Source organism: Staphylococcus sp. 231237_7MaSpsaltlick, assembly GCF_043107035.1.
The window spans coordinates 1-47,535 of record NZ_JBICNX010000026.1; the positions used below are offsets into that span (position 1 = coordinate 1).

The 47,535-nt window shown below is 32.8% G+C and carries 41 protein-coding genes and 1 pseudogene; 11 read left to right on the plus strand and 31 right to left on the minus strand.

Annotation, left to right across the window (positions count from 1 at the left end; genetic code table 11):
* Window positions 1–698 (minus strand): lipoate--protein ligase (lplA, locus tag ACF91D_RS25800; RefSeq protein WP_392437955.1); only part of this gene is annotated, 698 nt, incomplete at its 3' end.
* A gap of 199 nt (window positions 699–897) precedes the next feature.
* Between lplA and ACF91D_RS25805 the strand changes: the two genes are divergently transcribed.
* Both ACF91D_RS25805 and ACF91D_RS25810 read left to right on the plus strand, forming a co-directional pair.
* Window positions 898–1,083, plus strand: a complete 186-nt coding sequence (locus ACF91D_RS25805; protein ID WP_042739840.1) for a YkvS family protein — start codon at window positions 898–900, stop codon at window positions 1,081–1,083.
* A gap of 5 nt (window positions 1,084–1,088) precedes the next feature.
* Window positions 1,089–1,691, plus strand: a complete 603-nt coding sequence (locus ACF91D_RS25810) for a CPBP family glutamic-type intramembrane protease (RefSeq protein WP_107527790.1) — start codon at window positions 1,089–1,091, stop codon at window positions 1,689–1,691.
* Between the two features lie 104 nt (window positions 1,692–1,795).
* Here ACF91D_RS25810 and ACF91D_RS25815 read toward each other — a convergent pair whose 3' ends face one another.
* From ACF91D_RS25815 to ACF91D_RS25845, 7 genes are all read right to left on the minus strand, one after another.
* Window positions 1,796–3,304 carry a bifunctional metallophosphatase/5'-nucleotidase gene (locus ACF91D_RS25815; protein ID WP_042739838.1) on the minus strand — a complete coding sequence of 503 codons (1,509 nt, stop codon included), beginning with the start codon at window positions 3,302–3,304 and terminating at the stop codon, window positions 1,796–1,798.
* Window positions 3,305–3,500: 196 nt separating this feature from the next.
* The gene (locus ACF91D_RS25820; RefSeq protein ID WP_107591465.1) at window positions 3,501–4,859 is read right to left on the minus strand and encodes a TrkH family potassium uptake protein; all 1,359 of its coding nucleotides are present in this window, start codon (window positions 4,857–4,859) and stop codon (window positions 3,501–3,503) included.
* A gap of 18 nt (window positions 4,860–4,877) precedes the next feature.
* Window positions 4,878–6,797, minus strand: a complete 1,920-nt coding sequence (locus tag ACF91D_RS25825; protein WP_257044419.1) for a S1C family serine protease — start codon at window positions 6,795–6,797, stop codon at window positions 4,878–4,880.
* 518 nt (window positions 6,798–7,315) lie between these two features.
* Window positions 7,316–8,110 (minus strand): TerC family protein, encoded by a 795-nt coding sequence (locus ACF91D_RS25830; RefSeq protein WP_042739835.1) that lies wholly within the window; start codon window positions 8,108–8,110, stop codon window positions 7,316–7,318.
* 467 nt (window positions 8,111–8,577) lie between these two features.
* The gene (locus tag ACF91D_RS25835; protein ID WP_107512851.1) at window positions 8,578–10,140 is read right to left on the minus strand and encodes a peptide chain release factor 3; all 1,563 of its coding nucleotides are present in this window, start codon (window positions 10,138–10,140) and stop codon (window positions 8,578–8,580) included.
* 12 nt (window positions 10,141–10,152) lie between these two features.
* Window positions 10,153–10,392: a YueH family protein gene (locus ACF91D_RS25840; protein WP_107512852.1), complete on the minus strand. Its 240-nt coding sequence runs from the start codon at window positions 10,390–10,392 to the stop codon at window positions 10,153–10,155.
* A complete protein-coding gene (locus tag ACF91D_RS25845; protein WP_107527679.1) occupies window positions 10,382–11,866 on the minus strand; it encodes a UDP-N-acetylmuramoyl-L-alanyl-D-glutamate--L-lysine ligase in 1,485 nt (494 codons plus the stop codon). Before ACF91D_RS25845 ends, ACF91D_RS25840 begins: the two co-directional genes overlap by 11 nt.
* A gap of 431 nt (window positions 11,867–12,297) precedes the next feature.
* Between ACF91D_RS25845 and ACF91D_RS25850 the strand changes: the two genes are divergently transcribed.
* The gene (locus ACF91D_RS25850; RefSeq protein ID WP_042739831.1) at window positions 12,298–13,473 is read left to right on the plus strand and encodes a diglucosyl diacylglycerol synthase; all 1,176 of its coding nucleotides are present in this window, start codon (window positions 12,298–12,300) and stop codon (window positions 13,471–13,473) included.
* Window positions 13,451–14,644: a lipoteichoic acid biosynthesis MFS flippase LtaA gene (ltaA, locus tag ACF91D_RS25855; protein ID WP_232161309.1), complete on the plus strand. Its 1,194-nt coding sequence runs from the start codon at window positions 13,451–13,453 to the stop codon at window positions 14,642–14,644. The genes ACF91D_RS25850 and ltaA overlap by 23 nt, the downstream gene beginning before the upstream one ends.
* Window positions 14,645–14,975: 331 nt before the next feature.
* Here the strand turns inward: ltaA and ACF91D_RS25860 are convergent, their stop codons facing one another.
* The 3 genes and pseudogenes from ACF91D_RS25860 to ACF91D_RS25870 all read right to left on the minus strand — a co-directional run bounded on the left by ACF91D_RS25860 (window position 14,976) and on the right by ACF91D_RS25870 (window position 17,983).
* Window positions 14,976–15,485 carry a YjcG family protein gene (locus ACF91D_RS25860; protein WP_042739829.1) on the minus strand — a complete coding sequence of 170 codons (510 nt, stop codon included), beginning with the start codon at window positions 15,483–15,485 and terminating at the stop codon, window positions 14,976–14,978.
* Between the two features lie 85 nt (window positions 15,486–15,570).
* Window positions 15,571–16,317: pseudogene (locus tag ACF91D_RS25865) on the minus strand (esterase family protein).
* Window positions 16,318–16,408: 91 nt separating this feature from the next.
* Entirely contained in the window at window positions 16,409–17,983 is a 1,575-nt protein-coding gene (locus ACF91D_RS25870) for an alanine/glycine:cation symporter family protein (RefSeq protein ID WP_232161308.1), read from the minus strand.
* A gap of 331 nt (window positions 17,984–18,314) precedes the next feature.
* Between ACF91D_RS25870 and cozEa the strand changes: the two genes are divergently transcribed.
* Window positions 18,315–19,400, plus strand: coding sequence for a lipoteichoic acid biosynthesis protein CozEa (gene cozEa / locus ACF91D_RS25875; protein WP_107528106.1), 1,086 nt, complete (start codon window positions 18,315–18,317; stop codon window positions 19,398–19,400).
* Between the two features lie 281 nt (window positions 19,401–19,681).
* Here cozEa and fabI read toward each other — a convergent pair whose 3' ends face one another.
* The 7 genes from fabI to ACF91D_RS25910 form a co-directional block, all read right to left on the minus strand.
* Window positions 19,682–20,452 (minus strand): enoyl-ACP reductase FabI, encoded by a 771-nt coding sequence (fabI, locus tag ACF91D_RS25880; RefSeq protein ID WP_042739825.1) that lies wholly within the window; start codon window positions 20,450–20,452, stop codon window positions 19,682–19,684.
* Window positions 20,453–20,670: 218 nt separating this feature from the next.
* A complete protein-coding gene (locus ACF91D_RS25885) occupies window positions 20,671–22,518 on the minus strand; it encodes a monovalent cation:proton antiporter family protein (RefSeq protein ID WP_232161307.1) in 1,848 nt (615 codons plus the stop codon).
* A 9-nt stretch (window positions 22,519–22,527) separates the two neighbouring features.
* Window positions 22,528–23,913 carry a magnesium transporter gene (mgtE, locus tag ACF91D_RS25890; RefSeq protein ID WP_042739823.1) on the minus strand — a complete coding sequence of 462 codons (1,386 nt, stop codon included), beginning with the start codon at window positions 23,911–23,913 and terminating at the stop codon, window positions 22,528–22,530.
* Between the two features lie 25 nt (window positions 23,914–23,938).
* Entirely contained in the window at window positions 23,939–24,793 is an 855-nt protein-coding gene (locus ACF91D_RS25895; protein ID WP_107527307.1) for an RluA family pseudouridine synthase, read from the minus strand.
* Window positions 24,793–25,602, minus strand: a complete 810-nt coding sequence (locus ACF91D_RS25900; RefSeq protein ID WP_042739821.1) for an NAD kinase — start codon at window positions 25,600–25,602, stop codon at window positions 24,793–24,795. Before ACF91D_RS25900 ends, ACF91D_RS25895 begins: the two co-directional genes overlap by 1 nt.
* Before the next feature lie 12 nt (window positions 25,603–25,614).
* The gene (gene yjbM / locus ACF91D_RS25905) at window positions 25,615–26,250 is read right to left on the minus strand and encodes a GTP diphosphokinase (protein ID WP_042739820.1); all 636 of its coding nucleotides are present in this window, start codon (window positions 26,248–26,250) and stop codon (window positions 25,615–25,617) included.
* Window positions 26,251–26,266: 16 nt separating this feature from the next.
* Window positions 26,267–26,614 carry a UPF0738 family protein gene (locus ACF91D_RS25910; protein WP_392437962.1) on the minus strand — a complete coding sequence of 116 codons (348 nt, stop codon included), beginning with the start codon at window positions 26,612–26,614 and terminating at the stop codon, window positions 26,267–26,269.
* A 190-nt stretch (window positions 26,615–26,804) separates the two neighbouring features.
* Between ACF91D_RS25910 and ACF91D_RS25915 the strand changes: the two genes are divergently transcribed.
* The 3 genes from ACF91D_RS25915 (at window position 26,805) to yjbH (ending at window position 28,654) form a co-directional block, all read left to right on the plus strand.
* Window positions 26,805–27,389 (plus strand): CYTH domain-containing protein, encoded by a 585-nt coding sequence (locus ACF91D_RS25915; protein ID WP_107512667.1) that lies wholly within the window; start codon window positions 26,805–26,807, stop codon window positions 27,387–27,389.
* Between the two features lie 87 nt (window positions 27,390–27,476).
* On the plus strand, window positions 27,477–27,848 hold the full coding sequence (locus ACF91D_RS25920) for a truncated hemoglobin YjbI (protein WP_042739817.1): 372 nt from the start codon (window positions 27,477–27,479) through the stop codon (window positions 27,846–27,848).
* Between the two features lie 17 nt (window positions 27,849–27,865).
* On the plus strand, window positions 27,866–28,654 hold the full coding sequence (yjbH, locus tag ACF91D_RS25925) for a protease adaptor protein YjbH (protein WP_042739816.1): 789 nt from the start codon (window positions 27,866–27,868) through the stop codon (window positions 28,652–28,654).
* A gap of 559 nt (window positions 28,655–29,213) precedes the next feature.
* Here yjbH and ACF91D_RS25930 read toward each other — a convergent pair.
* The 5 genes from ACF91D_RS25930 to spxA form a co-directional block, all read right to left on the minus strand.
* Window positions 29,214–29,828, minus strand: a complete 615-nt coding sequence (locus tag ACF91D_RS25930; RefSeq protein ID WP_042739815.1) for an NAD(P)-dependent oxidoreductase — start codon at window positions 29,826–29,828, stop codon at window positions 29,214–29,216.
* Window positions 29,829–30,150: 322 nt separating this feature from the next.
* Window positions 30,151–31,959, minus strand: a complete 1,809-nt coding sequence (gene pepF, locus ACF91D_RS25935) for an oligoendopeptidase F (RefSeq protein ID WP_042739814.1) — start codon at window positions 31,957–31,959, stop codon at window positions 30,151–30,153.
* 49 nt (window positions 31,960–32,008) lie between these two features.
* Entirely contained in the window at window positions 32,009–33,004 is a 996-nt protein-coding gene (locus tag ACF91D_RS25940) for a competence protein CoiA (RefSeq protein ID WP_107527305.1), read from the minus strand.
* Between the two features lie 126 nt (window positions 33,005–33,130).
* Window positions 33,131–33,853: an adaptor protein MecA gene (gene mecA, locus ACF91D_RS25945; protein WP_107513062.1), complete on the minus strand. Its 723-nt coding sequence runs from the start codon at window positions 33,851–33,853 to the stop codon at window positions 33,131–33,133.
* Window positions 33,854–34,156: 303 nt separating this feature from the next.
* A complete protein-coding gene (gene spxA / locus ACF91D_RS25950) occupies window positions 34,157–34,552 on the minus strand; it encodes a transcriptional regulator SpxA (RefSeq protein WP_040030144.1) in 396 nt (131 codons plus the stop codon).
* 303 nt (window positions 34,553–34,855) lie between these two features.
* Between spxA and trpS the strand changes: the two genes are divergently transcribed.
* A complete protein-coding gene (gene trpS, locus ACF91D_RS25955) occupies window positions 34,856–35,848 on the plus strand; it encodes a tryptophan--tRNA ligase (RefSeq protein WP_107513061.1) in 993 nt (330 codons plus the stop codon).
* A gap of 100 nt (window positions 35,849–35,948) precedes the next feature.
* Here trpS and ACF91D_RS25960 read toward each other — a convergent pair whose 3' ends face one another.
* Genes ACF91D_RS25960 through opp3b form a run of 5 tightly spaced genes read right to left on the minus strand, consistent with a single transcriptional unit; the run spans window position 35,949 to window position 41,665 of the window.
* Window positions 35,949–37,613, minus strand: coding sequence for a peptide ABC transporter substrate-binding protein (locus ACF91D_RS25960; protein WP_392437966.1), 1,665 nt, complete (start codon window positions 37,611–37,613; stop codon window positions 35,949–35,951).
* A gap of 30 nt (window positions 37,614–37,643) precedes the next feature.
* A complete protein-coding gene (locus ACF91D_RS25965; RefSeq protein WP_107527693.1) occupies window positions 37,644–38,582 on the minus strand; it encodes an ABC transporter ATP-binding protein in 939 nt (312 codons plus the stop codon).
* Window positions 38,569–39,654: an ABC transporter ATP-binding protein gene (locus ACF91D_RS25970; RefSeq protein ID WP_107527692.1), complete on the minus strand. Its 1,086-nt coding sequence runs from the start codon at window positions 39,652–39,654 to the stop codon at window positions 38,569–38,571. The genes ACF91D_RS25965 and ACF91D_RS25970 overlap by 14 nt, the downstream gene beginning before the upstream one ends.
* Window positions 39,655–39,671: 17 nt before the next feature.
* Window positions 39,672–40,739, minus strand: a complete 1,068-nt coding sequence (opp3C, locus tag ACF91D_RS25975; RefSeq protein WP_107527691.1) for an oligopeptide ABC transporter permease — start codon at window positions 40,737–40,739, stop codon at window positions 39,672–39,674.
* Window positions 40,739–41,665, minus strand: coding sequence for an oligopeptide ABC transporter permease (opp3b, locus tag ACF91D_RS25980; RefSeq protein ID WP_107527690.1), 927 nt, complete (start codon window positions 41,663–41,665; stop codon window positions 40,739–40,741). The genes opp3C and opp3b overlap by 1 nt, the downstream gene beginning before the upstream one ends.
* A 245-nt stretch (window positions 41,666–41,910) precedes the next feature.
* On the opposite strand from opp3b, the gene ACF91D_RS25985 reads away from it, so the two are divergent.
* Window positions 41,911–42,285, plus strand: coding sequence for a DUF3899 domain-containing protein (locus tag ACF91D_RS25985; protein WP_107527689.1), 375 nt, complete (start codon window positions 41,911–41,913; stop codon window positions 42,283–42,285).
* Between the two features lie 46 nt (window positions 42,286–42,331).
* On the opposite strand, the gene fabF is transcribed toward ACF91D_RS25985, so the two are convergent.
* Window positions 42,332–43,576 (minus strand): beta-ketoacyl-ACP synthase II, encoded by a 1,245-nt coding sequence (gene fabF, locus ACF91D_RS25990; protein ID WP_107527688.1) that lies wholly within the window; start codon window positions 43,574–43,576, stop codon window positions 42,332–42,334.
* A gap of 11 nt (window positions 43,577–43,587) precedes the next feature.
* Window positions 43,588–44,529, minus strand: a complete 942-nt coding sequence (locus ACF91D_RS25995) for a beta-ketoacyl-ACP synthase III (RefSeq protein ID WP_107527687.1) — start codon at window positions 44,527–44,529, stop codon at window positions 43,588–43,590.
* 229 nt (window positions 44,530–44,758) lie between these two features.
* On the opposite strand from ACF91D_RS25995, the gene ACF91D_RS26000 reads away from it, so the two are divergent.
* On the plus strand, window positions 44,759–44,950 hold the full coding sequence (locus ACF91D_RS26000; RefSeq protein ID WP_042739802.1) for a YjzD family protein: 192 nt from the start codon (window positions 44,759–44,761) through the stop codon (window positions 44,948–44,950).
* A gap of 574 nt (window positions 44,951–45,524) precedes the next feature.
* Here ACF91D_RS26000 and ACF91D_RS26005 read toward each other — a convergent pair.
* Window positions 45,525–47,535 (minus strand): ATP-dependent Clp protease ATP-binding subunit (locus tag ACF91D_RS26005; protein ID WP_392437972.1); only part of this gene is annotated, 2,011 nt, incomplete at its 5' end.

The window sequence follows — 47,535 nt, forward strand, 5'->3', positions numbered from 1 at the left end:
TTTTCATTGCTTAATTGTTCAATATTCGCCCAATCTTCATCAGTTAGTTTATATTCTTCAACTTGATTTGTTTCACCGAAAATTGTTTTTAAAATAATTTCTTTGAAGGTATCAATATCAATAGGTTCATCTAAAAATTCAACAATATTAGCTACTCTACTGCGGACAGATTTAATTCCTTTAGACTTGATTTTTGCTGGGTTTACTCTTAAGGCATTTTGTACTTCATCCAGTTCACTATTTAAAATAAGTGTACCATGACTAAACATACGTTCTTTCACTTTGACCATTGCATTTCCCGAAATTTTTGCATTCCCTACTTGTATATCATTTCTTCCACTAAGTTCAGCATCAACGCCTAAACTTTTTAAGGCTTCAACAATTGGTTCTGTGAATTTTTTAAAATTATGGAAACTATTGCCATCATCATCTGTGATAAAACTAAAGTTTAAATTGCCCGTATCATGATATACAGCGCCCCCACCAGAAATTCGTCGCACCACATCTATACCATGTTCATCAATGTATGGTTGATTGACCTCTTCGATTGTATTTTGATTTTTACCAATTATAATAGATGGTCTATTTACATAAAATAAAAAATAGCTATCATCATTGGGCATATGTTTCAAAACATACTCTTCCATTGCTAAATTAAGTGTTGGATCTGTGATGTCATTGTTGCTAATAAATTTCATTTGTTCCACTCCTTTTCCCATAAATACGCCCTTATAATATTTATGCTACATTTTCACTTAAAATGCCAATCATTCACTCCAAAATTTCAAATAAATTTAAAATCACTTTATGAACATGCAATTTAATGGTTTTTTGTTTATTTGTAGATGATTTTTTTGTATAATACTATCTAGTTAGCATTTCTAGGGAGGATTAAAGATGACTGTTGCAGAAGTTGGAAATATAGTAGAATTTTATGACGGATTAAAAGGCCGCGTAGAAAAAATTAATGATAATTCAGTAATTGTTGATCTAACAATTATGGAGAACTTCAATGATCTAGACTTGCCAGAGAAGACTGTCATTAATCATAAACGATACAAAATCGTTGAACAAGAAGGTTAAGCTCAATGAATAAAATGTCAAAAGCTTTAATATGGTTTGTAATAAGCTTTATTATCTTTCACGCCATCTTGTATGTTATGTGGGGTGAAAAACAAGTATATTGGTATCTGTACACAGGCATTATGTTAATTGCAGGCATAAGTTATGTTTTTTACCAAAGAGATATTGAATCCAAGCGCCTCCTTACATCACTAGGTATAGGGATATTAGTTGGTATGGTTCTCATTCTCATACAGCTTATTACATCGGCAATGGTTGCTGATTTGAAATACTCAGAATTAATTAAAGAATTGACAAGAACTGGTGTATATTTTAAATGGCAAATGTTAGTAACATTAGTTTTTGTTATACCGTGTCATGAACTTTATATGAGAACGGTTTTGCAAAAGGAATTACTTAAATTAAATATCCCAGGCTGGATAGGCGTAATTATTTCGGCATTATGTTCGGCTTCATTATTTTTCTATCTAGATAAGATGTGGATTGTATTTTTCGTATTCTTAGTTCAAATCGTTCTTTCAATAAGTTATCTTTATACACGAAGAATTGCAACGTCTGTAGTAGCTCAAATTGTTGCTGTTGTAATTCTTCTATTATTCCACGCATAGTTTAATAATTAAGCTAAAAAGCAGGTTACCGCTCTAATGCATAGTAACCTGCTTTTTTGTATATTCTCAAACATTTTATTCTACTCAATGCCTAGCTGCTTTCGTTATGTGAGGACATTAAAGGTTTGCTGTTGTTTAATGGTATATGTTTCATCTTTTAAGTTTTTTGATATTAACTCAAACATAGTAACATCGCCTGTATCATGTATAACGGCATTTTCTAAATATTGGCGGTAATTTCTATAACAATAATCTGTCATACTTACTCTATAGACATGATCCAATTTAATATTATTTAACGTAACTCTATCAAAAGGTTTTGCGTTCATATCTATAGTATAATCTACACCTTGCCAAAAAGTACAAAGCGTTTCATCAATTATTGTCAGGCTCAATTTTCCATCGCTAAATTCAATATGTGAATATCCATATTCAAGTATATCTTTAATATGCTGACCTTTTAATGTTAAATCTACCGGTACATCTGGGTGAGGATATGCATAATACAAGGAGCCATTTGTCACACTTTCTGTTAAGCCACTTTCTCCATTTGTAGGTAAATGAACACAGGAAATATCATAATTATATTTCAATCTAATACTATCATGTAGCAGTTGCGTAAATTTGTGCGGTTTACATATAACATCGGCCAAACCATCAACAGTGACATTTACCCCTTGATTGGTTAGCGTCTCTGTTGACCAATATTCAACAGCTTTACGGTCATAATGTGTTAAATGCAATAAATGTTCATCTTCTTCGTACTCATTTAAATCGACAATATGTGAGTCAACATTTTCCAATTCATACGAACTTGTGCGCTTTTTAAAATTAATATTCACATGAATTAATTGCTCTGCATTTTGTCCTGCTTGTACATAAAGTGTTTGATCATCTCTACCTATAAAGGTTTGATGTTGGTGCCCTGTAATAAGTAAATCAATAACACCAAGCGTTTGCATGATTTTTTCCGCTTCATTTACCTTTTCTTCGCGTTCTTTACCGGACTTATTCAATTGATTCAAGCCTCCATGATAAATAACAATAAGAAAGTCTGGCATTTCTGTCTCATGAATATAACGAATCCAGCGTTTAGATGAAAGTAATGTTTTCTCTATCTGAACATCTTCTTCCATTTCAAAATGCTCACGTTCCATCAATCCGTCTGAAGTTAAACCGACTATGGCTATCTTAACCCCTTCTATTTGTTTAATTGTATAAGGGGTTGAAAAATATGGCTCGCGTGTTTGTTGATATTCGATATTTGCTGATAACCATGGAAATCTAGACAACGCAATAGATCTCGAGAAAAAGGACAGTCCAAATTTGAATTCATTGGGACTAATCCCACTCGCATCATACTGCATTGCATTCATCAATTTAATCATTGGATGCCTTTTATAAGGGGCTACCAAAGCATAATAAAATGCACCTAATGATCCTGCCAAACTGCCGCCACTATCTAATAAAATAACATGCTTGTTTTCATTTCTTACTTTATTTACATATGTGCCAGCTCGATAGATATTCGAGCCATTATCGCCATTAAGGAAATGACTGTGCATATCTGAAGTTGTGATAACATCAATCGCTATTTTTTCACTTTGTTTCATAAGCCTCTCTCCTCATTAACAACAGTTTAACATGATATATTTTTTGTTGACACTAATTACAATACTAATAAAAATTTTCTAATATGCTTATTATTTTAAGCAATAAAAAAGATAGACACAACGTTTTCATTAGAAATAATTCTAATACCGTCATGCCTATCCTATCAATATTTAAACTGAATATAAATTAACGTATCTATCCGATTTGAACGCGTTCCTTTGGATAATGGAATTTATCGGGTTCTCTTCGGCCACCAATCATAATGATGAAGCTTATCAAACCGACACGACCGATAAACATCAATAACATTAATATCAGCTTCGTCGTACTACTCACATCACCAGTTATTCCTAATGATAAACCACAAGTACCAAAGGCTGACATGACCTCAAAGAATGCTTGTAAAAAACTTAGTTTTCCATTTTCCACTACAAGTATAACAATCATGCTCGTAAAGGTTAATATTGAAGCCATTGTAAAAACTGCAAATGATCGTTGAACATCTGTAGCATGAATCTCTCTATTAAATGCTTTTATTGATGTACGTTCCGCAGTATTACTAAAGTTAAGTAAAAATAGTATCAATATCGCAAATGTTGTGGTTCTTATTCCCCCACCTACTGAACTTGGAGAAGAACCAATAAACATTAGAATACTCATAATTACGTTCGTACCTTCACCAAATTGACTGACATCTATAGTTTGCAAACCTGCACTTCTTGTGGATGCAGATTGAAACAGTGCGTAGAATAATGACTTATGCCATGACATATGATTAAATGAATGATTATGTTCTAATAACAAGATAATAATCGTTCCAAAGACAAATAATGCCAAATAAGTAACTGTTGTTATCTTTGCAAAAAGTGAAAATCTAAAGTTTGGAATTCTGTTTTTTATATATGCTTTAACTTCTAATAACACAGGAAAACCTATAGAACCCAATACAATTAAAAACATCACTATAGTTTGTACAAAGTAATCACTAGCATAAGGAATCAAAGATTGACCCGTAATATCTAATCCGCCATTAGTAGTTGCTGAAACAGCAACAAACACACCTTGCATGATGGCATATTGTAAATCAGGTGTATCTCGATAAAAATAAAAAGTTAACAATGCTGCACCAATAAGCTCAATCATTAAGATTGTTTTCACAATTTCTAAAATCAGCTTAACCGTACCACTCATTGTATCTTTATTATTATCTAACATGATTAATCTACGCTCGCGCATACCAATATGTTTGCCCAACACAACCCATAGCATTGTACCAATTGCCATGACACCAATACCACCAATATTTAATATAATCATAATGATGATTTGTCCAAATGTACTATATGTATCAGCAATATTGATTGGTGTAAGCCCTGTAACACTAACGCCCGATACGGCCACAAATAAAGAATCAACCGGGTCGACATGTACGCCCGGTTTATGAACAAATGGCAAATTAAGCAATAAGAACGCTACGATAATCGCAACAAGATAATATAATACAATCCCTTGTTGTGGGCTAGATTTCTTTAATAATTGATTGAAAATGGACAATCTATATTCACCCCAACGTTATTTCAATTTAATGTTGATATCTTTAACCTTACCATCTCTATATACTTTTGCTGGCAATGTCTTTAAATCATCTTTATGCGCAAAAATGATTTGTCTATATCTTAGATTATCTTCAACATCTTTACCATCTAATTCTACTATGACATCATTTTTTTGCAAGCCAGATTTATCACCAAGAGAATCTTTTTTAATATCGGCTACGACTATACCCTTATTTACATCATTTGGCAAGTTTATTGTAGAACGAGCAGCATCATCAAGATCTGCAACATTTACTATTTTAACACCCGTATTTGGATAGTTCACCTTACCTTTAGTTTCCAATTGCTTTGCGATAGATTGTGCATCATTAATTGGAATTGCAAAGGCCATACCTTCCACATTATCCATATCTATTTTTAACGATGCAATACCAACAAGTTTCCCATTTCTATCAATAACAGCCCCACCTGAATTACCAGGGTTAACCGGAGCGTCCATTTGAAATGCATTCATCAGCACGTCATATTGATCGTCTTTATCAATATCTACCGGAACATGTCTATTTAACCCGGATATAATACCATCAGATACACTACCTTTAAAGTCATTTCCCAGTGGATTGCCGACAACAATAATAGGTTCACCTAGTACAAGTGTACTTGAATCACCCAATTTCATCGGTTTTACATCTTGATTACCCTTCACTTTTGCTTTGATTACTGCAATATCTGAAAATTTATCAGAACCGATTACTTTACCAATTGTAATCTTATCATTACCATATGTAATTTTTTGCTCTTTTTTATTACCAACAACATGCGCATTGGTTAAAACATAAATAGAGTCGTCCACTTTTTTGTAGACGACACCTGAACCAAGTTCATTTTGTTTATCCGCTTCCTGTGTTTCCTTATCTGCAGATGAGTTTCCACTTGATGTATCGTTATCTACTGTTACTACCGAATGAATTGCATTATTGGCATTTTTCATTGTTGCTGTATAAGCTTTATTATCATCTTTATTACTTTGGAATATACTATCTTTCGTCTTACCGCTTTGATCAACATTATAGAATATTGCATTTATTAATGTAAGTACAAGTATAACTGCAACTACAATTAATATTTGAGCCCAATATGTTTTAAAGAAATGTTTAATCTTTGTTGACGCATTCTGATGTTGTTTGCCTTCATCTCTTTGTGATGTATTTTGAGCAGAATTGTAACGATAGTCTTTCTCATCATCAACATATTTATTCACGCGATGTTTTTGTGCTTCTTCCGAATAGAAGTAATCTTGCTGTTTATCTGTAGCAATAGCTGCACTTTCTTTTTTATTATCTGTTGTTGTATCATCTGTTGTTTTATCTGTTGTTTTATCTGTTGTTGTATCATGTACAGTTGTCTCTGGTTGATCCTTTTCTTTACCATCACGCTCTGCATCATTATCTTGTGCTTTAGAATGATGTGATTGTTGATTTCCATTTGAAATTAATTTTTCTTCTTTAGGATTTTTATTCGTCTTTCCGTCATGAATATTTTTATCAGTTCTTAATTTCTGCTGTTTCTCATTTGAAGACTGCGCTTTAGACTCTGACTCTAGTTGCTCAGAAGATTTATTTTTTGCATCTTCTTCCTGCTTTGAAGGCATATCTATATCCTTTGCGTCAGCTTGAGTTTCATTCTGCTTAGCAGCTGCTATTGCTTGTTGTTGCTGAATTTCTTCTTGAGTTAACTTCTCAATTCTTGCTTTCCTTAAATTATCTTTCACGCGCTCTTCATTATTTTTGGCAAGCTTTTGTTCCTTCGCTGCCTGTTCCTTTTGCTCTTGCCGTTCTTGTTGAAGACGTTGTTCCCGCTCTTCATTGTGAAAGTATTCCCTTCTTTTCCGACCATATTTGGCTCTTGGGATGACATGTTTTTTATTGTTCGCCATCATAATTCCCCCTAAAACTACATATACCTTATCTTTCTATTATGCCATATTAAAATTAATATTTCTTCTTTATTTTGTTTTATAAAAGTAGATTTAATTTGATTATAATCACTTTCGGCATAATTTTCTAACTAAGTGAACATAATTTTAAAAATAACGTTAATTTCTATACCCTACATGATTACCACTTTGTTCATCTAATTATGTATTATTTTTATAAAACTTTATCCTGGATACTCCAACTATAGATAAATTTAACATTGTGAATTCTATTTATAAAACTCATGACTATATTCTTGTGGATTTGTCATAAATTGTATCGATTGTATATTATTGAGAAACACCTATGTAGAACATGTAAAATTTAGAGACCTCTATACAAAGTATATGATGATTATTACAGAATATTGTCTTAAGTTTCCCAACAAACTAGTTATTAATAAAAAAACAACCCAAAAGAATACATCTCTTGGGTTGACACTTTACTAGTGCGATACTCTATATCCACCATTATTATATTAGTTATTTTTTTTGTTTTTTCTTAATGAAGTTAACCAACCGATAATTACCAATAGAATCATGACACTCCAGAAAATAGATTGCCATAATGCTGTATGTGGAAACTCTTCTGGCAAGATTTTTATATCAGGATGTGATAAGACCATGATAACTAATTTAATACCTACCCAGCCTACGATGGCAAAGGCAGCACCTTCTAAACCAGGATATTTATTCAACAAGTTAACAAACCATGATGCTGCAAATCTCATTATTACAACACCGATCATACCACCTAAGAACATAACGATGAATTGACCTAAATCAAGCCCACCAAAATGAATACCAACCTTTGGTAATGTAACAGCAATTGCAAGGGCTGCTAACATCGAATCAATCGCAAAGGCAATATCAGCAAATTCAACTTTAAGTACTGTACCCCAGAATTCCTTTGGACTGGCTTTCTTTTCCTCACCATCTTCATCATAATGGTGATCGTCGCCACCTTCTTGTTCGTGGCTATCTTTAGCTTTAAAGAAGGCGACTAAATTCTTAATTGACATGTAGATTAAGTAAATTGCGCCTAGTGCTTGTATCCACCAGAAGTGTGCAATAATACTGATTAAGAATAATGAAATAAAACGGAAAATCAATGCACCTAATAAACCATAAAATAATGCTTTCTTTCTTTGTTCAGGCGGTAAATGCTTTACCATCACAGCCATAACTACGGCATTATCCGCAGCCAGCAAGCCTTCTAAGAAGACTAACACGATTAATACCCACGAATATTGTAAAATCAAACTCGCATCCATCTTTGTACAACTCCCTTTTAAATTTAAGCATAAAAATAGAGACCTAAGCTAAGTCAGTGCAAATCCAAAGATATTAATTGTTTATTTTAAATTAAAAAATAGCACAATAAATAAAAACGATTTCACTTATAGCAAAGGTCTCACTCGACAACAGCTGTTGCCCACCTTACCGGAAAATTAAACTGACTTAACATTATACAGTCGTTTATATGATACATGCTCATTTATCCATAACATATATCTACGACACTATACCAATAACTGAATGAGTTATGGTTCAATGCTAAACCAATCATCTTCGTAATGACGATAAGATGACTCTATTTATAAACAGGTTAACAATATTCACCAATAATAGACGAAATATCATTAATTAAGCTGTTTAAATATAACAGTTGAGTTACTCCCCTCTGACCACAAAGTCATAGGTATTCTATTGATAAACGTATTATACACAAATTTTAGAATTATAACAAACTATATAATTTTACATCTGGGAACTTTTCTTCAAACCATCTAGTTGCAAATTCATTTTCAAATAAAAATACAAAATTATCATAAATGTCTTTTACTAAAATTGAACGAGAAGTACTCATATTATCTTTGATGGCATCTTCATTTTCAATCCAACGTGCAATCTTCTGACCAACTGGTTCCATTACAACATCAACATTATATTCATTCTTCAATCGATGTTCGAAAACTTCAAATTGCAATTGACCAACAGCACCTATAATAATTTGATTAGTGTGTAATGCTTTATAGTATTGTATCGCACCTTCTTGAACTAACTGCTCAATTCCCTTATGGAAGTGCTTCTGCTTCATGACATTTTTCGCCGAAACTTTCATAAATAATTCAGGTGTAAATTGTGGTAAGTCTTGGAAACTGAATTTTTGATTGCCGCCCACAATAGTATCTCCGATTTGGTAGTTACCAGTATCATACAAACCGATAATATCTCCTGCGACAGCATGGTTTACTGTTTCTTTATCATCAGCCATAAATGAAGTTGAACGCGTTATCTTTTGTTTTTTCTTCGTTCTCTGTAATGTAACATCCATACCACGTTCAAACGCACCACTCACTACTCGCATAAACGCAATTCTATCACGGTGTTTTGGATCCATATTAGCTTGGATTTTGAAGATAAATCCTGCAAAATCTTTATCAAATGGACTTACTTCAACATCTTCGTTTGTTTGACGTGCATTTGGCATAGGTGCATGATCTACATAAGCATTCAAGAAATTTTGAACACCGAAATTAGCCAAAGCTGAGCCAAAGAATACCGGTGTTAAGTCTCCTTTTAATAATGCTTCATTATCAAATGTTTCTCCTGCTTCTTCGACTAACATCAACTCTTCAATCGCTTGTTCGAAGGCACTATCTTGAGTAATTGAATGTGCTTCTTCTAATTCATAATCATCATTTAAATGTAAAATATTTTCTTCATCTCTAAATGGTTCAATTGTACGTGATTCGCGATCGATAATACCAAAGAAATTTTGCCCCATTCCCACAGGCCAATTCATTGGATATGTTTCAATATTTAATGTAGATTCAATTTCGTCTAGTAATTCAAATGGTTCTTTACCGACACGGTCTAATTTATTGATAAAAGTAAAAATAGGAATACCACGCATTTTACAAACTTTAAATAACTTTAGCGTTTGTGGCTCAATCCCTTTCGCACAGTCAATTACCATGACTGCGCTATCTACTGCCATAAGTGTTCTGTACGTATCTTCTGAAAAATCTTCGTGACCAGGTGTATCTAAGATATTAATCTTGTAATGATCATAGTCAAATTGCATTACTGAACTAGTTACCGAAATTCCACGTTCTTGCTCTACTTTCATCCAGTCACTTGTTGCAAACTTCCCACTTTTTTTACCTTTAACTGTTCCAGCTTCTCTAATCGCGCCACCGAATAACAATAATTTCTCAGTCAACGTTGTTTTACCAGCATCTGGATGAGAAATGATTGCAAAGGTTTTTCTTGATTCAACTTCTTCCTTAATACTCATTTATAATCTCCTTTAATTCTCAATTATCCATTGAATAAGGTCATCAGCAATACGACTCGCCGTCTCCTCATCTAATAACGTAAATAAGTGTATCACAATTTCTTCCTTTAATTCATCCTCATTTAAAGACATATCTAACTCTAGAGACCAATTTAAATCAGGCAACGCAATCATATAACATTGCCCGACTTTATTATCATATATATAGACATGTGATTTTATGTCATTATATTGTATATTTTTAACCTTCAACAGGTCCACCACCAAATTTTTTATACGCTGCTTCTAAACCAATTAAATCATCACGATGTGGTACTTTCACATGTCCAGGCATAATTTGATATGGTTCACGCCCTTTAGATGCTAGTACTACTGTGTCACCTGGTTCTGCAATTTCAATCGCATGTCGAATACCTTCTGCTCTGTCTTCAAATTCAATATAATTATTGTGTGTTGCGCCCTTTGCTAACTCAGCGGTTAATTTTTTAGGGTCATCGTTTGCGGGATTATCCGGTGTGAAGATGACATAATCAGCACGGCAAGCAACACGGCCCATTTCTGGTGTCTTTGTCATATCTCGTTCACCGGCCATGCCACATAAAAAGATTAATCTTTGCTTAGCAAATGGTTTAACAGCATCAATTAATTTATCCATACCATCAGCTGTATGTGCATAATCAATGATTAAATCAATTGGTAGTTCTGGATCTAGAACTTCTAAACGACCTTCAACAGGTTCTAAATTTTCAACTGCTTCAATAATGTCTTGCATCGCAATACCTTTACTCCATACAGCGATAATTGCAGCCATAATATTTGAAACATTAAAGCGACCCACATATGGCGATTTTACAACTTTAGTTCCCTCAGGTGTTACAAAGTCAAAAGTCACACCTTGTAATGATTCGATAATATTTTGTGCTTTAAACTGTGCATTATTTTCAATACCATAAGTAAATGTTTCAAATGGTGTTACAGTTCTCAAATAATCTGAGAATGTATCATCATTATTCAAGATTGCAAATTTTTCTCTGGATAAATCCTCACCTAATTGACTAAATAATAAAGATTTAGCGTGACCATATGCTTCCATCGTACCGTGAAAGTCTAAATGATCTTGTGTTAAATTTGAAAAGATAGCAACATCAAAATCTACACCACTTAAACGTCCAAGTGATAATCCATGACTTGAAACTTCTAAAGTCATTGCTTCAGCACTTTTTTCAACCGCTTCGTTTATCTTTTTTGTTAGTGCAACAGTTTCGGGAGTCGTATTTGCACCTTTCGTTTTGTCTTCATTAATTTGAAAGCCATTGGTACCTAAATAAGCACTGTTTTTTCCAAGCTTTCTATAAATATGATGAATCATTGTTGCTATAGAAGTCTTACCATTTGTACCCGTCACGCCATAGGTAACAAGTTGCTTACTTGGATATTGATACAATAAATTAACCAATAAACTTGCAACTCTCAACGTATCTGGAACTATCACTTGTGTTACATCACCTGATAAATCTAAAGTTCTATTTACCACAACAATTTGGCAACCATTATCAACAACATCTTGACAAAATTTATGACTATCGACTGTATAACCTTTGGAAGCTACAAATATACTACCTGTTGTTGCAGTTCTTGAATCTGTAGTAATATCATCTACCGCTCTATTTAATGTTCCTTTGACTTGTTTTACTTTAATTTTTTCAAATAACACATTCGCGTCCAACTTTAATCGCTCCTTTATTTCCAATACTACTATTATACACATTTTCGTTTTATTTTATAGAATCTAATAGTTACTCTCTTAAAGTTAAAATATAATGCTAATAATTATCGTTCACAATTTTCAATTGTTTCTATAGATTGAATTTGTACGATATACTAATAATATTAACTTTGTATGTTATCCATGTTAATTTTTCTTATAATATTTCTTAATTCCACATATACATGGCATATAATCTCACTTTAGTGGTATGGGTAATGTATAAAACAATATAATTTCTATGCTATATAAACTCATGATTCAGTATGAATTATTTCATATCATAAAGTAAAATGATATAATCTTTAATTATTGTGTTTTTTCTTTCGCATGATAAAAAAATGCGTTAAACTTAGCATGAGATAAATTATACTATTGGAGGGTGGCTATTAATGGTTACTCAAAATAAAAAAATATTGATTATTACTGGCTCATTTGGTAATGGTCATTTACAGGTGACGCAAAGTGTCGTAAATCAATTTAATGAAATGAATCTAGACAATTTAACTGTTATTGAACACGATTTATTTTTAGAAGCTCACCCAATTCTGACTTCTATATGTAAGAAATGGTACATTAATAGCTTTAAATATTTCAGAAAAATGTACAAGGCATTTTACTATAGTCGCCCAGACCAAATAGATAAATGTTTCTATAAGTATTATGGACTAAATAAATTGATTAACCTGTTATTAAAGGAAAAACCTGATTTAATCTTATTAACTTTTCCTACACCCGTCATGTCAGTACTCACAGAACAATTCGATATGAATATTCCTATCGCAACTGTTATGACTGACTATCGCTTACAGAAGAACTGGATTACCCCACATTCACAAAGATACTACGTAGCAACAGATGAGTTGAAGAGTGAATTTATGGATATTGGTGTTCCAAGAGAACAAATTAAAGTTACAGGTATTCCGATTTCAGATAAATTTGAACAAGATATTGATAAAGCAACTTGGTTACGTCAGAACAACTTAGATCCAGATAAACCAACAATCTTAATGTCGGCAGGTGCATTTGGTGTATCTAAAGGTTTTGATCAAATGATTCAAGAAATACTTGAAAGCAGTCCTCATTCACAAGTCGTGATGATTTGTGGTAAGAGTAAAGAACTTAAACGTTCATTATCAGCAATATTTAAAGATTATGATAATGTTTTAATTCTTGGTTATACCAAACATATGAATGAATGGATGGCTTCGAGTCAACTTATGATTACTAAGCCAGGTGGCATTACGATTTCTGAAGCACTAACACGACAAATTCCAATGATTTTCTTAAATCCAGCACCAGGTCAAGAACTAGAGAATGCACTCTACTTTGAGCAAAAGGGATACGGCCGCATTGCAGATACGCCCGAAGAAGCGATTAAACAAGTTGCAGCTTTAACTAATACACCTACAGCTTTAGCTTCAATGTCGCAAGCAATGAATGATTCACGTATACCTTATTCTACGTATAAATTATGTATAGATTTATTAGACTTAATTGACCATTCATCTCGTTATGAGGATGTTTACGGAAAGGTTCCTTTATATGCAAAGCTCTTCGTTAAATAAAAATGGCATTTCTAAAAATTTCATAATTATGTTAATCATTCTATTTTTGATGGAATTTGCGAGAGGTATGTACGTGTTAAGTTACCTATCGCTGTTACCAACAGCAACGTCAATAGCGGTAGGTATAACATCTACTGCTATTTCTATTCATTTTATTGCTGATGCTGCAACCAATTTTGTGATAGGATTTCTCTTAAAACGTTTAGGTTCAAAGCTCGTATTAACACTAGGCTTTTTATTAGCCTTTGTTAGCTTATTCTTAGTTATATGGTTCCCTACTGCCCCAATTGTATTAATACTTAGTGCTGTTTTACTCGGTATTGCGGTCAGTCCAATCTGGGTGATTATGTTGGCTAGTGTAGATGAGAACCATCGCGGTAAACAGATGGGATATGTGTACTTTTCATGGTTATTAGGTTTACTTGTCGGAATGGTTGGAATGAATATTATATTTAAATTCCACCCTACACAATTTGCCTTTTTAATGTCATTTGTCGTATTAATCGCTTGGATTCTATATTATTTTGTAAAAATCAGATTAACAAACTATAATACGCGTCCTGTAAAGCAACAAGTTGGTCAAATCGTAAATGTAACCAAGAGACATTTACTACTATTTCCTGGTATTTTATTACAAGGTGCGTCAATAACGGCGTTAGTACCAATCTTACCTACATATGCAACAAAGGTGGTAGGCGTTTCTACTGTTGAATATACTTTAGCTATCGTCTTTGGTGGTATTGCTTGTGCATTTTCAATGTTGTTTTTATCAAAGATTATTGATAATAATGGACACAAATTTATGTATAGCATGATCTTTGGTGGATTTTTACTTTATACATTGATGATATTTACACTATCTTTAATTACAAATATTTACCTTGTATGGATTTTAGCAGTATTTATTGGTTTAATGTATGGTTTGTTGTTACCAGCTTGGAATACATTTATGGCAAGTCACATTCATCAAGAAGAACAAGAGGAAACATGGGGTGTATTTAATAGTATTCAAGGTTTCGGCTCTATGATTGGTCCGATTGTCGGTGGATTGATTACAGAATTCACTAAATCTGTTAATAACACATTTTATTTCTCAGCATTCGTCTTTTTATTCCTAGCCATATTCTATGGTGTTTACTTTATTAAAGCTAGAAAAGCACAGCGTTATTAAATATAAAATGGATTATCACAATCCATTTTCCACATAAGAGTTAGTTCGCATATTGCGGATTAACTCTATTTTTTATATTAATAACTTGAATATTGTTATTCGCTCCATTTATTAATTATATTTACTTGGAAAATCTAATTTTTGAAAATGGATTATACATCTACTTTCAATATTTTGATTTTAATTATTGAGTAAAATCAAAAAAAGATGGCCCCTATCTATATAACAATAGAGACCATCAGTTATTGAGTACCATAATATTTTAACTGGTACTACTTTTAATTCCTAAATATAACAAGTAAACGTTGATTAACAATTAATGGGCTTTAGCTTAAGCTAAATTAAAGCTTTCTAGTAACTTCCATTTTTCTTCTTTTTCCTCATAATAAACTAAAGAAAGTTGTTCAATCGTTTCTTTATAATCAATTCCCGCAAGTTTTAATTGACCGTAAATATCTTCAAATTCTTGGCTTGTAAGTCCTTGAGCAATCGTAAAGTGAGGCACAAATGGATGATCTGCTACACCATAAAAATCGCCTTTATTAAACTGATTGAATAATTTTTCAAGCGCTTCTGTTTTTTGTACTTTAAAATAAATGACATTCGTTGTAGGAGCAAAACTAGATGCCTTTGTAGCATGTACCTCTACAGCTGGAATACCTTCAAGTCTAGATTTAATGACATCCTTTACAGACTCTAATTCACTATCGTCTATTTCAAATTGCCCCTTAATCGTAATATGCGGCATAATTGTCGCATAATGGTTATCATAACGTTTACGATATGCATTTACCTCATCTTGAAATGCTTTCGACGGAATTAATGCCAATCCTAAAATCATTTAAATTCCTCCTTTGTTTAACATACTTTCATTATATCAAATTTTCTAAAAATTCGTTACTTTAAACTAAATTTACTTCAGATAATTAAAAAGAAATATTATCTGATAAAAAATAAATTAGTAAATCGTCTAAGTAATGCTTCCACGATTTCCATCTATGGCCGCCATCGAATTCGAAATAATGATATGTAACACCAGATGTTGCAATAAGTTGATTTAATTCACGGTTCGGCGTTAAAAAATCAGCTCGCTTACCAGTTGTTGGTAATTCAAAATCATCTTCCTCAAGCCCTACAATGTGCCATATAGTAAGCTGTTCTTGAAATTGACAACGGTCAAACATTGTAGTTATAACCTCATCATGTTGCGGACTTAACATACCTACTTGACTAAATACCCTAGGATACGATAATGCAGTCATCAATGCGACACTTCCAGCTAAACTATCGCCTAATAATATGCGACTGTTACCCACTTTAAATGTCGGAAATGTTCGATCTATAAATGGCAATATCTCATTTGCTACAGCTTTCACAGTTAACGGCGTCCTAGCACCTTGTGGATGAAATTCAGCACGGCGTTTGTCCACATCTTCATAATGAAAACCAACAAATATAGCACGTTCAACTTTATTTTTTGCTCATAATTGCTCATATGTTCGATGGATTCTACCAAAACTAAAAAAGTCCAAACCATCAAAACAAAATACAACCTTATATTTAAAAAGTTCAGTAAAGTCCTTAGGTAAATAAATCGATAACGTGACATCTCTTTCTAATATTTCACTTGGAAATTCTATTTTATTAATGTTTCCCGGTTGAAATTCATACATAAATTAAGCGCCCCCTAGTTGTCTTAATGACATTGTACCAAGAGACGCAATTTTTTAAAATAATTCGCTTTATATTTTATTAGTATTACTTCTATGACTTAATATTCTCTTCTTCTTTCAAACGTTTCGGATAATCATGCAACCAAAATGTAGCTTGTGGTAACTTTTTAGGGTCAGGTTTATAAATTGCCATTTTGCCTGAACCCAGTTGTTTTTTCTGTTGTTCATAGTCTTTAAGTGCATTGATAGCAGGTTTATGCAATATCCAAATCGCAATGATATTCAACCATGCCATCATTCCGACACCTAAATCCCCCATCATCCATGCAATATCTGCCGTTTTAATTGCACCATAAATCGTTGCAACAATCAGTACAATTCTTGTGACATTAATCCAGAAGAAACTAAAGTTTTTTGAACGCTTTCTAGTCAAATATGAAATATTAGTTTCAGCAATATAGTAATATGCCAAAATTGTCGTAAATGCAAAGAAGAACAATGCACAAGCAATAAAATATGAACCTATACCTGAAAATGCTGGATCGAAGTGATAACTACCACCTTGGAATGCTTTATCGATACCAGCTTGTGCATACATTGCAGTTCCTGAGTAATCCTTATCTCCATTAGACATTTCAACAAAAATACCATTATCTTTAATTAAATTAGACTTATCTGTTGTCTCACCATTATTACTAGATACATTATACGTGCCAGATAACAAAATAATTAATGCAGTAGCTGTACATACAAATAATGTATCAACATATACTGAGAATGCCTGAACTAATCCTTGTTTAGCTGGATGCGATACTTCCGCAGCTGCTGCCGCATGCGGTCCAGTACCTTGACCAGCTTCGTTAGAATAAAGCCCTCTTTTAACACCAATTTCAATCATAGCTCCAAATATTCCACCAAATGCTGCTTGTAAACCAAATGCTGATTTAAAGATAAGTGCAAATAACGCTGGAACTTGCTCTATGTTTAAAAAGATAATAATAACTGCCATTAAAATATAAGCGATTGCCATAAAAGGCACGATTGCTGTTGCTGCATTCGCAATCCATTTTATTCCACCAAATATAATGAGACCTAAAATAATTGCAAGTGCGATAGCTATAATCCAAGGTTGGATATTAAATGCATTCTTCATCGAACTAGCTATTGCATTGGATTGTACACCCGGTAGAAGTAAACCAACGGATACAACCGTTACGACAGCAAATATTAAACCATATATTTTGCCCATTTTCCCCTTAATACCTGATTCAATATAAAACGCTGGACCACCACGGTATTGACCTTTTTCTTCTCGTTTATATATTTGACCTAACGTCGATTCAATAAATGCACTGCTCGCTCCTAAGAACGCCGTTGCCCACATCCAAAAAACTGCACCAGGACCACCAATAAATATAGCAGTTGACACACCAACAATATTCCCAGTTCCAACACGACCTGCAAGCGATAATGCAATCGCTTGGAAACTAGAAATACCCGTTGGTGATTTCTCCCCATGAAACATCAATCTAATCATTTCCTTAAAGTGACGCACTTGGAAAAAGCGCATCATCAATGAAAAAATAATCCCCGTTAATAATAATCCGTAAACTAATGGCTTACTCCACACAATATCATAAATCCAAGTAAGAAAACTTTCGAACATAATGTATCCCCCTTATTGTACAATATGTAAAATGATATATTTTTACTCATTATACACGTGCAAAAAGTTCCTCGCAATGAATTTCTAAAGTTATTTTTTAATTATCTATAAAGTTAATAAACACTAATTTATAAACATTTTATCGTATTATAGTGTTAACGTAATACTGCTATAAAGAAACGTTGAAGTAATTGTAATTAAATCTTTAAATAAATACTATACTGTAGCTTATCTTCTTTATTTACCATTAAGTTTTATCTTTTGTTCTCCCTATTTATGATATATACTGAAAAGTACTTCAATTAAAGTTAAATTTAGGAGGAACTGCCCCATGCTAAATAAAGTATGGTTTAGAACAGGTATCGCGCTATTAATCCTGTTTCTACTTATTAAACTAGCAATGGAAGTCCATAGCGTCTTTACTCCATTTATTGTGATTATTCAGTCAGTATTGATTCCATTCTTACTGAGTGGATTTCTATTCTATGTTTGTTTACCATTTCAAAAGTTATTGGAAAAATACAAAGTCCCTCGTTGGGGAAGCATTTTAATCATCTTTATTGGTTTAATCATTATTATTAGTATTATTGTAGGTATCGTTGGTCCATTATTAATGGAGCAAATAGAGAATTTAATTAATCAAATTCCTATGTTACAACATGAGGTACAACATATTATTAATTTCTCTCTTGATCAGATGGAGAGACTTCCATCAGATGTGACTGATCGAATCAATAAAATGGTACAAAATATGAGTGATAGCGTTGCAGATATCCTTTCAAACTCATTCACTTATATTACATCATTCATTTCTACATTATTCTTACTCATAATGGTACCGTTTTTCTTAATTTATATGTTAAAAGATCATGAGAAATTCATTCCATTTATCGCAAAATTATTTAAATCAAATAGAAAGATTTTTGTTGTAGAATTGTTAAAAGATTTAGATAACACACTTAAATCTTATATCCAAGGTCAGGTTACCGTAAGTATTATCTTAGGAATTATCTTATATATCGGTTACACAATTGTTGGTTTAAATTACACATTACTATTAGTCATGTTTGCTTGTATTGCTAATATGATTCCTTTCTTAGGACCATGGATGGCATTTGCACCAGCAGCTATTATTGCTATCATCCAAAGTCCAGCAACATTTATTTGGGTTTGTATTATTACATTAATTGCTCAACAGTTAGAAGGTAATGTTATTACACCAAATGTTATGGGGAAATCATTAAACATTCATCCACTCACAATCATTGTAGTAATCCTTGCTGCAGGTAATTTAGGCGGCTTCACTTTAATCCTTGTAGCCGTACCACTTTACGCAGTGATAAAAACGATAGTCAGAAATATTTATAACTATAGACAACAAATCATCGATAAAGCAAACAGTGATGTCAAAGATTAACATTATGCTAAATCATTAAGTAATAAAGCTTTAATATTAAATAAGAGAGCTAACCCGTATGATTCAATACGGATTAGCTCTCTATTTATTTGGATTTTTAGACTATGATGACAGTCGATATATCCACTAATAAAAATATTCTATTAATTTTATTTATTCAACCTTTGACTGTAACTCAATCTATTCTATGAAATTCTATACTGCATCAAATTAAGCATAAAAAAACTACTACCGAAGTAACAATACTTCAGTAGTAGTTCATTATTGTTAAATCTTATATATTATTTAATACAGTGGAATCCACTATCAACATGAATATTTTCACCAGTTACACCGCTAGATAAATCACTTAATAGATATGCAGCTGTTTTACCAACTTCTTCTTGATCTACGTTACGTTTTAATGGTGCTCGTTCTTCAATTTCTTTTAAAATTGTGTTAAATCCGCCAACGCCTTTAGCACTTAACGTACGAATTGGACCTGCAGAAATGGCATTTACTCGGATGTTATCTTCACCTAGGTCTAATGCTAAATAACGTACGTTTGCTTCTAAACTTGCTTTAGCTACACCCATTACGTTGTAATTTTGTACTGCAAATTCGCCACCTAAGTAAGTTGTAGCAACGATACTACCACCTTCAGGCATCAATTTCTTAGCTTCACGTGCAACAATTGTTAATGAATATGAACTGATGTCTTGTGCTAATAAGAAACCGTCACGAGATGTTTCAGTGAAACGACCACGTAAGTCTTCCATATTAGCAAATGCAATTGAGTGATACACGCCATCAATATGACCTACTTCATCACCAATTTTTGAGAAACCATTAATAACATCTTCATCATTTTGAACATCAATTTGGAAGATATGATGTTCTTTTTGATTTAATTGATCAACAAGCTTTTCTAACTCTTTACGGCTACGTTCTTTTCGATATGTAAATACTAATTTCGCACCAAGTTGATCTAATACTTTAGCTACACCAAAACCGATACTACGCTTATTAGCGATACCCATAATAACATATGTTTTATTTTCTAAATTAAACATGATATAACTCCTTTTGAAAATATTCAATTTAAACTGGTTCGAGATAATGAATAATGGTGCCCACTCGATACCAATTTCAATACTCTTTATTTTAACATTGGTTATATTATTTGAACAATTTATTTTACTAACATTGTGCTTAGATATACTTAAATTATTTCACCACATAAAAAAAACAATGACCTAAAGCAAATACTTTAGACCATTGTCTTCTATCATTAGTAATATAATTCTAATTCTCGTTTCAATTCATCTACATATTCTTTAGAACCTGTAACGATTAATCTATCTCTATAACGTAATTGTGTATCTCCATGTGGAACAATTGATTCATTGTTACGTATAATGCGCACGAAGATAATATCGCCATCGAATGGGAAATTACGTAATTGGATTTGATCGTATTGATGATTTAACATGGCAATTTCATATAATGATGTCTCAACATTACTTAAGAGATTAAGCATGTTAGGCGTTTCAATTAAACCTTTTAAGAGAATCTTATTACTCATATAACTACTAAAGACTTCGATACCTTGTTTCTGTAATGTTTCATCTTCAGAACTTGACTCTAGACGACAAATTACACGTTTGACACCTTTCGCTTTAGCCATTAATGCTACTTTACGGTTAATGGCATCATCATTTGTCGAACAAACAACGATATTACGAGAGAATAGACCTAGTCGCTCTAATAATTCTTCCTCATAATCTGCAATTTCTATCATAGATATTGCATCAGATAGTTTACGCTTATCGCTAAGGTCGTTTCTATAATAAAGCGAAACTTGATATAGCTGTGATGATAAATTTTGAGCAATTGGAATCGTCAGTTGGTTCTTACCAATTAAGCTCACTTCAATTTGTCTTGTCGCTTCATCTGGTATTGGGAACATCTTTTTAAATACTATTGGCACAAATACACATGTAATTACTGCACTTAGTATTAAAATACCTGAAATTTCAGGAGAAATTGTTCCTAGTTGTTCTGCAATTTTAGCAGATGCAATAACCAATGATAACGTAGATGTGAGTAAGAAGGCAGATGAAATTGTCGTCTTCATATCAAACCATCTACGTATATAAAATACTGGAATCAGCTTAGAAATTAAGAACGCAATTATTAAAAATGGAATAATTAATAATAATGACGGTTCTTTGATTAAAGTTGGGATATTTAAATCAACCCCGACCATGATAAAGAATATAGGAATAAAGAAACCATAACCAAATGAATCTAGCTTTTCAACCATATCTTCATCAGGTCCTAATAGTGATACGACGACACCAGCAAGAAATGCACCAAGAATGTTTTCTGCGCCAACACCTTCTGCTAATGCTACGAGCATAATAATCAATGCAAACACTGCACGTATACCAATTTGTGTCGTACCGTCCATTAATTTTTGCAAGAATTGGGCCTTCTTAAAGATACCACCCAATAAGTAAAAGATAATTGTAAATACAACCAAGCTACCTATTAACCAAAGTGAAGTGCTACCAGACGCATGTATGGTACCATAGGCTGTAAGTAATATCATGGTTACTAAATCTGCTAAGACTGCAACGAGCAAAATAAATTGTCCAATTGTCGTTCTCATGATATTCATTTCTTTTAATGTTGGAACCACCACGCCAAGTGATATCGTTGAAATAATGATGACCATTAATAAGACATCATCAATCAATCCAAACCATTTAAACATGTATGCAAAAACAATTGAAATAATCATGATAAACATAAATACTACAAGTGCTAATTGTAAATGCCCCGGTTCTTTCTTTTTGCGTGTTCCTTCTTCTTGCTGTTCTCCACTTTTATCCTTTTTAAAAGCTTTAAAATCTATTTCCAATCCACTTAAAAACATTAAAAATATAAATCCTAATGTTGATAATATATTTAGCATTTCGTCACGTTCTACTAAATTTAAAAATGAGTGACCAATAACGATACCCATTAATATTTCTGCAACGACGACGGGTATAAATGTAATTCTAAGTCGATTTACTAAAATAGGTGTTAAAAATGCTGCTAAAACTACTACAACAAGTGATACGAATTCCATATAACCCCCCTATGTTAAATAAGACATAAATGATGTAGCTAATCCAAAATAGATTAACATACTAACAATATCATTAATTGTTGTTATAAATGGTCCACTAGCAACGGCTGGATCTATCTTCAATTTATTCATTACTAAAGGAATCATTGAACCAACTAATGTACCTACTGTCATTGCAATTGTCAAGCTTGATCCGACAATTATTGCTAAAATTGGTTGTCCATAAATAATCACAATGATAATACAGAGTAATATTGCACAAACCAAGCCACTTAAAAAGCCACTCCCTGCTTCACGTAAAGCAACCTTAAATTTACTTTCCTCATCAATTTCACCTGTTGAAATATTACGTACTGATACGGCTAATGATTGTGTCCCTGAATTCCCTGACATCCCGCTAATAATAGGTATAAATGCTGCTAATAATGCAACCTTTGCTAATGTATCTTCAAATGAACCTAGTATTGTTGCTGTAATCATACCTAAGAACGTCAAGATGATTAACCATGGCAAACGTTTCGTTGCTGTTTTCAAAATAGAATCATTTGTCGCATCGACATCTGATACACCGGCTAAACGAGAGTAGTCTTCACTTGCTTCTTCATCCATAACGTCTAAGATATCATCGATAGTGATAATCCCTAACAAATGATCTTGGTAGTCGACAACTGGCATTGCGATAAAGTCATAGTCTCGCATCTTCTGTGCTACATCCTCTTGGTCGTCGGCAGCATTAGCACTAATGACACGTTCACTCATAATGTCTTCGATATAAGCATCATTTTCTGCAACAATCAAATCTCTCAGTGATAACACACCAGCTAATTGCTTATCATCATTGACAGTAAATATAACGTAAATTGTTTCAGCATCCGGAGCCTGTTCTTTAACATGCATCAATGCTTCCTTTACTGGCATTGTTGCTTTAAGCGAAATATACTCGGTAGTCATGATACCACCGGCAGTATCTTCTTCATAATGTAATAACGCTTTGATTTCCTTAGCGTCCTCACGATTCATCAATGTCAGTAAACTGACGACCTTTTGCTTAGACAATTGGTTCATAATATCAACGGCGTTATCATATGACATATCCTCTAACACTTTACTCGCATATGTAGCATCCATCGTATCAAACAATGCCTCATAATCTTCTTCATCAATTTCTAGTTGTTCGAAGAAATCTGCAACCTCTTCTGGCGATAATACTTCATAGATTCGTTGACGAATATCATCATCACTGTCTTCAAAATATTCACTTTGTTCATAGTTGTGCATTGATAAAAATTCTTCTCTAAACGCGTCAATCTGATTCTCATGTAGTAATCGATCGAGTAAATCTTTATCATATACCTGTTCGTCCTCTAAAGTGATTGAATCTCTTTCATTTGCCATATTCACACCTCCATGAATGATTAAATTATAGCATATTAAATTTTGTTTCTATTGTGTCATATTGATCAATTACTTCAATTTTTTGGTTTGTTATTGGATGTATAAACGAAACTTTTTTACATCCCAATAATTGATGATTATATATATCCTGTTTTCCACCATACAAATCATCACCGACTAACGGATGTCCTATATACTGAAAATGAACACGAATTTGGTGTGTTCTACCAGTTAACAATTGGACCACACATAAGCTATATTGTGATTTAACCTTTAATCTTTGAAACATTGTTTGTGCATACTTTCCAGAATCATGAACATGACGTTGAATGATACTATCTGGGTGCCTCGCAATGGGCGCTTCTATCATGCCCTGTTGTTTCACTTTCCCATGACAAACACAAATATATCGTTTATCTATAGACGTTTGCGACATTAAATGATGAATATAACCGTGTTTAGCAATAATTACAATGCCTGAGGTATTTCGGTCTAAACGTGTGACTATATGTGGTGTTAACTCGAGGGAATGTTGTTGAAAATAGCTCAACACTTGTTCTACCAAACTTTTATGTTTATGGTCTCTAGAAGGCGCACAATTTTGCTCTGTTGGTTTAGATACAATAAGCAAATATTCGTCTTCATACAAAACAGTAAGTGCTTTATCAAAAGGCACTAAATTACCACTAGGTTGCTCTTTGGGTAATTGAACGCATAAGCTATCACCTTCCAAGAGTTTGTGTCTAACGGTTACTGGTTGTCCATTAACTAATAAAGCGCCATTACGTTTAATGGCGCTTATACTTTTCTTTGAAAAATCATTATTTTGTAAAAAAAATTTAACTGTTTCGCGATGATGAATATGAAAGTTAAATTCCATTATTCATCTTCTCCACTAGAAATAAATGAATCATGAACCCTCTTCCAGAATGGGAAGGGTCTAAATCTTGCAAATCTTACCTTTTCATTAGCAACTCGAAATTGTATTGCATTAACATTTTTATGTTTGATACTCACATGATCAATAGACGTCAATATTGTATCGTGATTAACTGGTGTAATTAAACAAGTATGATGCTTTGGCAATACTAAAGGTGAACCTACTGTTCTAAACACTCTATTGTTAATAGAAGCAATTTCGGCAATTTGCATTGCTTCTAATGACGGGTGGATTAATGCACCACCTAAAGCTTTGTTATAAGCTGTTGAACCTGATGGCGTTGACACACATAAACCATCACCTCTAAAGCGTTCAAATTGATTACCACGTATATTAACGTCTACAACTAAAGTAGAGCCATTTTCAGTCTTCATCGTTGCTTCATTTAATGCTAAATAACGTGTTTCATATCCGTTATCATTATAACGTACGATAATCTCGAGCAATGGATATTCTATCACTTGGAATTCAGAATTGTTTATTTCTATGATTAACTTTTCAACCTCGTGAGGAAGCCAATCAGCGTAAAAGCCTAAATGTCCAGTATGTACACCGACAAAGGCACATCGAGACAACATATGGCTATATTGATGGAATGCTTGAAGTAAAGTCCCATCACCACCAACTGAAATAACAATTTCAGGATTATCTGGATCTTCAACCATTTGGAAATCTTTCATATGATTAATCATTTTATGCTTTAATGCATTTGATTTCGAATCACCTTTAGATAAAATTGTATATCGCAAGATTGCACCTCTCTAGTTATCATTTTGCTTTTTTGCGCGCTTTTTAGAATAGTATTTTTGCGCTTCTTGAATTTCTTCTTTGATTTCTGACATTTCTTCATCTAGTAAAAATGCTGCCTCGGCTGCTCTCTCTAATCGATGTTGGATTTCAGGTGGATAATCACCATCATATTTATAACGCAAGGTATGTTCTATCGTTGCCCAAAAATTCATCGCCAATGTTCTAATTTGAATTTCCGCTAAAATCTTTTTCTCCCCTTGTAAAGTTTCAATCGGATATTCAATTATGACATGAAATGAACGATAACCACTTTGCTTTGTATTACTAATGTAATCACGCTCTTCTACAACTTTAAAGTCTTGTCGTTGTCTCAATAAATTGACTACGACATCAATGTCATCGACAAATTGGCACATTAAGCGCAAACCAGCAATGTCATACATTTCCTCATGCAATCGATCAAAAGGAATGCCACGTTTATTTGCTTTATCAATGATACTTGTCATTGGTTTGACTCTACCTGTGACAAATTCAATTGGCGATGCATTATCATCAACCTCATATTGTTTTCTAAGGCCCTTTAGTTTCACTTTCAATTCATCGACTGCTTGTTTATAGGGCGACAAAAATTGATCCCATTGATTCATTGTGCCTCACTCCGCTTCACTCTAATTCGAAAGTCTCTTCAACAACGGAAACAAACTCCTTACCATAATTTGAATTACCTTGGATATTATCCAATATGTAATTGAATTCTCTTTCGAAATGTTCTAATTCTAAATCATCATTAACTATAATCTTTTTACCCTTATTTTCATGTAACATCGACCAAGTTTCTTGTACAAAGATTAGATAGGAATACGATTGCCCATCATCTAAAATATACGCAAAACTATAATTATCACTGTCAACAAGCATTTGTCCAGCTTCCTGTAAACCTTCTGTTAACGTTTCTGTATAACAATTTATACTATCCTCTGTTACTTTAATCTCATTTACATATATACGCATGCTTGTTCCTCCTTATTCCCCACTATTTTAACATAATTTGAAGTTACATAACACGTTACATGACTACTCAAATATCATCAACCGATGTTCGCTATTAAATTATTTTTCAAAATAATGCACTTCAATTTAAATTATTCGCTCTGTAGTTTAAAATTAATACATTAATTGCCTAAACTTAGGAGTGTATATATTGTCAACGAATAATGAAATAGAATTTAAACAACTTTTGTCGCAAACAGAATATCAACAAATTTACGACACGTATTTTAAAGGAATTATTCCTTTTAGCCAAACGAATTACTATATTGATACCCCAGATTTCCAATTAAAAGCACATAAATCTGCCTTAAGAATTCGTGTTAAAGCCGATTATAATGAAATGACTTTAAAGGTCCCAGCAGAAGTTGGTTTAATGGAGTATAACTTTGAGACCTCTATTGTCCCACAGCTAGATAAAGTTATAACTCCAGATACAATACCATCAGACATTATAGAGCAACTTAAACAGATGGATATAACATTAGATGAATTAACTATCTTAGGTGCACTTACAACGAATCGTGTTGAAAGTAAGGTGTCAGATAATTTACTTGTACTTGATCACAGTAGCTATTTAGACCAAGAGGATTATGAATTGGAATATGAAGTAAGCGATTATGATAAAGGACTACAGAACTTCAAATCATTGTTAGAACAATTCAATATCCAACACCAAACACCTGATAATAAAGTCCAAAGATTCTTCTCACGCAAAGCAAAACTCAACGAAAAATAGTCAACACAATTGCCTAAAAGTCGAATTACTTCCAAATGTAAATATTCATGTTATATTAGTATTATATTAAGAGAACATGGTGATAATATGACGCAAACACCTTATGAAATTATAGGACAAGATGCCTTATATAACATGATTGATTACTTTTATTCACTCGTAGAAAAGGATGATAGGATTAACCATCTTTTTCCGGGAGATTTTAGTGAAACAAGTCGAAAGCAAAAGCAGTTTTTGACGCAGTTTTTAGGTGGACCGCCATTATATTCAGAAGAACATGGTCACCCTATGTTAAAAAGACGTCATTTAGATTTTAAAATTTCAAATTATGAGCGTGACGCTTGGCTCGAAAATATGTATAGTGCAATACAACATGCACAATTGCCAGCAGGTGTCGGAGATTATTTATTTGAAAGATTACGTTTAACAGCAAACCATATGGTAAATTCCGAAATTTAATTGTAGGTGAAAAAAACATGACTGAAGAACTAAAATTGATACATGCTAATAGTCGTGAAGATGCAAATCTTTCACCTGTGAGTAAAATAGAAATTTATTCATTTTTCGATCCATTTAGTAAAGAATGTTTTAAACTATCTGCAATACTCTCAAAACTGAGAATTGAATATAAGCAATATGTCAGCATTAGGCATATACTTAACCCTTCATTACGTGTTTTGACAAAGTGCCAAGCACAAAGTACATCAGACTTAGACAATATTGCACTATCTTATAAAGCTGCCGAATTACAAGGTAGATTACGTGCAGAACGCTTTATTCACCTTGTACAAAATGAAATCATCCCTAAGCGAGACATCATCACAGAATCTATGGTTAATAATTGCATTACCAATGCCGGCCTCGACTATGAGGTATTCAAGGAAGACTTACACAATAGTTGTCTTAAAGAAAGCTTACAAGTTGATTTGCATATTGCTAGAGAAATGGATATCGAAGAGGCGCCTACTCTTGTATTCTTTAATGAAGATGTACATGAAGAAGGTTTGAAAGTTGAAGGTCTATATCCGTATCACATTTATACGTATATCATAAATGAACTCATTGGTACTACAATTGAAAAAGAATTACCACCAAGTTTAGAAGATTACATCAAACAACAACAATTAGTAACTAAAGAGGAATTATTAACTATTTATGAGTGGCCTGAAAAACTGATGAATAAAGAACTTAAAAAATTAGCATTGCAACAAAAAATTGAAAAATTGCAATCTCCAGAAGGCAAATTTTGGAGATCAAAAATTTGAAACACGCTTTTTATGTTTGATAAAAAACATATTAAACTTAGCTATGAAGAAATCTATTATGATAGATATTTTCATAGCTATTTTTTGTTATAGAACTTAAGTCCCTTAAATTCAACATAACTAGTACTTAGATGCATGAATTCAATTTATATGAATAGCTATTTTCAATACTTTAGTATGATTGACTCGTTTTCTAAGAATGCTGTCTCACCCTTTGTCATCGACTGGCATAACTTCAACAGGTGTCTTGCCAATATACAGCTCTAAAACATTATAGAATGCACTCAAATACTCAGCCAGAATTTATGATTTTACATATAAAAAAGAGCTAATCCTTCAAGGATTAGCTCTCTTTTGTGTGATTTTATTTGATGTCATAAACACTCTATTTTTGTTATAAATTATTACGCAACGTATAATTAGATAACTATTATTACCATTTATATACAATACCTATGGGATTGCATTTTCTAATATTACTCAAGATGAAACTATTTGTATTACTAACTTTAATTAAATATTTACTTACAACTACTGCTAAAGCAAATTATTTTGATTACTACTTACTAAATACAGCGAATCTTTTTTGAATATGATTACCTTCTATTGCCTCATCAACCATTGCAATTGCATAATCAGCATAACTTACACTAGTACCAATTACTTCATCATCACTAATTTGATATTCACCAGTTCTTTCACCATCAACTTGAAAATCAGGTGCTGGGCTAATAAATGTCCATAATACGTCATTGCGTTCTTGTATTTCATTTAATGTTTTAGTTTGTGCCAATGCAGTTTTCTTAAACATTTCTGGGAAATCAGGTGAATCTACTAGTCGCATAGTGTGTGCTTCATCCACAAATAAACTTCCTGCTCCTCCAATAATCAACAAACGTTGGTCACTATGACTCACTAAGTCACTTAATAATGCTAATGATTTACTATGCTGATCCAATTTATCCTGATCTGGTTGACCAAACGCATCAATAATTACATCAAATTCTGCAATATCCTCTTTTGTTAAATCGAATAAATCTTTTTGAATGACTTGTGTGGCTTTTGTTTTATTTTCACTACGCACTATGGCTGTTACATCAAGACCTCTTTCTACCGCTTCATTTGTTATTAATTTACCTGCTTTACCATTCGCTGCTACGACTGCTATTTTCATAATTAACCAACTCCTACATGTATTAATTTTAGATACAAGTTAATTATAGTTACTTCCCTTTATGATGTCAAATATATGTTCCTGTGAAATATAAGTGAGATATTTATTTAAAAAAGAGCATAAAAAAAACGCCGTGTCTGATTACACGGCGCTAAACAAAGGGGATGGGAGAAATTTTTTCACTTCAAACAAAGGGGTATGTTTGTTATGTGATTAATTTCATGTTTATAATATAACACGGTCAAATGACCCTTTCAAGCATTTAAATTAAATAAATGCACTTTGTCACAAACTTGTCATATTGAAAACGAATTCATTCATACTAAGCTTTCATAAGCTTTTCAAATGCATCCAATTTCTCTTCAAATACTTTACATGCTTGCTCAATTGGTTCAGGAGTTGTCATGTCCACACCAGCATTTTTTAATATTTCAATAGGATAATTTGAACTACCCTTTTTCAAGAATTCATTAATATAACGTTCTACAGCTGGTTGACCTTCAGTCAAAATTTGATGACTCAAACTTTGTGCTGCACTATAACCTGTAGCATATTGATAAACATAATAATTCATATAGAAGTGAGGAATTCTAGACCATTCTTTGCTAATATTTTCATCAGTTTCAACAGAATCACCGAAATATTGCTTATTTAATTTAGCATATTCTTCGTTCATTCTATTAGCAGTTAATGGTTCACCTGCTTCTTCAATTTGGTGAATCTTATGTTCAAATTCTGCAAACATTGTTTGTCTGAATAATGTTGCTCTAAAGCGTTCTAATTCTTGATTTAGTAATAACAAACGTCTATCATCATCTAAATGTTGATCCATATAATGACTTAATAGAGCTTCATTACATGTAGATGCAACCTCAGCCACAAAGATAGTGTAATCACTTGAATTTGAAGGTTGGTGCTTTCTACTGAAATAACTATGTGCAGAATGGCCAAATTCATGTACTAATGTATATAAATCAGATACTGTATCAGACCAATTTAATAAGATAAATGGGTTTGTTAAATGCGCACCAGATGAATAGCCACCAGAGCGTTTACCTTTATTCTCAAATACATCTACCCAACGATTATTCAAGCCTTCTTCGACGACCTTCATATACTCTTCACCCATTGGTTGTAGTGCCTTAATCATCCAATCTTTTGCTTCTTCGTATGGCATTTCAAATTTTACATCTTTAACTAATGGTGTATATAAATCATACATTTTCATATCATCTAATCCCAATAGTGACTTACGTAACTCTGTGTAACGATGTAGTAATGGTAAATAATCATGAACTGTTTTAATAAGGTTATCATAAACAGTTTCTGGTATATGATTAGAACTTAGTGCTGCTTCACGAGCACTTTTATAATTGTGTGATCTTGCGTTAAATACATTTTTCTTAACTTCACCAGCTAATGTTGAACCTAATGTATTATTAAATGCACCGTATGCTTTATATAAATTTTCAAATGCTGATTTACGTAATACACGGTCATCTGATTCTAAACATTTAATAAATGTGCCTTGTGTTAATGAATGTGCATTACCGTCTTTATCAATTGCATCTTCAAACTCTAAATCTGCATTGCTAAACATACCATAAACATTATCCGCAGTAGATAAGGCATCTTGCGCTTCTGTTAATAATTTTTCCTTATCTGCACTCAATACATGTGGACGCTTTTCGTTAATCAATTTAAGATCAAATGCATATCGTTTCAATGCTTCATTTGAATCTACAAATTCTTGAATGGTAGATTCGTCAATTTGTAAAATTTCAGGTATTAAAAAGCTCCAACTAGAACTAAATTTGATAATCAGTTGATATGCACGTGATTCAAGTCCTTTATATTTATCATTTGCTGTATCTTGATCCTGCTTTAGATGCGCATAAACATAAATTTTTTCAAGTTTAGAACCAAGTTCATCTTCTAAAGCTAAGGCATGGTATAGCTTTTCAGAACTATCACCTAAGTGTCCTTTAAACTGTTCCTCTTTACCTAATTCACCTTCTACTTCCTTAAAGGCAGCTTCAAATGCTTCGTCATTTTCAAATATAGTTGATAAATCCCATGTATATTCTGGATATTTACGTTCTTGTTCTTCTCTTGTTAATTGTTGACTCATAATATGCTGTAAACCTCCTATATAATTCCTTATCTTTAATTTTCTCATTTCAGCGGTTTTTTTGCACGTTATTACAATTGAAAATACGATAATATAATTTAAATTGATTTACAATTGATTGTACAATCTCTGTTTGATTCATATCATTTAAATAAAATGTATTAAATTTGAGTAATTCTTTAAAGCTGTCTAAAGTATAAGTCCCTGTATAGAATAAATAATACAGTTGTAACTGCCAATAAACTGGATGTGATTGAATAAATAACTGCTCCTTGAATATCAAACCAAAGCAATTACACACATCATTGATTTGTAATCTTAAATTGTAAATGACGCTTAATGTTGGTTCTAACACTGAGTGACGATGCCGACACTGGTTTATGTATTGCTTTACTTTGCTATAGCTCAACTTATATAACTTTATATCTTCTGAAATTTGATTTGTTAAAATAATTTCAACTGGCGAAACCACCTTACATTGCGCCCTAAATGACTTACCACCTAAAAATTGAATATTATAATACAACAATAATTTCTGATTTACCCAGTCCCAAGCAAACAATGTTCTATTACGTGGATTAATAAATGCCCGTTGAAAACGAGTCAAAAACAATAAATATTTACGTTTATTATAATTAGGATTCTTTATAATCCATACTACATTTAAATTATTTAATGTTAGACCATTTGTTCTTTTCAACACGAAATCACAATTAATTTGAGAAAATTGAATTTCAATGGCATATCTTTGTTCAACTACGATATCAGGATACTGCAATGCCGATTTAATATAAGGTTCAATACTTACCCCATATCCGTGAACTTTATAATATTCTGCTAGTTTATATTTTAATAAGTAATGTTCAGCACCTTCACCTTTATTACAATATGCGTCAGCCTGTTTATAATGTGCGAAATGTGCAATCTTTTTTGTCCCATCGCGCAAATATACTTTACGTGAACAATGTGGACACCAATAATTAAATTGTCTGTTGGCCATACGTGCATCAATGAGTTGGTGTAATTGATCAACTGCATATATCATTTTCTCACCTCATAAATATACACGTTGCAGAAAGGATTATTACTCTTTTTATATAAAAAATTAAAAAAACCTATCAAAGTAATACTTCGATAGGTTTATCTATTGATGCTTTCATTAAAGCTTGCTTTATTCTGATGTGCTTGGGAAATATCGACGAACTTGTGCTGCAACATTATGGCTCATAATAATTTTTGCATAGTCATTTAGATAAACTTCTGTCTTATCTGTTGGATATGCGAATTCAAGTAATTGACTATAACTATCATTAATTGTTTCTTGATCCACTGTTGCATCAAAATGAACAGCATAGTAATAAACATTGTTAAGACTATATAATAAATCTTCAAATTCGTCTGTCTTAGGATCATTATGGTAAGCAAATTCGATTACTTCTTCTAAATCATCAAACTTAACAATAACAGTGCGAACATCTTGTGGTTTGCGTTCTTTACGACCTTTAGGTTGCTCATTAGTCTTTTGTTGTTGTCTTTGATCGAATAGCTCTTCTAAGCTATCATCTTGTTCAAATGTTTGTGATAATAATTCATTAACTTGATAATCAAATTGTTCATTTTCATCATCGTCATCTGACATATTAACCAAGTCTTCATTCTTAGATTTAGAAATTGTAACTTCTACGCCCTTTTCAAACGCATGCACTTGAATCCAAAGTGGGCCTTCAACGACAAAATCTTCTTCTTCATTTATTTCTTCCATCATATTCCAAAAGAATTCTTCCCCACGCTTACGATTTGTCCATAAATCTTCACGCTTAAATCCTCTTGCCTCAATATCACTATATGTTATAAATAATTTAACAGTAGTATCGTCAACTCGCTCTATTCTCATATCATCTCACTCCTTACAGTCGATGAATAGTACTCATTATTGTATTAGAATATATAAAAAATTACAATTCTTTTGTTTGATTAAATTTCACCTTTTTCTATCCGGTTACTTATATTAACATATACCCTGACATAAGCCAAAAAAACAGCACGCTTTAAACTATAATTATAACGCATAAAACAATTGAAAATCAGATGAGTTGACCTAGTACGGTATTTATCTGTTATGGTACAAAAAAGAAACCATAAAGCAACACTATGCAATGCTACTTTATGGCTCAATCTTTGATTTGTTATGTGTTGATTAGTCAACCATACGTTGCGCTTCTTGTAATTGGAACGTACGCACTTTTCTAGGTAAAAAACGTCTAATTTCATCTTCGTTATATCCAACTTGTAAACGCTTGTCATCTAAAATGATTGGACGGCGTAATAAACCTGGATTGTCTTGTATAATAGAATATAAGTCTTGAAGTGGTAATGCATCAATATCTACATTTAATTTTTGATAAGTCTTAGAACGTGTAGAAATGATTTCGTCTGTTCCATCTTCAGTCATTTTTAAAATTTGTTTGATTTCGTCAATTGTTAAGTGTTCTGAAAAAATGTTACGCTCCGTATACGGAATGTCATGTTCTTGTAACCATGCTTTCGCTTTACGGCAAGATGTGCAACTTGGTGAAGTAAATAATGTTACCATACATCTCACTCTCCTATTTTTCATGAATAAAATTCATTTGATTTCATTATTTATATGATTAAGAAATACTAAGTATCTTCCTCTTCCTAACCTTACAATACACAGTATACCCTTCTAACATTAAAATTAAATGAGAATTTCTTAATTATTTAAAATTTTTTTCATAACTAAGCAATTCTTGTTCAATTTTTTGTTAAAAATATTGATATATGTTTAGTCTAACATAACTTACAAATGAAAGAAATACTGTTATACTATACGTAATATGCATAAAATAATAATTTAGAAAGTAGGCATCATAAAATGGAAACATTATTTTCAGGTATCCAGCCAAGCGGAATTCCAACACTTGGTAATTACATTGGTGCATTGAAACAATTTCGTGAAGTCCAAGACGATTACGATTGTTTCTTTTGCATCGTCGATCAACACGCAATCACTATGCCACAAGACCGCTTAAAATTGCGTAAACAAACACGACAACTTGCAGCAATATATTTAGCAGCAGGCATAGACCCAGATAAATCTACATTATTTATACAATCTGAGGTTCCTGCACACGTTCAAGCAAGTTGGATGTTAACGACGATATCTTCAATTGGCGAACTAGAACGCATGACACAGTTCAAAGATAAATCAGCGAAACAATCATCTGAAGGTGTTCCAGCAGGATTACTAACATATCCCCCTTTAATGGCAGCAGACATCGTGATTTACAATACAAATATCGTTCCGGTAGGAGATGATCAGAAACAACATTTAGAGTTAACTCGTAACTTAGTTGATCGTTTCAATTCACGTTATAATGATATTTTAGTGAAACCAGAAATAAGAATGCCAAAAGTTGGCGGACGTGTGATGAGTTTACAAGATCCTACTAAAAAAATGAGTAAAAGCGATGACAATCAAAAAAACTTTATATCATTATTAGATGAACCAAACGTGGCAGCTAAGAAAATAAAAAGTGCTGTAACTGATTCTGATGGCGTTATTAAATTCGATAGAGAAAATAAACCAGGTATCTCAAACTTATTATCTATTTATTCAAGCTTAACTGACGAATCAATAGATGCACTCGTTGAAAAATATAAAGATTCTAATTATGGTGTATTTAAAACAGACCTTGCTGAAATCGTTAAAACATTCTTAACAGACTTCCAAGAAAAATATGAAGGCTACTTCAATTCTTCAGAGTTAGATGATATTTTAGATAAAGGTCGCGACAAAGCTCAAAAAGTTTCATTTAAAACATTGAAAAAAATGGAAAAAGCTATGGGTCTTGGACGCAAAAGATAAATATTATTTATAAAAACTGTCAACAAACCGTGATGTTTGGTGACAGTTTTTTTCAGTTTCAAAAATGACCTAACCTTGAGTAAAGGTTAGGTCATTAAATTTATTTATCTTTCTTTTTTCCAGTTTCTCTATCGATGGATTTATCTATATAGGCATATTTTAAGTTGGTATCTCCACCGATTTTGTGATAAATAACACCTTTAACTTGAGGATTTGTTAAGTGTGCTTCCCCTTTTTGGAATACAGGAGCTATTGGTGCTTGTTTTAGCATATATTCCTCTGTTTCTTTAAGTGTTTGATCTCTTTTATCTTTTTGTTTTAACAGCGAACCATTTGTTTCTTTAATCGCATTATCATATTTCTTACTTCCCCAATCAGTATTGTTTTGTGAATTTCCTGTTGTCATGATATTAAGGAAAGTTAGAGGATCGGCATAGTCAGGACCCCAACCAGAAAGGGAACTTACATAATTACCCGATAATTCAGAACTAATTCTTTGTTTACCTGGCATTGATTTAATATTTACAGTTACCCCGGGTAAATTAGTTTGAATTTGATTTTTCAAATATTGTGCTCCCACTTTATCAGCCGGTGTTTCATTTGTATTTAATGTAAATGCTATTTTATCTTGACCTAAAGCTTTTTTAGCTTTATCTAAATGCTTCTTAGCCTCTTTTGGATTATATTTCAACGGCGAATGTACACCTTTAGTATAATCTTCACCATTAGGTGATAAGAAAGTATCTTTAGCGGTAAATTTATCCATTACCGTTGAGCCATTATTTAATACATCGTTAACATATTCTTTTTTATTAATTGCTTTCGCTACTGCTAATCTAAAATCTTGATTTTTAAAGGCAGGAACTGTTTTTTCGTTCATTTTAATAAAATAAGTAAATGCTAGTAGTCGTTTATTTAAAGCAGGACTATCTTTATATTTATCAACTTGTTCTGAAGTAATAATGGTATCATCTACAGACCCCGTATCATATAATGAAGCGCCTGATTGACTATCTTTTAGGATTTTAAAGTTTACTTTATCTAATTTAACGACTTTCTTATCCCAATATTTATTATTTTTAACTAGTTGAATTTTGTCTTCAGGTGACCAATTTGTCACTTTAAAAGGACCATTAAATACAGTTTTGTCTGGTGTAGTTCCATATCTTTCACCATATTTTTTTACAATTTTTGGATTTACTGGCATAAAAGTTCCGAATGCAAGTAATTCTTTAATATATGGAATTGGTTTAGTAAGTTCAATTTTTATTTTATGTTTATTAATTGCCTTAACACCTAATGTATCTGGTTTCTTTTTCCCCATATTGATATCTTCAGCATTTTTTATGTCATACATAATATAGGCATATTCAGAAGCTGTTTTTGGATTTAACACTCTTTTCCATGCATAAACAAAGTCATTTGCGGTAACAGGGTCTCCATTAGACCATTTTGCATTTTTTCTTATATTTATTTCTAGAGTTTTCCCACCATTACTTACTTTGGGTTTCCCATCTGCAAGTGCTGGTTTAGCTTGATCTTTACCATCTAATGTATAAAGCCCTTCATATACTTGGTTATACATATCAAATGTAATATTATCAGTTGCATGTGCTGAATCAAATGTGGTCATATCTTGAGGTAGGACTTTACGTAAAACCTGTCCATCGCCATTATATGTGCTGCCACTACTATTGCCACATGCAGATAAAATTAACGATGCAACAACTAACATGGCTATTACTTTAAAATATTTAAAATTCATATGTCATCCCCCCATCTCTAATATTTATTATTAAGAATTTACACTAAATTCTTCTTTAAATTTATTCTTTTGACTCTCAGTACACAAAACATAATGTTCTGGTTGAATTTCATAAAAACTTTGTTCTTCATTATTCTTTTCTTCTTTATAAAAAGTTCTTTTTCTTGATCTTTCACTTTCTGGATCTGGTTGTGGTACAGCTGAGAGCAAAGATTTTGTATAAGGATGTAATGGATTATTATAAATTTCATCGGCAGAACCTAACTCTACAATTTTCCCAAAATGCATAACCGCAATTCTATCCGAAATGTATTTCACCATGGATAAATCATGTGCAATAAATAGGAAAGTAATCCCTTTTTCTTTTTGTAATTTTAATAGTAAATTAACGACTTGTGCCTGAATCGATACATCTAATGCAGAAATCGGTTCATCGGCAATTATAAATTCTGGCTCTACGGCAAGGGCCCTAGCAATACCAATGCGTTGACGTTGGCCACCAGAGAATTCATGTGGGTATCTATTGGCGTGTTCTTTACTTAACCCTACAGTTTCTAATAAATCATATACACGTTTTTTACGATCTCTCGTACTCGTTGCGAGTTTATGTATATCTATGCCTTCTGCAACGATATCCATAACTTTTAGTCTAGGATTTAATGATGCATATGGATCTTGGAATATCATTTGCATTTTTTTATTAAATTTCAATGAATCTTTACGGTTTTTAATCTTTTGTATATCAATACCTTCATATAGGATTTCACCATCTGTAATATCATTTAATTTAATAATCGCTTTACCCGTAGTAGATTTTCCACACCCAGATTCACCAACTAAACCAAATGTTTCACCTTTATAAATATCAAAGGAAATATTTTCTATAGCTCTCACTTCATTATGCTTACCTTCGTTAAAATACTGTTTTAAGTTTTTAACTTGTAATAACACTTCATTATTTTGCTTCATTAAACGACACCCTTTCTACTTGTTGAGGTTTGTCGAAATTATTAGGCATACTACGCAAACGTTTTTGTACCATTTCTGGTGGCTCAACCTTTGGTGCACGCTCATCTAACAACCATGATTTCACGAAATGCGTCGGTGACACTTGATACCATGGCGGTGGTGATTTAAAGTCAATTTCCAGCGCATACGTACTACGTTCAGCAAAAGCATCACCAATTGGTGGGTGTAGTAAATCAGGTGGTGTACCAGGAATTGCCAATAACTCAGTATCTGTACCAGTTGTTAAATCTGGCATTGATGATAATAGTCCCCATGTATAAGGGTGCTTCGGATCATAGAATATTTCATCTACATCTCCTGTTTCAATCATTTGGCCACCATACATTACAGCAACTCTATCAGCAACATTTGCCACTACACCTAAATCATGTGTAATAAAGATGATTGATGTGCTAATTTTATCTTGTAATTTCTTCATTAAATCTAAAATTTGAGCTTGCATCGTAACATCTAATGCTGTTGTAGGTTCGTCAGCAATTAATACTTTGGGCTCACATGCTAACGCAGTTGCGATGACGATTCTTTGTCTTTGCCCACCTGAAAATTGATGTGGATATGCATTAAACCTTTTTTCGGCATTAGGTAAACCGACAAGATTTAGAATTTCTAATGCTCTTTCTTTAGCCTTAGACTTACTATAATTTTTATGTTTCATTAATGGTTCCATTACTTGTTTACCAATCTTCATTGTTGGATTGAGTGATGTCATGGGATCTTGGAATATCATTGAGATGTCTCTACCTCTTAATTTTATTAATTCCTTTTCTGACTTCTTAGACAAATCTTCTCCTAAGAAGATGATTTCACCTTGTTTAATTCTACCAGTGTCACCTTGGAATAACTTTGTTATCGCTTTAGTGGTAACGGATTTCCCAGATCCAGACTCACCTACAATCGCCAAAGTCTCTCCCTTATTCAAATAAAAATCTACACCTCTTACTGCTTGCACTTCCCCTGCGTCGATATCAAAGGAAACATGCAAATCGTTTACTTCTAATATTCTTTCTGACATAATGTTGCCCCCTTTTATTATCTACGCATTTTCGGATCAAATGCATCACGTAATCCATCACTAAATAAATAGAAGAATAATATTAATAAGCTTAATACTATCGCTGGAATAAATAATTCGTGTGGATGAATTAATAACATTGCTCTACCATCATTCACAAGTGAACCTAAAGATGTTTTAGGTGCTGGTACTCCTATACCGATAAAGCTTAAGAACGCTTCGAAGAATATTGCATTAGGTACAGTGAACATAGATGTAACTACGATAGGACCTAATGTATTAGGTAGAATATGTTTGAATATCAACTTAAATTTCGAAGCACCTAATGTTCTCGATGCCATTACAAATTCTTGGTTTTTCAATTTTAAAAATTCACCACGTACGACACGACTCATGCCTATCCAACCAGTAATCGCCATAGCTAGAATAATTGTCCAAATAGATGGTTCAAATATTAGTACAAATAAAATAACAACAATTAAGTTTGGAATAGAAGCTATAATTTCAATAATACGTTGCATGATATCATCTACTCTACCTCCGAAGAACCCAGATATCGCACCATATATTACCCCAATAAAGATATCTAGCAATGCTGCTACTACACCAATAAATAATGATACCTGAGCACCTTGCCAAGTTCTAGACCACAAGTCACGGCCTAATTGGTCTGTCCCAAACCAATAATTATCATCAGCGCCAGCTTCTTTATAAGCACTCTTGCCATCAACGCCCTCACCATCGAAAGGTAAGAATGGTATTTTATCAAGTACAGGTATTTTTGCAGGTAAATTACGTTCTTCAACATTTTGTTCAACATAGTCATGCGAGCTAAATAATGGTCCAATCAGTGCAAATAGAATAATAATAATCAAACCTATTAAACCAACAACTGCGAGTTTATTTCTTTTTAATTGCGCCCATGCATCTTGCCAAAAGTTTTTACTTTCACGTTGCATTTCTGGTTCTTTTTCTATATCTTGCTTTGCTGCAACAAAGTCAGAAGCTGCAATTGCATCCGATGTATGCGTCATTACTGCATTAGAATAATCACCATTTAGTTTTTCATCTCTTTTATCAGCCATTATTTTTTACCTCCTTGCAGCCTAATTCTTGGATCTATAATTCCATATAGTATGTCTACAATAAATATAGAAACAATAAAGAAGGTACTAAATAATAATGTTGTTGCCATGATTACTGAAAAATCATTCGTTTGTATAGATCTCACAAATTGGTCCCCGAGACCTGGTACTCCAAATATATTTTCAATTGTTAATGTTCCTGTTAAGATACTTGCTAGCATTGGCACTATAATTGTGATTACTGGTATTAATGCATTTCGTAATGCATGACCAAATAACACACGCATCGTTGAATTACCCTTCGCTCTAGCTAACAGAATGTAATCTGAACTTAACACTTCTATCATTTCCGCTCTTATGTATCTAGCCACTGTAGCTATTATTACTGCCGACAGTGAAAGTGAAGGAAGTACAGCTGTAGAAATCCCTTCCCAACCAGCTACTGGGAACCACTGTAATCTGACAGAAAATACATACTGTAATAATACAGCAAGTACAAAAGATGGCACTGACACTGCAATAACTGATATAAAAGTAGCTGTATAGTCAACCCATGTATTCTGTTTGGTTGCTGCAGCAACTCCTAAAATCAAACCTAATACTATCCCAATAACCATCGCTGTAAGTCCCATTTCTAGTGATGGTATCAACCTAGGGCTAATCAAATCCCATACTGGTTGATTATTATATTGGAACGAGTTCCCAAAATCACCTGTAACAACATTTTTCATATAATTTAAATATTGAACTGGTACTGGATCATTCAAACCATACTTTTCATTCAAAATATGCTTTTGTTCGTCATTTAATTTAGCATCATTAAATGGTGAACCTGGCATTAATTTCATTAGGAAAAATGTTATTGTCATTATTACAATCAAAGAAATAACCATGTATCCTAATCGTTTTAATACATATTTAAGCATAACTAATCCCCCTTTAGTAACAGAATAAACATTTCTTTCTAAATTTTCAGAAATATTTAATAACTATTATATATTCCCTTCATCTATTGCGCAATATTGTTTTGCTTTACATTAATAAAGAATTGTTAAACAAATCTATTTATAATCCCATTAATCCTTTGATATAAAAGGTTAATTAATTTTAAATATTCATTTTTTAGTTCTATTAAGTTACAATTAATTTAATAAATAATGGAGGCAATCAAATGAGACAAAAGCAAACTTTACTAATATGGTTACTATTAACACCTTTGATTTCACTCATTTTATGGCTTTTTGGTACACATCATTTTACTCATTTTGTTAATATACTTTTTTATATTGCTACTATATTAACCATTATTCTATTTGTGTTAATAGTTGTTCAGGAAGGTATATTAGACCCAACGAGTTATGGCTTTCGTAGATTAAAATATCAACTTTCAAATAAAAAGAAACGACAAGCATTAGATGAAGATGAATTCTTTAAACCAAAACAGGTAAAGAGAGAACAATATATCGTTGAAACGTGGGTTATTAGCGGTTTTATCATTAATTTAATCTATTTTATTCTCAGTATTATACTCGCATTTACAATATAAAAGAGGATGCATCCATTAACGGATACATCCTCTTTTATATTATTTATTAATCAGTAAACTTTTTGAATATTAACACTGCGTTATGACCACCAAAGCCTAAACTATTACTCATTGCATAAGTAATATCTAAATCGATTGCTTTGTTTGGTACAATATCAAGATCACATTCTGGATCTGGACTTTCAGCGTGAATTGTTGGTGCAACTTTACTATCTTTGATTGATAATGCAGAGAAGATTGCTTCTATACCACCAGTAGCACCAAGTAAGTGACCTGTCATAGATTTAGTTGAACTTAGTTTAAGTGATTGTGCTGCTTCACCGAATGTATTTTTAATCGCTTGAATTTCAGTCAAATCACCTACAGGCGTACTTGTACCATGTACGTTAATATATTGAATATCACTAGGTTCAATACCAGCATCATCCAATGCTGCTTGCATCGCACGTGCACCACCTTCTCCTTCTGGAGCTGGCGCAGTAATATGGTGTGCATCTCCTGTTGAACCATATCCAACAACTTCTGCATAAATTTCTGCACCACGTGCTTGTGCCGATTCTAATGATTCAAGTACGACAATACCAGCACCTTCACCCATAACAAATCCATCTCTACCAGTTTGGAATGGTCGACATGCAGTTTCTTTATCGTCGTTTGTAGACAATGCACGACTAGCACTAAATCCAGCAATGGCCATATGTGCAATTGGAGCTTCAGAACCACCTGTAATCATAGCGTCTGCATCACCACGTTGGATAATTTTAAATGCATCACCGATTGAGTTTGTACCTGTTGCACAAGCAGTAACTGTGGCACCGTTAGGACCTTTTGCACCTAAATCTATTGATACTTGGCCAGTTGCCATATCAGCAATTAACATAGGTACGAAAAATGGGCTAACACGTCTTGGTCCACGTTCTAATAATTGGGTATGTGCAATTTCAAATGTTTCCATGCCACCAATACCTGAACCAATCCACACACCAATGTTATTCGCATTGTCTTCGTTGATATCTAATTTAGCATCTTTGACTGCTTCACGAGCTGCTACAACTGCATATTGTGTGAATCTATCCATACGGCGCGCTTCTTTTTTATCAATATGGTCTTCTATATTAAAATCTTTTAATTCTCCAGCTAAATGAACATTGTAATCTTTAGTATCTATTCTAGTAATTGTATCAATACCATTTACTCCGTTTAACGCATTGTCCCAACTAGTTTTTGCATCGTTTCCTAGAGGTGATAATGCGCCAACTCCTGTAATCACTACACGTTGTTCTTTGCTCATATTTTATCCTCCTATTTTCCCCATCTTAGTGTGACAGCACCCCATGTTAGGCCACCACCAAATCCAACTAACACTAAGACATCATCGTCTTTAATCTTTCCATTTTCTAATTCTTGAGCAATACTCAAAGGAATTGAAGCAGCTGAAGTATTACCATACTTATCAACTGACACACTCATTTTTTCCTTTGGAATACCTAAGCGTTCTCGTGCAGATTCCATGATTCGAATATTTGCTTGATGTGGTACAAACATATCAACATCTTCTGGTTGAAGATTTGCTTTAGCAACTGCATTTGTAGAAGCTTCGCCCATAATTCTTACAGCAAATTTAAATACTTCACGACCATTCATAAAGATTTTGCCGTTTTCAGGATTTAAGTATAAATATTTTCCGCCAGAACCATCTGAACCAAGTTCATAGCTTAAAATACCTCGCCCTTCCGATACTTCTCCAATAATAGCAGCACCTGCGCCATCACCAAATAAAATAGCAGTCGAACGATCAGTTAAATCTGTAATTTTTGATAATTTGTCGACACCGACAACTAATACGTTTTTATAATCACCGGATTGTACAAATTGCTTTGCATTGATCATTGAATACATAAACCCACTACATGCTGCTAATTGATCCATTGATGCTACTTTTCCGGTACCTAATTTTTCTTGTAACATATTGGCAACGGTTGGAAATGGATAGTCTCCTGTCGATGTTGCCACTAAAATCATATCAATATCAGATGCTTCAATACCTGCATCCTCAATTGCTTTTAAACTTGCTTTATAAGCTAAATCCGATGCTTCTTCATCTTCACTAGCCCATCGTCTTTCTTTAATTCCTGTCATTTTTGAAATCCATTCATCGGATGTTTCTAAAAATGTTTCAAAATAGGCATTATCTACAACATTTTCTGGAGCGTATGCACCGAAACCTTTAATACCCACGTTCATAGTTGAACACCTTCTTAATTATAATTTTAATACCAGGTATTAATTTAACATAATACACATTTGAAATACAAGAACTATGACTAATATGTAGGTGAAATACCTATTTTATTATAAATTAAAGAAAATCTTTGTACAATGCAAATGAATATATTCTGCTGATAAATACTATACAAATAGCGCTTTCTTATTTATAATGTAACTATATATATTAAATTGGAGGCATTACATAATGAAATACCTCGCAGTGTTATTTTGGGCTGTTCTATTATTAGAGATGGTTAATTTTGTATTAAACAGTTTAGATGGTGGCGGTGCATTAAATTTAATTACACCAATCATTGCAGCAGTCGTATTTACAATTCTGATTGCATTATTTGATTTGGTTGTAAAACCTTCTACCAAACAATCTAAAGAATCATAAAGTATTTTGACAAGCCAGTACAAAGGCTTGTCTTTTTTTGTTAATGCATGATTAATTAAGCTAATCATATGCATCATATGTATCAATGAGTTGGATGTTAATGGGTGAATATTTTTTTGTAACTTTATATTTTGTATGATGCACAGTCTTTCTTAACAAGACATAACACCTACATTTATCATGTGTGGTCAATATCTGAAAATTTTATTTAATAACAATATAGGGTTTGAGACATTATTCTTTCAGACTAAAATAGCTGATTTGTGATTTTATTTAAATCTTCGTCTCTTAACCTGTTATTCATTTCTTGTTTAATCTCAGAGATAATTTCTGTTTCAATTAATTCATTATAAAGTGTCTAATTTTTTGTAGTGCTAACATATAAGAACTGCGTATCGTTTGCGAGACAACTGAGGGAGAAAGATGCGTGGCGCGATAAATGCTCGACCCAGCCCCTTTGGTAAGCAAGCAATAACAATACGCAATATTGATAAAAATAACAAGCCCATCAAAGATTTTTGATCTTTGATGGGCTTAATGCTAGGTATTTAGATCCCAGACTTTATTCCTAAGATTATTGTATTGGTTGTGGTTTGTGTTCTTCGAATGTTAAACCATCTTCAGATAAATCAATGCTGATTGTTGTACCTTCTGGGAAGTTTTCTCGTATCATTTTTCGTGCTAATGGTGTTTCAATTTGTCGTTGTACAAATCGTTTCAATGGTCTTGCACCGAATTGTGGTTCGTATGCTTCTTCGCCTAACCATTGTTTTGCTGCATCTGACACTTCTATTGAAATACGTTGTTCCATCAAACGAATGTTTAAGTGTGTTAAAATTTTGTCTACGATTAAACTCATATCATTAACTGTTAATGGTTTGAATAAAACAATATCATCCATACGATTAATGATTTCTGGTTTGAAATATTGATTTAAATTATTCATAACTGCTTTTTCAGTATTCTCTGTAATTACACCGGCATCTTTAACATTTTCAAGTAAGATCTGAGAACCAATGTTACTAGTCATGATAATAATTGTATTTTTAAAGTCTACTGCTCTACCTTTAGAATCAGTTAAACGTCCTTCTTCTAGTATTTGTAGCAACACATTAAATACATCAGAATGTGCTTTTTCGATTTCATCTAACAGAATAACTGAATATGGATTACGTCTAACCGCTTCTGTGAGTTGACCACCCTCATCATGACCAACATAACCTGGAGGCGCACCAATTAATCTTGAAACGGAGTGTTTCTCCATATATTCGCTCATATCAATTCGAATCATATGTTTTTCAGAGTCAAATAAAGTAGACGCTAACGATTTAGCAAGCTCTGTCTTACCTACACCAGTTGGACCTAAGAATAAGAAACTGCCTATTGGTCTGTTAGGATCTTTAATCCCTGCTCTTGCTCTTACTACAGCATCAGCTACTAAATCTACTGCTTTATCTTGGCCTACGACACGTTCATGTAGTATATCTGCAAGATTTAGTAATTTTTCTCTTTCAGTTTCTACTAATTTAGAAACAGGAATACCTGTCCATGAGCTAACGATATCACCTATTTCTTCATCTGTAACAATTTCTCTGATAATACGGTCGCTATCTCCATTTTGCTCATATTGGAATGCAGCTTCCATTTCTTGTAATTCTTTTTCAAGTTCTGGTATTTTACCATGTTGTAATTCTGCTGCTTTTTCTAAGTTATAGTTGTTCTCAGCATCTTCTAATGCTTTTCTACTTTCATCTAATTCAGTGCGTTTCTCTTGAAGCTTAGCAATTTTACCTTTTTCTTCTTCAACACGTGATTGAATTGCATTTTGCTTTTCTTTTTCATTAGATAATTCTTCTTGTAACTCTTGCAGACGTTGTTTACTTGCATTATCTGATTCATTCTTCAATGCAGACTCTTCAATTTCTAACTGCATTACTCTTCTATTAACTTGATCTAATTCAGTTGGATTTGAACCCATTTCTGTTCTAATCGTAGCACAAGCTTGGTCGACTAAATCTATTGCTTTATCAGGTAAGAATCGATCCGTAATATAGCGATTTGATAATTCTGCAGCTGCAACAAGTGCTCTATCTTGAATTCTAACACCATGATATACCTCATAGCGTTCTTTTAAACCACGTAAAATAGAAATTGTATCTTCTACATCAGGCTCTGATACATTTACTTTCTGGAAACGACGTTCTAATGCAGAATCTTTTTCAATATATTCTCTATATTCATTAAGTGTTGTTGCACCAATACAATGTAATTCACCGCGTGCTAACATGGGTTTCAACATGTTACCTGCATCCATTGCGCCCTCAGTTTTACCTGCGCCTACTAACATGTGGATTTCATCAATAAATAGGATGATTTTTCCATCTGACTCTTTAACTTCTTTCAATACGGCTTTTAAGCGTTCTTCAAACTCGCCACGGTATTTCGCACCTGCAACAAGTGCACTTAAATCAAGCTCGAATATTGTTTTGTCTAATAATGACTCTGGCACGTCCTTTTTCACAATTCTTTGTGCTAATCCTTCTACGATTGCTGTTTTACCTACACCCGGTTCACCAATTAGCACA

Excerpts from the sequence above, each read along its gene's own strand:
- ACF91D_RS25805 (WP_042739840.1), top strand. The coding sequence starts at position 898 with ATGACTGTTGCAGAAGTTGGAAATATAGTAGAATTTTATGACGGATTA.
- ACF91D_RS25810 (WP_107527790.1), top strand. The coding sequence starts at position 1,089 with ATGAATAAAATGTCAAAAGCTTTAATATGGTTTGTAATAAGCTTTATT.
- ACF91D_RS25815 (WP_042739838.1), bottom strand. The coding sequence starts at position 3,304 with ATGAAACAAAGTGAAAAAATAGCGATTGATGTTATCACAACTTCAGAT.
- ACF91D_RS25825 (WP_257044419.1), bottom strand. The coding sequence starts at position 6,797 with ATGGCGAACAATAAAAAACATGTCATCCCAAGAGCCAAATATGGTCGG.
- ACF91D_RS25830 (WP_042739835.1), bottom strand. The coding sequence starts at position 8,110 with ATGGATGCGAGTTTGATTTTACAATATTCGTGGGTATTAATCGTGTTA.
- ACF91D_RS25835 (WP_107512851.1), bottom strand. The coding sequence starts at position 10,140 with ATGAGTATTAAGGAAGAAGTTGAATCAAGAAAAACCTTTGCAATCATT.
- ACF91D_RS25850 (WP_042739831.1), top strand. The coding sequence starts at position 12,298 with ATGGTTACTCAAAATAAAAAAATATTGATTATTACTGGCTCATTTGGT.
- ltaA (WP_232161309.1), top strand. The coding sequence starts at position 13,451 with ATGCAAAGCTCTTCGTTAAATAAAAATGGCATTTCTAAAAATTTCATA.
- ACF91D_RS25860 (WP_042739829.1), bottom strand. The coding sequence starts at position 15,485 with ATGATTTTAGGATTGGCATTAATTCCGTCGAAAGCATTTCAAGATGAG.
- ACF91D_RS25870 (WP_232161308.1), bottom strand. The coding sequence starts at position 17,983 with ATGTTCGAAAGTTTTCTTACTTGGATTTATGATATTGTGTGGAGTAAG.
- cozEa (WP_107528106.1), top strand. The coding sequence starts at position 18,315 with ATGCTAAATAAAGTATGGTTTAGAACAGGTATCGCGCTATTAATCCTG.
- fabI (WP_042739825.1), bottom strand. The coding sequence starts at position 20,452 with ATGTTTAATTTAGAAAATAAAACATATGTTATTATGGGTATCGCTAAT.
- ACF91D_RS25885 (WP_232161307.1), bottom strand. The coding sequence starts at position 22,518 with ATGGAATTCGTATCACTTGTTGTAGTAGTTTTAGCAGCATTTTTAACA.
- mgtE (WP_042739823.1), bottom strand. The coding sequence starts at position 23,913 with ATGGCAAATGAAAGAGATTCAATCACTTTAGAGGACGAACAGGTATAT.
- ACF91D_RS25895 (WP_107527307.1), bottom strand. The coding sequence starts at position 24,793 with ATGGAATTTAACTTTCATATTCATCATCGCGAAACAGTTAAATTTTTT.
- yjbM (WP_042739820.1), bottom strand. The coding sequence starts at position 26,250 with ATGAATCAATGGGATCAATTTTTGTCGCCCTATAAACAAGCAGTCGAT.
- ACF91D_RS25910 (WP_392437962.1), bottom strand. The coding sequence starts at position 26,614 with ATGCGTATATATGTAAATGAGATTAAAGTAACAGAGGATAGTATAAAT.
- ACF91D_RS25920 (WP_042739817.1), top strand. The coding sequence starts at position 27,477 with ATGACGCAAACACCTTATGAAATTATAGGACAAGATGCCTTATATAAC.
- yjbH (WP_042739816.1), top strand. The coding sequence starts at position 27,866 with ATGACTGAAGAACTAAAATTGATACATGCTAATAGTCGTGAAGATGCA.
- ACF91D_RS25930 (WP_042739815.1), bottom strand. The coding sequence starts at position 29,828 with ATGAAAATAGCAGTCGTAGCAGCGAATGGTAAAGCAGGTAAATTAATA.
- pepF (WP_042739814.1), bottom strand. The coding sequence starts at position 31,959 with ATGAGTCAACAATTAACAAGAGAAGAACAAGAACGTAAATATCCAGAA.
- ACF91D_RS25940 (WP_107527305.1), bottom strand. The coding sequence starts at position 33,004 with ATGATATATGCAGTTGATCAATTACACCAACTCATTGATGCACGTATG.
- mecA (WP_107513062.1), bottom strand. The coding sequence starts at position 33,853 with ATGAGAATAGAGCGAGTTGACGATACTACTGTTAAATTATTTATAACA.
- spxA (WP_040030144.1), bottom strand. The coding sequence starts at position 34,552 with ATGGTAACATTATTTACTTCACCAAGTTGCACATCTTGCCGTAAAGCG.
- trpS (WP_107513061.1), top strand. The coding sequence starts at position 34,856 with ATGGAAACATTATTTTCAGGTATCCAGCCAAGCGGAATTCCAACACTT.
- ACF91D_RS25960 (WP_392437966.1), bottom strand. The coding sequence starts at position 37,613 with ATGAATTTTAAATATTTTAAAGTAATAGCCATGTTAGTTGTTGCATCG.
- ACF91D_RS25965 (WP_107527693.1), bottom strand. The coding sequence starts at position 38,582 with ATGAAGCAAAATAATGAAGTGTTATTACAAGTTAAAAACTTAAAACAG.
- ACF91D_RS25970 (WP_107527692.1), bottom strand. The coding sequence starts at position 39,654 with ATGTCAGAAAGAATATTAGAAGTAAACGATTTGCATGTTTCCTTTGAT.
- opp3C (WP_107527691.1), bottom strand. The coding sequence starts at position 40,739 with ATGGCTGATAAAAGAGATGAAAAACTAAATGGTGATTATTCTAATGCA.
- opp3b (WP_107527690.1), bottom strand. The coding sequence starts at position 41,665 with ATGCTTAAATATGTATTAAAACGATTAGGATACATGGTTATTTCTTTG.
- ACF91D_RS25985 (WP_107527689.1), top strand. The coding sequence starts at position 41,911 with ATGAGACAAAAGCAAACTTTACTAATATGGTTACTATTAACACCTTTG.
- fabF (WP_107527688.1), bottom strand. The coding sequence starts at position 43,576 with ATGAGCAAAGAACAACGTGTAGTGATTACAGGAGTTGGCGCATTATCA.
- ACF91D_RS25995 (WP_107527687.1), bottom strand. The coding sequence starts at position 44,529 with ATGAACGTGGGTATTAAAGGTTTCGGTGCATACGCTCCAGAAAATGTT.
- ACF91D_RS26000 (WP_042739802.1), top strand. The coding sequence starts at position 44,759 with ATGAAATACCTCGCAGTGTTATTTTGGGCTGTTCTATTATTAGAGATG.